Origin of the sequence: Enterococcus sp. 2G9_DIV0600 (assembly GCF_002140615.1) — a bacterium.
Taxonomy (GTDB): Bacteria; Bacillota; Bacilli; order Lactobacillales; family Enterococcaceae; genus Enterococcus_D; species Enterococcus_D innesii.
In genome coordinates this window covers 1750141-1807811 of sequence record NZ_NGLL01000001.1, presented here as the reverse complement: position 1 = coordinate 1807811, position 57671 = coordinate 1750141, and the positions used below count along the sequence as shown (strand labels likewise).

The 57671-nt window shown below is 43.0% G+C and carries 56 protein-coding genes and 1 other RNA gene (2 of these 57 only partly in view); 50 read left to right on the top strand and 7 right to left on the bottom strand.

Translation table 11 applies throughout. The features are described 5' to 3' along the window. The 7 genes from tkt to nth all read left to right on the top strand — a co-directional run. Positions 1-808 carry the 3' portion of a transketolase gene (gene tkt / locus A5870_RS08625; RefSeq protein ID WP_086292415.1) on the top strand. 1190 nt of this gene lie to the left of the window's left edge, so only the last 808 of its 1998 coding nucleotides appear in the window; its start codon lies beyond the left edge, outside the window; its stop codon occupies positions 806-808. A gap of 370 nt (positions 809-1178) precedes the next feature. Continuing rightward, positions 1179-2048, top strand: coding sequence for a glucosaminidase domain-containing protein (locus A5870_RS08620; protein WP_081118690.1), 870 nt, complete (start codon positions 1179-1181; stop codon positions 2046-2048). Between the two features lie 200 nt (positions 2049-2248). Next, entirely contained in the window at positions 2249-3178 is a 930-nt protein-coding gene (gene cysK, locus A5870_RS08615; RefSeq protein ID WP_081118689.1) for a cysteine synthase A, read from the top strand. A 166-nt stretch (positions 3179-3344) separates the two neighbouring features. Then, complete coding sequence (locus A5870_RS08610) at positions 3345-3785, top strand: Fur family transcriptional regulator (RefSeq protein ID WP_077453419.1); 441 nt, start codon at positions 3345-3347, stop codon at positions 3783-3785. After that, positions 3782-4168: a RidA family protein gene (locus tag A5870_RS08605; RefSeq protein ID WP_077453418.1), complete on the top strand. Its 387-nt coding sequence runs from the start codon at positions 3782-3784 to the stop codon at positions 4166-4168. Before A5870_RS08610 ends, A5870_RS08605 begins: the two co-directional genes overlap by 4 nt. A 111-nt stretch (positions 4169-4279) precedes the next feature. After that, positions 4280-4981, top strand: a complete 702-nt coding sequence (locus tag A5870_RS08600) for a DnaD domain protein (protein ID WP_077453417.1) — start codon at positions 4280-4282, stop codon at positions 4979-4981. 24 nt (positions 4982-5005) lie between these two features. Then, positions 5006-5662 (top strand): endonuclease III, encoded by a 657-nt coding sequence (nth, locus tag A5870_RS08595; protein WP_077453416.1) that lies wholly within the window; start codon positions 5006-5008, stop codon positions 5660-5662. A gap of 409 nt (positions 5663-6071) precedes the next feature. On the opposite strand, the gene A5870_RS08590 is transcribed toward nth, so the two are convergent. Beyond that, a complete protein-coding gene (locus tag A5870_RS08590) occupies positions 6072-8393 on the bottom strand; it encodes a PBP1A family penicillin-binding protein (protein WP_353615788.1) in 2322 nt (773 codons plus the stop codon). Beyond that, positions 8383-9021 carry a Holliday junction resolvase RecU gene (recU, locus tag A5870_RS08585; RefSeq protein ID WP_077453414.1) on the bottom strand — a complete coding sequence of 213 codons (639 nt, stop codon included), beginning with the start codon at positions 9019-9021 and terminating at the stop codon, positions 8383-8385. Before recU ends, A5870_RS08590 begins: the two co-directional genes overlap by 11 nt. 70 nt (positions 9022-9091) lie before the next feature. On the opposite strand from recU, the gene A5870_RS08580 reads away from it, so the two are divergent. The 8 genes from A5870_RS08580 to A5870_RS08545 all read left to right on the top strand — a co-directional run bounded on the left by A5870_RS08580 (position 9092) and on the right by A5870_RS08545 (position 14747). Continuing rightward, positions 9092-9637 carry a DUF1273 domain-containing protein gene (locus tag A5870_RS08580; RefSeq protein WP_077453483.1) on the top strand — a complete coding sequence of 182 codons (546 nt, stop codon included), beginning with the start codon at positions 9092-9094 and terminating at the stop codon, positions 9635-9637. 71 nt (positions 9638-9708) lie between these two features. Continuing rightward, positions 9709-10119: a cell division regulator GpsB gene (gene gpsB / locus A5870_RS08575; RefSeq protein ID WP_005226142.1), complete on the top strand. Its 411-nt coding sequence runs from the start codon at positions 9709-9711 to the stop codon at positions 10117-10119. Between the two features lie 19 nt (positions 10120-10138). Then, positions 10139-10504: RNase P RNA component class B (gene rnpB / locus A5870_RS08570), an RNA gene on the top strand. 66 nt (positions 10505-10570) lie between these two features. After that, positions 10571-11734 carry a THUMP domain-containing class I SAM-dependent RNA methyltransferase gene (locus tag A5870_RS08565; RefSeq protein ID WP_086292413.1) on the top strand — a complete coding sequence of 388 codons (1164 nt, stop codon included), beginning with the start codon at positions 10571-10573 and terminating at the stop codon, positions 11732-11734. Further along, positions 11731-13245 (top strand): carboxypeptidase M32, encoded by a 1515-nt coding sequence (locus A5870_RS08560; protein ID WP_081118686.1) that lies wholly within the window; start codon positions 11731-11733, stop codon positions 13243-13245. The genes A5870_RS08565 and A5870_RS08560 overlap by 4 nt, the downstream gene beginning before the upstream one ends. A gap of 148 nt (positions 13246-13393) precedes the next feature. Then, positions 13394-14053, top strand: a complete 660-nt coding sequence (locus A5870_RS08555) for an HD domain-containing protein (protein ID WP_086292412.1) — start codon at positions 13394-13396, stop codon at positions 14051-14053. Between the two features lie 83 nt (positions 14054-14136). Further along, positions 14137-14517 carry a hypothetical protein gene (locus tag A5870_RS08550; protein ID WP_086292411.1) on the top strand — a complete coding sequence of 127 codons (381 nt, stop codon included), beginning with the start codon at positions 14137-14139 and terminating at the stop codon, positions 14515-14517. Then, positions 14514-14747 carry a hypothetical protein gene (locus A5870_RS08545; protein ID WP_086292410.1) on the top strand — a complete coding sequence of 78 codons (234 nt, stop codon included), beginning with the start codon at positions 14514-14516 and terminating at the stop codon, positions 14745-14747. Before A5870_RS08550 ends, A5870_RS08545 begins: the two co-directional genes overlap by 4 nt. 157 nt (positions 14748-14904) lie before the next feature. Here A5870_RS08545 and A5870_RS08540 read toward each other — a convergent pair whose 3' ends face one another. Then, positions 14905-15231 (bottom strand): hypothetical protein, encoded by a 327-nt coding sequence (locus A5870_RS08540; RefSeq protein WP_077453408.1) that lies wholly within the window; start codon positions 15229-15231, stop codon positions 14905-14907. 93 nt (positions 15232-15324) lie between these two features. Here A5870_RS08540 and A5870_RS08535 point away from each other — a divergent pair, with 93 nt between their 5' ends. After that, a complete protein-coding gene (locus tag A5870_RS08535) occupies positions 15325-16488 on the top strand; it encodes a VanZ family protein (RefSeq protein ID WP_086292409.1) in 1164 nt (387 codons plus the stop codon). A 58-nt stretch (positions 16489-16546) separates the two neighbouring features. Continuing rightward, positions 16547-17893, top strand: coding sequence for a DEAD/DEAH box helicase (locus A5870_RS08530; RefSeq protein WP_005226134.1), 1347 nt, complete (start codon positions 16547-16549; stop codon positions 17891-17893). A gap of 37 nt (positions 17894-17930) precedes the next feature. Here A5870_RS08530 and A5870_RS08525 read toward each other — a convergent pair whose 3' ends face one another. Continuing rightward, complete coding sequence (locus A5870_RS08525) at positions 17931-18368, bottom strand: GNAT family N-acetyltransferase (RefSeq protein ID WP_086292408.1); 438 nt, start codon at positions 18366-18368, stop codon at positions 17931-17933. Between the two features lie 70 nt (positions 18369-18438). Between A5870_RS08525 and A5870_RS08520 the strand changes: the two genes are divergently transcribed. The 4 genes from A5870_RS08520 to cls all read left to right on the top strand — a co-directional run bounded on the left by A5870_RS08520 (position 18439) and on the right by cls (position 25395). Next, the gene (locus A5870_RS08520; RefSeq protein WP_081118679.1) at positions 18439-19491 is read left to right on the top strand and encodes a DUF7278 family profilin-like fold-containing protein; all 1053 of its coding nucleotides are present in this window, start codon (positions 18439-18441) and stop codon (positions 19489-19491) included. Positions 19492-19842: 351 nt separating this feature from the next. Beyond that, a complete protein-coding gene (gene alaS, locus A5870_RS08515; RefSeq protein WP_086292407.1) occupies positions 19843-22485 on the top strand; it encodes an alanine--tRNA ligase in 2643 nt (880 codons plus the stop codon). A 276-nt stretch (positions 22486-22761) separates the two neighbouring features. Further along, positions 22762-23904: a cation diffusion facilitator family transporter gene (locus tag A5870_RS08510; protein WP_086292406.1), complete on the top strand. Its 1143-nt coding sequence runs from the start codon at positions 22762-22764 to the stop codon at positions 23902-23904. 24 nt (positions 23905-23928) lie between these two features. Then, a complete protein-coding gene (gene cls, locus A5870_RS08505; RefSeq protein WP_081118676.1) occupies positions 23929-25395 on the top strand; it encodes a cardiolipin synthase in 1467 nt (488 codons plus the stop codon). On the opposite strand, the gene A5870_RS08500 is transcribed toward cls, so the two are convergent. Next, complete coding sequence (locus A5870_RS08500; RefSeq protein WP_086292405.1) at positions 25375-25791, bottom strand: ribonuclease HI family protein; 417 nt, start codon at positions 25789-25791, stop codon at positions 25375-25377. The genes cls and A5870_RS08500 overlap by 21 nt on opposite strands. Before the next feature lie 65 nt (positions 25792-25856). Here A5870_RS08500 and A5870_RS08495 point away from each other — a divergent pair, with 65 nt between their 5' ends. The 19 genes from A5870_RS08495 (at position 25857) to A5870_RS08405 (ending at position 45130) form a co-directional block, all read left to right on the top strand. Next, a complete protein-coding gene (locus A5870_RS08495) occupies positions 25857-26267 on the top strand; it encodes an EbsA family protein (RefSeq protein ID WP_077453400.1) in 411 nt (136 codons plus the stop codon). Positions 26268-26475: 208 nt separating this feature from the next. Next, positions 26476-28146 carry a formate--tetrahydrofolate ligase gene (locus A5870_RS08490; protein WP_086292404.1) on the top strand — a complete coding sequence of 557 codons (1671 nt, stop codon included), beginning with the start codon at positions 26476-26478 and terminating at the stop codon, positions 28144-28146. 228 nt (positions 28147-28374) lie between these two features. Continuing rightward, positions 28375-28782, top strand: coding sequence for a hypothetical protein (locus tag A5870_RS08485; protein WP_081118673.1), 408 nt, complete (start codon positions 28375-28377; stop codon positions 28780-28782). Then, a complete protein-coding gene (locus A5870_RS08480) occupies positions 28775-29482 on the top strand; it encodes a CBS domain-containing protein (protein WP_086292403.1) in 708 nt (235 codons plus the stop codon). Before A5870_RS08485 ends, A5870_RS08480 begins: the two co-directional genes overlap by 8 nt. Continuing rightward, positions 29479-29964, top strand: a complete 486-nt coding sequence (lspA, locus tag A5870_RS08475) for a signal peptidase II (RefSeq protein WP_077453396.1) — start codon at positions 29479-29481, stop codon at positions 29962-29964. Before A5870_RS08480 ends, lspA begins: the two co-directional genes overlap by 4 nt. Then, entirely contained in the window at positions 29948-30856 is a 909-nt protein-coding gene (locus A5870_RS08470; RefSeq protein ID WP_077453395.1) for an RluA family pseudouridine synthase, read from the top strand. The genes lspA and A5870_RS08470 overlap by 17 nt, the downstream gene beginning before the upstream one ends. Before the next feature lie 243 nt (positions 30857-31099). Continuing rightward, complete coding sequence (pyrR, locus tag A5870_RS08465; RefSeq protein WP_086292402.1) at positions 31100-31636, top strand: bifunctional pyr operon transcriptional regulator/uracil phosphoribosyltransferase PyrR; 537 nt, start codon at positions 31100-31102, stop codon at positions 31634-31636. 19 nt (positions 31637-31655) lie between these two features. After that, a complete protein-coding gene (locus tag A5870_RS08460) occupies positions 31656-32936 on the top strand; it encodes a solute carrier family 23 protein (RefSeq protein ID WP_081118672.1) in 1281 nt (426 codons plus the stop codon). Positions 32937-32983: 47 nt separating this feature from the next. Beyond that, the gene (locus A5870_RS08455) at positions 32984-33910 is read left to right on the top strand and encodes an aspartate carbamoyltransferase catalytic subunit (protein ID WP_081118671.1); all 927 of its coding nucleotides are present in this window, start codon (positions 32984-32986) and stop codon (positions 33908-33910) included. Between the two features lie 31 nt (positions 33911-33941). After that, the gene (locus A5870_RS08450) at positions 33942-35225 is read left to right on the top strand and encodes a dihydroorotase (RefSeq protein ID WP_086292401.1); all 1284 of its coding nucleotides are present in this window, start codon (positions 33942-33944) and stop codon (positions 35223-35225) included. A gap of 1 nt (position 35226) precedes the next feature. Further along, positions 35227-36306, top strand: coding sequence for a carbamoyl phosphate synthase small subunit (locus A5870_RS08445; protein ID WP_005235984.1), 1080 nt, complete (start codon positions 35227-35229; stop codon positions 36304-36306). 1 nt (position 36307) lies between these two features. Further along, a complete protein-coding gene (gene carB / locus A5870_RS08440) occupies positions 36308-39493 on the top strand; it encodes a carbamoyl-phosphate synthase large subunit (RefSeq protein ID WP_086292400.1) in 3186 nt (1061 codons plus the stop codon). A 21-nt stretch (positions 39494-39514) separates the two neighbouring features. Further along, positions 39515-40291 (top strand): dihydroorotate dehydrogenase electron transfer subunit, encoded by a 777-nt coding sequence (locus tag A5870_RS08435; protein WP_081118668.1) that lies wholly within the window; start codon positions 39515-39517, stop codon positions 40289-40291. Further along, the gene (locus tag A5870_RS08430; RefSeq protein ID WP_077453389.1) at positions 40291-41214 is read left to right on the top strand and encodes a dihydroorotate dehydrogenase; all 924 of its coding nucleotides are present in this window, start codon (positions 40291-40293) and stop codon (positions 41212-41214) included. The genes A5870_RS08435 and A5870_RS08430 overlap by 1 nt, the downstream gene beginning before the upstream one ends. Further along, entirely contained in the window at positions 41214-41933 is a 720-nt protein-coding gene (gene pyrF, locus A5870_RS08425) for an orotidine-5'-phosphate decarboxylase (protein WP_077453388.1), read from the top strand. Before A5870_RS08430 ends, pyrF begins: the two co-directional genes overlap by 1 nt. Continuing rightward, positions 41930-42565, top strand: coding sequence for an orotate phosphoribosyltransferase (gene pyrE, locus A5870_RS08420; protein WP_086292399.1), 636 nt, complete (start codon positions 41930-41932; stop codon positions 42563-42565). Before pyrF ends, pyrE begins: the two co-directional genes overlap by 4 nt. Positions 42566-42721: 156 nt before the next feature. Further along, positions 42722-43399 (top strand): carbonic anhydrase family protein, encoded by a 678-nt coding sequence (locus A5870_RS08415; RefSeq protein WP_074535795.1) that lies wholly within the window; start codon positions 42722-42724, stop codon positions 43397-43399. Positions 43400-43721: 322 nt separating this feature from the next. Beyond that, positions 43722-44639, top strand: coding sequence for a helix-turn-helix domain-containing protein (locus A5870_RS08410; RefSeq protein ID WP_086292398.1), 918 nt, complete (start codon positions 43722-43724; stop codon positions 44637-44639). Then, on the top strand, positions 44639-45130 hold the full coding sequence (locus tag A5870_RS08405) for a pyridoxamine 5'-phosphate oxidase family protein (RefSeq protein ID WP_081118664.1): 492 nt from the start codon (positions 44639-44641) through the stop codon (positions 45128-45130). The genes A5870_RS08410 and A5870_RS08405 overlap by 1 nt, the downstream gene beginning before the upstream one ends. A 313-nt stretch (positions 45131-45443) precedes the next feature. Here the strand turns inward: A5870_RS08405 and efbA are convergent, their stop codons facing one another. Continuing rightward, the gene (gene efbA / locus A5870_RS08400; RefSeq protein WP_086292397.1) at positions 45444-47144 is read right to left on the bottom strand and encodes a fibronectin-binding protein EfbA; all 1701 of its coding nucleotides are present in this window, start codon (positions 47142-47144) and stop codon (positions 45444-45446) included. Positions 47145-47252: 108 nt separating this feature from the next. Further along, entirely contained in the window at positions 47253-47651 is a 399-nt protein-coding gene (locus tag A5870_RS08395) for a DUF1622 domain-containing protein (protein WP_016609320.1), read from the bottom strand. A gap of 125 nt (positions 47652-47776) precedes the next feature. Here A5870_RS08395 and A5870_RS08390 point away from each other — a divergent pair, with 125 nt between their 5' ends. The 10 genes from A5870_RS08390 to aroA all read left to right on the top strand — a co-directional run. Beyond that, entirely contained in the window at positions 47777-48355 is a 579-nt protein-coding gene (locus A5870_RS08390; protein WP_086292396.1) for a hypothetical protein, read from the top strand. Positions 48356-48729: 374 nt separating this feature from the next. Beyond that, the gene (gene trpX, locus A5870_RS08380; RefSeq protein ID WP_086292395.1) at positions 48730-49782 is read left to right on the top strand and encodes a tryptophan ABC transporter substrate-binding protein; all 1053 of its coding nucleotides are present in this window, start codon (positions 48730-48732) and stop codon (positions 49780-49782) included. 76 nt (positions 49783-49858) lie between these two features. Then, a complete protein-coding gene (locus tag A5870_RS08375) occupies positions 49859-50743 on the top strand; it encodes an ABC transporter permease (protein WP_081118660.1) in 885 nt (294 codons plus the stop codon). Further along, complete coding sequence (locus A5870_RS08370) at positions 50743-51501, top strand: ABC transporter ATP-binding protein (protein WP_081118659.1); 759 nt, start codon at positions 50743-50745, stop codon at positions 51499-51501. Before A5870_RS08375 ends, A5870_RS08370 begins: the two co-directional genes overlap by 1 nt. Positions 51502-51916: 415 nt before the next feature. Next, positions 51917-52786, top strand: a complete 870-nt coding sequence (locus A5870_RS08365) for a shikimate dehydrogenase (protein WP_170924090.1) — start codon at positions 51917-51919, stop codon at positions 52784-52786. Between the two features lie 31 nt (positions 52787-52817). Then, the gene (gene aroF / locus A5870_RS08360; protein WP_077453378.1) at positions 52818-53843 is read left to right on the top strand and encodes a 3-deoxy-7-phosphoheptulonate synthase; all 1026 of its coding nucleotides are present in this window, start codon (positions 52818-52820) and stop codon (positions 53841-53843) included. A gap of 36 nt (positions 53844-53879) precedes the next feature. Then, the gene (aroB, locus tag A5870_RS08355) at positions 53880-54935 is read left to right on the top strand and encodes a 3-dehydroquinate synthase (protein ID WP_086292394.1); all 1056 of its coding nucleotides are present in this window, start codon (positions 53880-53882) and stop codon (positions 54933-54935) included. Between the two features lie 19 nt (positions 54936-54954). Further along, positions 54955-56121: a chorismate synthase gene (gene aroC / locus A5870_RS08350; protein ID WP_016620144.1), complete on the top strand. Its 1167-nt coding sequence runs from the start codon at positions 54955-54957 to the stop codon at positions 56119-56121. A 44-nt stretch (positions 56122-56165) separates the two neighbouring features. Next, on the top strand, positions 56166-57251 hold the full coding sequence (locus A5870_RS08345; protein WP_242595926.1) for a prephenate dehydrogenase: 1086 nt from the start codon (positions 56166-56168) through the stop codon (positions 57249-57251). A 9-nt stretch (positions 57252-57260) separates the two neighbouring features. Continuing rightward, positions 57261-57671, top strand: the beginning of a protein-coding gene (gene aroA, locus A5870_RS08340) for a 3-phosphoshikimate 1-carboxyvinyltransferase (RefSeq protein WP_086292392.1). It continues 879 nt past the right edge of the window; 411 of the gene's 1290 nt are visible here — the first part of the coding sequence; its start codon is at positions 57261-57263; the stop codon falls past the right edge of the window.

Sequence of the window (57671 nt, the reverse complement as noted above, 5' to 3'; positions counted from 1 at the left end):
TGGCCAATACGAAGGCCGCAACATTTGGTTTGGTGTCCGAGAATTTGCGATGGCGGCAGCGATGAACGGGATCCAATTGCATGGCGGTACGCGAATCTATGGTGGAACCTTCTTCGTCTTCGTTGATTACTTGCGTCCAGCGGTGCGCTTGTCTGCGATCCAGCATGCGCCTGTGATCTATGTCTTGACGCATGACTCCGTGGCGGTTGGAGAAGATGGACCGACCCACGAGCCGATCGAGCAATTAGCTAGCGTCCGTTGCATGCCAAATGTCCAAGTGATTCGTCCAGCAGACGGCAATGAAACCCGTGCTGCTTGGAAACTGGCCATGACGACAACCGATAAGCCAACGGTCTTAGTCTTAAGTCGACAAAACCTACCAGTGATCGAAGGCACGCAAACCGGTGCGGATGAAAATGTCGCAAAAGGTGGCTATGTGATTTCAAAACAAGCCGGTGAAACACCAGCGGGTATTTTGATCGCCACAGGTTCTGAATTGAATCTTGCGGTCCAAGCACAAGCTAAATTGGCAGAAGAAGGCATCGATGTATCGGTGGTCTCCTTACCAAGCTTTGATCTGTTTGAAGCCCAAAGCTCAGAATACAAAGAAAGTGTCTTGCCAAAAGCAGTGAAGAAACGGGTAGCGATCGAAGCGGCTTCCCCATTTGGTTGGGAACGTTACACTGGCTGCCATGGAAAAGTGATCGCGATCGATCATTTCGGTGCATCCGCACCTGGTGACAAGGTATTAGCAGAATTCGGCTTCAGTGTTGAAAATGTGGTGAATACCTTCAAATCAATCAACTAATTGGTCGATACAAAGAAAAAGCTGCACGTTCGAGAATCTTTTCGATTTTCGAACGTGTTTTTTTTCGAGTTATTATCACTCTGAAAGTGCCAGAGTGATGGATGTAGATTAGCAGTGGCTAAGATTTTGAAAAAAAGGTTTCATAGCAAGATACAAAGTTTTTGAATACGAAGAGGAAAGCAACAGGATGAAAGCAAATAGTTTTTTAAAAAACTCGGCGATGGATCGGAAAATGAGGAGGGGGACTGAAAAGTTTTTTTAAAGTTTTTTTAGCGATCGAAAAGGAGACATTGTTTGCATAGCTGAAAGTTTTTCCGTATAATAGTTTTATTGATTTATTTAAAAAAACGTACACTTAGTGGAGGGTAAAATGAAAAGCTATCAAACTAGAAGCGAAAGACATCATCAACCAAAGAAGTCGAGTAAAAAACCTAGCAAGAAGGCGGTCGTTTCACTAATGAGCGCCGGAATGATGTTAGCTCCAACGGCGATCTCTTTCGTTCCTCAACAAGTACAAGCTGCTGAGAACCAATATGCGACGCAAGACATCTCAGGTTTCATCGAGCAAATTGGCTGGTCAGCACAAGATGTTGCTGCCAACAATGATCTGTATGCTTCTGTGATGATCGCTCAAGCAATTTTAGAAAGCGGCTATGGTTCTTCCGCATTATCCAATGCACCTTATTACAATTTGTTTGGGGTCAAAGGCAGCTACAACGGTCAAAGTGTGTATATGCCTACCCAAGAGTATTTGAATGGTCAGTGGGTAGAAATGAATGAACCGTTTCGTCAATATAACTCTTATTGGGAATCGTTTCAGGATCATGCGAACGTCTTGCGAAGTACAAGTTTTGCGACAGGGACTGCCCATTACAGTGGTGTCTGGAAAAGCCAAACCACCTCATTTTATGATGCGACAAATTATTTGACGGGGCGCTATGCTACCGATCCAGGTTACGCACAAAAACTGAACTGGTTGATCGAAACCTATCAGCTTACACGGTTCGATACAGGAACGACACAAAGTACAGCATGGTCAAACACAACGAGCACAACGACCAGCGAAACAACGACGACCACGTATTCAGGTAGTACATCTTCAGCTCAGAGCTATCAAGTTGCTTCTGGGGATACGCTTTGGGATATCGCCAATCGATTTGGCACAACCGTTGATGCGTTGATGGCATCGAATGGATTATCCAGTGAGACAATCGTCATCGGACAAGAGTTGATCGTATAAGTATATTAAAAACCTTAGGATGGGTTGCTACAACTGCAGCTAATCTTAAGGTTTTTTTGTCGTGACAATCAAACTCTAGTCAGTGGAAAAAGACCAAAGTAGAAAACTATAAGAAAAAAAATTTGAAATTGCTTACTTTTTATTCGCAACTCCGAGGTATTTTAGGTAGAATGGAAGAATAAGAACGGGAGGGATTTTCAATGACAAAAATCTATCAATCGGTCAATGAATTAGTTGGTCATACGCCAATCGTCAAATTAAATCATATCGTAGAAGAAGGTTCTGCTGATGTGTATGTGAAATTAGAGTTTTTCAATCCTGGGGGTAGCGTAAAGGACAGAATTGCTTTAGCCATGATTGAAAAAGCTGAAAAAAGTGGCTTATTGAAAGCTGGCGATACGATTATCGAGCCAACCTCAGGAAATACAGGGATTGGTTTAGCCATGATCGGTACGGCAAAAGGCTATCGCGTTGTGTTGGTTATGCCAGAAACGATGAGTATCGAAAGACGCAAAATCGTACAAGCTTATGGCGCAGAGTTGATTTTGACCCCTGGATCTGAAGGGATCACAGGATCCATCAATAAAGCAAAAGAATTAGCAGAGCAAGACGGCTACTATATGCCATTACAATTTGAAAATCCGGCTAACCCAGAAATTCATGAAAAAACGACAGGTAAAGAAATTGAGGATGCGTTTGAATCAAAAGGTTTAGATGCTTTTGTCGCTGGGATCGGCACTGGTGGAACGATCACTGGAGCGGGTAAAGAACTGAAGCGCGTCTATCCCAATTTGAAAATAGTTGGTGTTGAGCCTGCCGAATCTGCGATTTTAGAAGGTGGCAAGCCAGGACCGCATAAGATTCAAGGGATCGGTACTGGATTTGTCCCTAAAGTATTAGACACCGAAATCTATGACCAAGTCATTGCAATTGCTAGTGAAGATGCGATGAAAACTGCACGCGAAGTTGGAATGAAAGAAGGAATCTTAGTAGGTATCTCTTCAGGAGCTGCGATCCAAGCTGCTTTACAAGTGGCAAAAGAACTAGGTTCCGGGAAAAAAGTCTTAGCAATCGTGCCCGACAATGGCGAACGCTATCTGTCCACAGCGCTCTATCAGTTTGAAGACTAACAAGAAGGAGAAAGCAGACATTGGATTGTCTGCTTTTCTTTCTCAAAAGGGGCATAAAGACGGGCTGAAAAAAGCGCTATACCTTAGAAAAAAACAAGGAAAGCTGTTTGAATTTTTGGGTTTTACATAGTATGATAGGAAAGATAAGAGAAATGGAGGAACTCCTGTGAGTACGATCTACGATGAAGCGATCAAACGATTGAAACATGAGAATATTCGTATTACACCGCAGCGAGTAGCGATATTAGAATTTTTGGCCAGTCACGATGCTCATCCAACTGCTGAAGAGATTTATCGGGCGATTGAAGTTCATTTTCCTGGTATTAGTGTCGCAACGGTCTACAATAATTTACGTTTATTCACAGAAATTGGCTTTGTAAAAGAAATGAATTATGGAGATGCCTCCAGTCGATTTGATTTTACAACTGAGCCTCATTATCATGCTATCTGCCAACAGTGTGGAAAGATCGCTGATTTTTACTATCCAGGGCTTGAAGATGTCGAAATGGCTGCTTCAAAACTAACTGGGTATCAAATAAATAACCATCGATTAGAAGTTTATGGTCTATGTCCAGAGTGCCAAGCGAAAGAGGAGGAAACAAAATGAAAATAATCGCTACTGATCAAGCGCCACAAGCAATCGGTCCTTACGTTCAAGCAAAAATCGCAAACGGCTTCTTGTTTGCTTCTGGTCAAGTGCCGTTAGATCCTGTTTCAGGGGAAGTTGTCGGCACGACGATTGAGGTTCAAACACAGCAAGTACTAAAAAATATTGAAGCGATTCTTGAAGCGGCAGAACTGACACCAAATGATATTGTAAAGACTACCTGTTTCTTAAAAAATATGAATGACTTCGTTCCTTTTAACAATACGTATAGTACGTTATTCAATGAAGAGTTACCGGCACGTTCTGCTGTAGAAGTTGCTCGCTTGCCAAAAGATGTTTTGGTTGAAGTTGAAATCATCGCGGCAGTGAAAGAAAAAGCGTAACCAACAAGGAATCGTGGGACGTCCGCATTTGCGTCGTCCCCTTTTTATTGGATCGATCCTGAACGAAAGGATCATAGGGTTTCAGGTGAATCAAGGAGAAGAGGATGCAGTATGGTTTCGTTAAAGGAATATTTAGCAAAAGGGCAAACAACAATTTCAAATTTGCTTTTAGAGAATTACCATCATCTGGGATTGACGAATGATGAATTTTTGTTATGGCTGCAGTTGTATCGGAGTCATGAGCAAGGAAATGATTTTCCCGATTTACGTGAGATTGCCTCTGTGATGGGCAGTGATCAAAAAGAAATTTATCATTGGTTAAATCAATTGCTAAAAAAAGATGTAGTGCGGATGGAGTCAAAAAAAGATACTGCTGGGAAAATGGTTGATTATTATGATTTTACAGGGATTTATGAGCGTCTAGAATTTCTCTTAAAACAGCAATCAAAAAATGAAAAAGCAGAATCAAATGAGGAAAAAATTCGTGGGTTATATCGTTTGTTTGAAGGAGAGTTCGGTCGGCCGTTGTCAGCGATCGAATACCAGCGGATCGGGCAGTGGTTGGATGAGGACCACTACGATCCGGAACTGATTCAGTTTGCTTTGCGAGAAGCGGTTTTGAATCAGGCTTATAGCTTGAATTACATCGATCGTATCTTACTTTCGTGGGAACGTAAGAATATTACGTCGAAAGCGCAAGTTGAGGAAGAACAAAAAAGAAGAAAAAAACAATTTCTTCAAAATGAGAATGCTTCACAGGAAGAAGGACCAATGCCCAAAATCCCTATGCATAATTGGTTAGAAGGAGAGTAACAGACAAGGAGTTCAAATAGTCCTATGATCAGTAAAGAAAAAACAATGTCCGCTATCGAAACAATGTATGAGATGTTTCCCGAAGCGCATGGCGAATTGGTATCTAAAAATGCGTTTGAATTATTGATAGCAGTCATCTTAAGTGCGCAAGCAACAGATGTCTCGGTAAATAAAGTCACCCCTGCGCTTTTTGAGGCCTATCCCACACCGCAAGCATTGAGCGAAGCACCTTTAGAAGACGTGATTGCAAAAATCAAGTCGATCGGTTTATATCGAAACAAGGCAAAAAATATCAAGGCTTGTGCTTCAGAATTGCTATTGCGTTTTGGTGGGGAAGTGCCAAAAACGAGAGAGGATTTGGTTTCGTTACCAGGTGTCGGTAGAAAAACTGCAAACGTGGTTTTAGGTGATGCTTATGGCATACCGGCAATTGCTGTTGATACTCACGTCGAACGGGTATCAAAAAGATTACGTATCTGTAAATTAGACGCCAATGTATTAGAAGTTGAACAAACGCTGATGAAAAAGATTCCCGAACCATTGTGGGTCAAAACCCACCATACAATGATTTTTTTCGGCCGCTATCATTGCACTGCAAGGGCACCAAAGTGTGAGATTTGCCCGTTGCTGGCGATGTGTCAAGAAGGGAAGCTCCGGATGAAGGGAAAAAAAACTATCTAAAAAGTACGCAAAATAAACTAGTTATGATTAAAAACGTTAGGCAATTTTGCTTAGCGTTTTTACTTGCTAAAAAAGAACAAATGAACAGAGTGCAGCGGAGTCTTAGTCTTTGCTAGAAGAAAAGCAAACCGAGTGATTCAAGAGGCAAAGATCAGACCAGAACAGATGATTCTTAAGACCAAAATGCGAATCGAGGGGATTCATGATCATTCCAAAGAGAGTTTATTAAGTCAACAAGGCGAAAGAAAATGTGATTGGTTTGTTTGATGAAATGCACAAGCAGGTCTATCAGTTATCTGATAAGAGATTATTTTTTAAGAGCTTGAAAAGTAAGCTTCTTTTTTCATGGTAGTGATTCAAAAAAAAACAGTAGATCAAACGTTGATCTACTGTTTTTCGCTATTCACAGTTATTCGGAATTGCCATCGTTTGGCTCTGGCGGATCCGGCGGTGAGGAAGGATTTTCTTCACTGCTGGAAGGTGTTGTTGAGCCAGGGTCCTGACTAGAAGCAGGAGGTGTAACGACCGATGATGAATCATCCTCATCCGGTGTCGATACTGGTGGTGTCACTTCACTTGAGGACTCGGTTGAACTAGATTCGGTTGACTCACTGCTTTCTGTAGAAGATGTCGAAGGTTCAACATAGGAACTACTGCTAGAAGAACTTGGTGCCGAATAGGTCGGCTGGGTATAAGTTCCTTCAAGATAAAGTTCATTTCCGATCCGTGTCAGACCATCTGGCATTGTCCAGTCTTTGTTTTCTACAGAAGCAGAAACATATTGCATCAATTCTCGATAAACATCAGAAGCCACATGGGTACTACTATCAGTGATAGGTGTCATTTTGTCGTTGTATCCGGTCCAAACCGCCAATGAGTAGGAGGGAGTATAGCCGGCAAAAGTAATATCAGGGTAGGCACCATTCGATGTATCAAGTTGTGCTAGCTGGTCATCGGTGTAATTGGAAGTTCCCGTTTTCCCTGCTTGGTACAAACCATCGATTTGCGCGTTGGTTCCAGTACCGACGGAGATAACATCTTTCAAGATATCTGTCACCATATAAGCAGTGGTATCATCCATTGCTTCTTGACCATCAACTTTAAAGGATTCTTCATCTTCTGTGCCATCTTGCATGACGATTTTATTGACATACTGAGGTTCATAATAGGTGCCGCCATTTGAAAACGCAGCATAAGCAGCGGCCATTTTCAGGCTGGAGATTCCATATTTTGTGCCATCTAATTTATCCGTATTGCTGGAAATCGCATTAGATTGAGTGATCGTGTGGTATTCGATACCTAGACCGCTAAGAAAGTCTGCGATATTATCCGCACCAACTTCATCAAACAATTTCACTGCTGGTACATTTCTAGATTCTGCTAAAGCAGTTCGCAGCGTGATGTTGCCCATATATTGGCGATCCCAGTTGTACACAGGGATATCGGTTCCTTTGTAAGTATAAGGTTCATCTAAAATCATTCTACCGGTAGAGTCTTGTAAAAATTGGAAGGCAGGGCCGTAGTCTGTGATCGGTTTAACGGTCGATCCAAAGTCCCGAGCGACGTTGACAGCCAGATTGTTTGCGAGAACATCATCAACGTTGCGGGCACCGATTTGAGCCGTGACTTTGCCCGTATTGACATCAACTAAGGTAGCGGCAACTTGCATCTTGTCGTCTGGATAATTAACATAGTCATCGCTGTTGACGATATCATATAACCGTTTTTGTGCATCGATATCGACATTGGTGTAAATATCTAAACCATCTGTATAAACATCTTTGCCGGTTTTTTCTTTAACTTCTGCGATCACTTCGTTGAAGTAATTATCAAAGTATTTCCACTCTTGATTTTCTCGTGGGTTTTTCTGCAAGCCTTCTTGAATATTCTCGGCAACGGCGGCATCATATTCTGCTTGCGTGATTTTCTCGTTTTCAAGCATTGCGCCCAAAACCACATCTCGACGACTTTTCGCATTATCAGGATGAGCGAAAGGGTCAAAAGCAGAAGGGGCATTTGGTAAACCAGCTATTAAGGCAGTTTGGGCAAGATCTAGTTCAGCCAAAGGTTTGCCGTAAAACTTCATGGCGGCTGTTTGCATTCCATAAACCCCGTTGGACATATACACCTTATTAATATAGTAAGTCAAAATTTCCTGCTTTGATTTGGTTTGTTCAAGCCGAACCGCCATCCAAGCTTCTTGTGCTTTCCTTCGTAATGTTTGATCTTCGGCGCTGGTAGAAAAGAAGGACAGCTTGATCAATTGCTGGGTCAAGGTACTTCCGCCTTGCATACCGCCGGTTGTGGCATTGGATAATGCAGAACCAACGATCCGGATCGGATCGACCCCGATATGCTGATAGAACCGACGATCTTCAACAGAGACGATCGCGTCTTCTAGCAGTTGGGGGATCTCACTTGCCGTGATTTTTTCTCTCGTTTCACTTCCGAATTCAGTGATCAATTCACCGTTGGAGGCATAAAAACGTGAAGAAACAGTCGAATCCAAACGTGTTTCATCAAGTGCTGGCGCATCTTTGGCATACCACCAAAACAGCCCCATTCCTGATAAAATCCCGATACAGCCTAAGAAAAATAGGCCCATAAACACTTTTAAAATAATACTCCCAATACTTCGTTTGCCTTTGGCTTTAGGGGGCTTTGATGCTTTTTTAGCAGTACCTTTCTTAGAATCATGCCGAGAGGTCCTCGATTGTGATTCATTTGCCATACTCATCATTCTCCTTCATCGTTAAAAATTGATCAACTGCTTTTAAATAAGGAATACGCGGCGCAATGGTGGGGATGATTTCGATCCCATTGGTTTCGATATAGGTCAACGTCATTGATTTTTTTCCGGTTTCCTTTTGCAGGTGCCACTGAGAAACTAAGCACTTGCTATCTAAGAAAAAGCAGCGTTGTAGACTAGAAAACCATAAAAGAACAAAACATAATCCTGCTTGTTCCAAACAGTCTTCCATATGCTTGATTTGGTGTGGATGAAAATTTTTAAAGGGAAATGACGTTTTGTTTTGAGTCTCTTTCGCTTCAAAGTCGATATATTGCCCTTGATAAACACCGTTGTAATCGGTGGTAGAGGCCTCTCGAAAGTAGGCTTCCTTAATTACTGCGGCGCTTCTTCTCGGATAATCTACCTTGACGATTTGAACTGGTGTCGGTTTCTTATGAATGACCGCAAGTTTACGATTTAAATAATAAAGGTTGCTTTCATTGATCGCTTCTTCAAAACGCATCCCACGATTGGCATACGTTTTTGGCTTTATTAGTTTTTCTTGCATTTTTTGTTTTTTGCCGTCATCATAGGTAGTAGATTGTCCATTCGGGTAACGAATAACCATGTTGTTCACACTCCTAGGCAACATTATACCAAAAAGTCGTTTGGAAAGAAAAGAGATGACCAGAGAAACAATGAAAACCTTATACTTTACTGGCTATCGTAATTATGAATTAGGTGTCTTTCAAGCAAAAGATCCCAAGATTGCAGTTATTAAGAAAGTAATAATGTCGGCCTTGACGAATTATTTGGAAGAAGGCTTGGAGTGGGTCTTGATCAGCGGAAATCTTGGGGCAGAGCTATGGTGCGCAGAAGTCACAGAACAATTGAAACAAACATACCCCGAACTGAAACTAGGAATCATTTTTCCCTTTGAAGGATTTGGTGAAAATTGGAACGAAACAAATCAGCAGGCACTGCAAACAGCGAAGTCATTTGCCGATTATGTCAATGCCACCAGCCATAAGCCTTACCAAGATCCTAGTCAATTAAGAAATCACACCGCGTTTTTGCTTGAACATACCGAAGGTGCGCTCGTGTTATATGATGATGAATTTCCAGGAAAACCTAATTATTTCTTAAGAGATGCCAAAGCCTATAGTGAGCAAAATCCCTACTTTATTCATCAAATAACAATGGATGATTTACAAAACGCAACATTTGATAGTAATTTACTTTGATTTTCGTGTATTTTTTGTTAGAATGGTCTAGAAAGTGAAAACCATTTGGAATAAACAATGAGGTGTAAATAATGGCAAATTTAATTTATAGTCCAAAAGATATTCTGCAACAAGAATTCAAAACAAAAATGCGTGGATACGATCCAGTGGAAGTGGACGAGTTTTTAGATAATATCATTAAAGACTACGAAAGCTACAATAAAGAGATCTTAGCCCTGCAAGAAGAAAATGATCGTCTGACAGCGAAAATCGATCAATTGTCGAAAAACCAAGCAATCGCTTCTCGTGTTCAACAAGAAGCACCGAAAAGCCAAACAGTCACAAACTTTGATATTTTAAAACGTTTGTCGAACCTTGAAAAAGAAGTTTTTGGCAAAAAGCTTGATCGTGAATCAGAACCTGTCACTCGTTCTTCTTCATACAACAGCAATTATACAAATGCTGATTTTGAAGATGATAACGAAAAAACCCGTCAATTCTAATTTAGCAAAGATAGTTGTGGTTTTCGGGTAATTGCGGCATAACTCGATTATGCTGAGGAAAGTCCATGCTCGCACAAGCTGAGACGCTTGTAGTGTTCGTGCCTAGCGAAACCATAAGCTAGGGTACTTGAGAAAGTAACGGCAGGAAAAATGGCTAAGGTGCAAGCTATGCCAAAGTATCCTTGAAAGTGCCACAGTGACGAAGCAAGCCGGGAAACCGTCTTGGTGGAACGCGGTAAACCCCTCGAGCGAGCAACCCAAACAATGGTAGGGGCACTTTTTGCACGGAAATGAACGGAGCAAGAAGGCAAGTAATTGCAGATAGATAATTACCCAGTGTTTTCTTCTCCCTGAGGAAAATACGGACAAAACATGGCTTATAGAAAATCACAACCTATCAGGGAATCCTTCCAGCAACGGAAGGTTTTTTTATATCAAGAAGGAGAGCGTTATGACTGAAAAAACATTTAATTGTATTGCCACCGCTGCGAGCGGTTTAGAAGCACTTGTGGGCAAAGAATTACGGGATTTAGGGATCGAGTGTGAGGTTGAAAACGGCCGAGCGCGCTTTAAAGGGACAATGGAGACCATTGCTACCGCGAATTTGTGGCTCCGTACAGCAGATCGGATCAAAATCGTCGTCGGAGAATTTGACGTATTGACTTTCGATCAGTTGTTTGAAGAAGTTAAAGCGTTACCGTGGGAAGACTTTTTACCTTTAGATGCTGAATTCCCAGTAGCCGGAAAGTCAATCAAATCAAAACTGTTTAGTGTGCCTGATTGTCAAGCGATTACCAAAAAAGCAATCGTCAATCGCTTAAGAGAAGTATACCATCGTCCGGCAAGTGTGCCTCTGACTGAAACGGGCGCTTTTTTCCAATTAGAAGTCGCTTTATTGAAAGACCATGCGATGATCACATTGGATACGACTGGCCCTAGTTTGTTTAAACGCGGCTATCGTTTAGAAAAAGGGGGCGCACCTCTGAAAGAAAACATGGCTGCGGCTTTAGTGATGCTGACAAATTGGTACAAAGACAAGCCTTTTGTCGATCCTATTTGCGGATCAGGGACCTTATGTATTGAAGCAGCTTTGATCGGCCATAATATCGCCCCTGGATTTAATCGGGAATTCGTATGTGAAACGTGGGATTGGTTCCCAGCAGAAGTCTTTGAAAAAGTACGAAAAGAAGCAGATGAAGCGGCAGACTATGATGTCGAATTGGATATTACTGGCTCAGATATCAATGGTCGAATGATTGAGATCGCCCGCCGAAATGCAGAAGAAATCGGTCTAGGAGACTCGATCACCTTCAAACAACAAGCCGTTAAGGACTTTAAAACAGAAAAAGAATATGGTGTCGTTGTGGCTAACCCTCCTTATGGTGAACGCTTAGGGGAAGAAGAATCTGTTCAACGATTGTATCAAGAAATGGGCCAAGTGTTTCGGCCCCTTAAAACATGGAGCAAGTACTTTTTAACTAGTGATTTGACCTTCGAGACGCATTATGGTGAGAAAGCAACAAAAAAACGCAAATTATACAACGGTGCGATTCGTACCGATCTCTTCCAATACTGGGGACAACGTCCGCCACGCAAAAAGGAGTCTGCTGAATGAAAGAACAAGAATTTCTGAAAGAATTAAAAGAAATCGATCTATTACAACAAGCAATGGGGATCCTAGGCTGGGATAACCAAACGGGGATGCCAGAAAAAGCCAGTGATTACCGGGCGGAAGTTGACAGCTATTTATATGGTCTCTATTTTGACAAAAAAGTTGGGGAACCAATCCAAGAAGCGATCAGCTATTTTGGAAAGCACCCAGAAGAATTATCTGAAGTAGGGAAAGCGGCGTATCAATTAGTCAAAGAAGAGTATGAATTGCAAAAAGATGTGCCCAATGAGTTAGCGATGGCCGCTTCAGCAGCTACGTCAAAAGCACATACTGCTTGGTTGAAAGCCCGCAAAGAAAAAGATTTTTCTTTATTTAAAGACGCACTTTCTGAAAACATTCGCTTGACGAAAGAATTGATTCCTTATTGGAAAAAAAATGAGCGAACGAATTACGATGTGCTGTTAAACCAATACGAGCCGAATATGACGGTTGAGATCTTGGATAATGTTTTCTCGCAAGTGAGAGACGGCATCATGGATATTCGTCGTCAATTGGCTGAAAAAGGAACAGCGCCAGATACTTCGATCCTCTCACGTAAGATGACCGAAGCGCAACAACGCAAATTTATCTCAAAAGTGATTGCCGACTTAGGCTATGACTTTTCTCGTGGTCGTTTGGATAATACGGTCCACCCATTTGCAACTGGGATCAACCACAACGATGTGCGCTTGACCACTCGTTGGAGTGAAAACGACTTTTCAATGGGACTGTTCGGTGTGATTCATGAAGCCGGTCATGGAATGTATGAGCAAAACATTGACGAAAAATACGAAGGAACACCGGTCCATGAAGGGGCGTCAATGGGGATCCACGAATCCCAATCGCTGTTTAATGAGATCATTATCGGCAGCAACCGCAATTTTTGGGCAAAGCAATACCCGTTTTTCCAAGAATGTGCGGAAGGCACGTTTGATGATGTGTCTTTTGACACTTTCTATGACTCTTTAAAACACTCAAAAGCTAGCTTGATCCGTATTGAAGCTGACAGTTTGACCTACGTGATCCATATCATTATTCGTTACGAGATCGAAAAAATGATCTTTAACGAAACCGTATCGATCGATGAACTACCGAAAATCTGGAATGACAAATACGAGGAATATTTAGGAATTCGTCCAGAAAATGACCTTGAAGGAATCCTACAAGATGTTCATTGGTCAGGTTCAAGCTTCGGGTATTTCCCATCCTATGCTCTAGGGTATATGTATGCAGCACAATTACTTCATGCGATGGAAAAAGAAATCAATGTCGATGAAGTCTTGGCTTCAGATGATTATTCACCGATTCGTAAATGGTTGACTGAAAATATTCATCAATATGGCGCATCAAAGAAACCAAATGAATTGATTTTAGATGCAACGGATGAATTATTGAATCCTCAATACCTATTAGACTATTTACGTAAGATCTATTTTAGTGTCTATAAAATCAGCGAGACGCAAGATTTCGCTTAAAAGTAACAAGTGGAAAGAAGCTTCGCAAGGCGTTGCCTCCTCAACTGTTTAGTGGGAGCTCGTTTTGTTGAACTTCTTTTCGTTTTCGCGCTATCATCAATTGAAAAAAAAGCAGGTTAGCTGCTTTCGTATCGAAAGAAGGAGAGAGATGAACAAGGAAAACAATGCGGCAGATCTTAGCAAAGTAATTGCTTATGCCAAGAGTATACTGGGGAACGATTACACAGGACATGGGTATGATCATGTCAAACGAGTGGCGGGATTAAGTCAAGCCATCATCGATGCCGACAAATTAACGGTTGATACCTTTGTCGTTCAGGCAGCAGCCTACTTACACGATACAGTGGATGATAAAGTTGTGGCGGATGTCACAGCGGCGTATACCGAGGTGCGAGCTTGTTTGACCGCAGCGAGAGCCAGTGAAGCACAAACGAAAGAAATTTTTTCTATTATTGAGAATCTATCTTTTTCAAAAGAACTTTTACAAGGGGCACAGGTAGCCTCAGTAGAAGGACGTGTGGTCCGTGATGCAGATCGTCTCGATGCTTTAGGTGCGATCGGTATTTTACGAACGAGCTATTTTGGTGGCAGTCATCAACATCCGATCCATGACAGTAACTTAGCACCAAAGACGTTTCAAGATCATCAGGATTACCGTAAAGGAACCACGGTGATCAATCATTTTTATGAAAAACTATTTTTGCTTCCCGAAAAGATGACCACGGCGTATGGCAAAAAAGAAGCCCGGCGACGTGTGGCTTTCATGAAAGATTTCTTGCAAGAATTTTATACAGAATGGGATGTATAGCTTTGTTTAGAGTTTTTTAAACGAAAATTCGATTATTTCCTTTTTCTTACGTTGTTCTTTATAATAGTAAGTACAAAGGAGGGATGGAAATGTACTACCAACAGGCATTACAACCGAATGAACTATTGCCAGCAATTTCCAATTCAGGGGAATGTTTTTTTGTCATTCAGGCTGAGCTACCCATCCGGCAATATCAAATCGCAGTCTATCTTTACGACGATCAATTCTTTTTGTTACAAGATGATCGCTTATTTGATCAAATCAACCAAATCTCTAGTGAAATGTTAGGGGACGAGGAAGAGATTTTACCATTTATCGAAGAAGCGTTGGAAGAAAACCATTATTTATTAGTGGAAAAAGCGTTTATTCGTTTAGATTTATCTACTTTGCAAAAGATGACCGATCTTACTAGTTTCGATATCTTGTTTTATGAATTTTTTGATTCATGGGGGGAAGAAGAATGAAACGGACTGAATACGTAACGCTACAAGACCAAACATTGATTGACCTATTCCAGCAGTTAGGAGAGAATGTTTCGAATCTCGAGCTGATCGATGAAGAAAAAAATATCGATGTGGTAGTTGTGTCGAATAGTGACTGGCAGTATTTGTTGGAACAAGTCGATGATGATGTGAAAGAAGCTTTTGCTGATACGTCAGAGACAGACCCGGATGAAGAACTAGCCGACGAATAAACGCTTTTTGTGGTTGATAAACTGTTTTACTACGGGAGTGGCGGTTGGATCTTTAGAAGGGGTTTAGCAATCTAGGCAGCTTACCAAAAAAATACGAAGCAATTTCATTCCTCAAGCAAGGGGAGCAGATTGCTTCGTATCACAAGGTAGGCTGCTTTTATTTTGACTGCAGGCGCACTTTTTTGACTTTTAGATAGCCGCGAACCAAGTTAACTATAAGTAAAAGAATCCCCACAATCAATGGAATCGCTAATAAGTAAGGTGAGTAAAGATGGGTATCTTGTACGTGCTGAAAAGATGTTTTAGCCACTTCATTGATGGCTTGTTGAATGACTTGTAAACTAAATCCAGTCAGAAAACCAGCAATGATGAATAGGACAAATCCTAAGTAGGGTATATCGGAAGACCGGCGAAAAAGAGCAAAAGCTGCATATAAAACCAAGAGGAAGGCCGGTACGCCAAAGGCAAAATAGGGATTTAACATGGTTTTTTAACCTCCTTTTCTTTTATGATACTCCAAAATTTACGTTTTGGGAAATAGCGTGTAAGATAAAAAGAAAACGTGAAGGAGTTCTTTATGTCCGCTTATATTACCCCAATAAAAGTTGCCTTGCTGGTTTTTCCTTTCCTAGCATTGGCGATATCAATGATTTTTTTTGTTATCCAATATCGAAAATACGGTCGTTTTATCTTGTCACGCGCACTGGTTCTGTATTCGTTTGTCTTCTATTTATTGTGTGCCTATTTCTTAGTTATCCTGCCATTGCCCTCGATCGAAGAGGTAGCGCAGATGACTGGCCCTAAGATGGAATTGCAGTTAGGGGCATCCTGGCAACATTTTGTCCAACAGACCGTCTTAAACATTCACGATCCGCAAACCTATCTTCCCGCTATGAAACAAGGGGTCTTTCTAGAACCTCTCTTTAATTTATTGTTGACCTTGCCATTCGGGGTTTACTTACGTTATTACTTCAAGTGTTCTTTTTTTAAAACACTGGCGATGACCTTTTGTCTGACGTTGTTTTTTGAAATAACGCAGTTGACGGGACTGTATTTTATTTATCCTCGTCCGTATCGTTTATTCGATGTCAATGATCTCTTTGTCAATACAGTTGGAGGGCTTGTGGGCTGGACGATCGCCCCGCTTTTTACGTTCTTATTGCCATCAAGAGAAGAAATGGATGCCGATTCTTACGCAAAAGGCACTCGGGTGACTGTGACACGAAGGGTGTTTGCTTGGTTGATCGACTGGGGAATACTGAATGTGATCAGTTTCCTTGTGGTGATCGCTGTTCGTTTGCTCACTCAACAGACGGTACGAGAGTTTAGTGGGGACTATTGGTACTTTGCTCTTGAAGTGTTGCTGTACTTTGTGTTGTTGGCTTATCTTGCCAAAGGACAAACGATTGGAAAAAAACTCGTACGGATCAAAATCATGCAAGAAGATCGTGAGCGTGTTAGCTTGGGGGCTTTATTGAAACGCTATGGCTTGTTTTATCTGATTTATGCCAGCATCAGTCGGGTCAATATCTTTTTCGCACCGTTTCTTGAGTCGGATAATATGCTGCTTTTAGTCGTTAGTTTGTTGATGGTAGTTATTTTTGGGTTGATCCAGTTTGGCTTTTACTTGAATCTCTTGTGGGCAGCAATAAAAAAAGAAAGCCGCTTTTTCTATGAACGCCGCAGTGCAACGTATACTATCAGTACGATCGATCCTCAATCGATTACAAAAGAAAGTTAGGAAAACAAGGCAACATATGCTATAATCCAAAGGATGCTAAAAGAAAGAAGGTGTTTGAATGTCTTTTGAGTCATTTAAATTTCAACCATTTATTTATGAAGCACTTGCTGATAAAAAGTTCTCTAAACCAACAGAAGTGCAAGAAAAACTGATACCTGTTATCCAAAAAGGCCGCAGTGTTGTAGGGCAATCACAGACCGGAAGTGGTAAGACCCATACATTTTTACTGCCGTTGATGGATAAAATCGATGCCGAAAAAGATGAAGTGCAAGTAGTGATCACTGCACCGAGTCGTGAATTAGCCACGCAAATCTATCACGCCGCAAAACAAATCGGCGGATTTCATGATCCTGAAATTCGAGTGTCAAATTTCGTCGGAGGAACGGATAAGCAACGTCAATTGAGCCGTCTGCAAAACCAACAGCCCCATGTCGTGATTGGGACACCTGGTCGTATCTTGGATATGATCAACGAACAAGCGTTAGGGGTTCACACTGCCAATGTATTTGTCGTGGATGAAGCAGACATGACCTTAGATATGGGCTTTTTAGAAGAAGTCGATCAAATTGCGGGGCGTTTGCCTGAGAAACTGCAAATGCTGGTTTTCTCCGCAACGATTCCAGAGAAATTGCGACCTTTCTTGAAAAAATACATGGCCAATCCATTGATCGAAGAAATCAAATCGAAAGCAGTCATCTCTGATACGATCGAGAATTGGTTGATTTCTACCAAAGGGAAAAATACCAATAAATTGATCTACCAATTATTGACTACAGGCCATCCCTATCTTGCCATCGTTTTTGCCAACACGAAGAGCCGTGTGGATGAAATTACGGATTACTTAAAGGAGCAAGGTTTAAAAGTGGCGAAGATCCACGGCGACATCAGCCCTCGTGAAAGAAAACGGATCATGCGCCAAGTGCAAAATTTGGACTACCAATATGTGGTCGCAACAGATTTAGCGGCGCGAGGGATTGATATTGAAGGGGTGTCTCATGTCATCAATGCTGAGATTCCAGCTGATTTGGATTTCTTTATCCATCGTGTTGGTCGGACAGGTCGAAACCAAATGGATGGGACCGCGATTACATTATATGATCCAAGTGATGAAGGGGCAATCCAAGCCATCGAAGATCTAGGGGTTGTTTTCCAACCGAAGGAAATCAAAAACGGCGAGATCGTTGCGACTTACGATCGGAATCGTCGACAAAAGCGGGAAAAATCTCGTGATGAATTAGACCCAACCTTGATTGGCTTAGTCAAGAAGAAGAAGAAAAAAATCAAGCCTGGCTACAAGAAAAAAATTCAATGGGCTGTTGATAAAAAGAACAAAGAAAAACGGAAGATCGAACGTCGTCAAACGACTCGAACTGCCCGCAAAAACAAGAAAAATTCGAATAGTTAATGGTTACCAAAACAGCAGTCATGTAAGGGGTGTTCTCTTACTTGACTGCTGTTTTTAATTGTTTGGTCATTTCTACACACAATACACCATCTTCAGTATAGGGATCGGACGTTTTTTGATACCCGCAGGCTTCATAAAACGCACAAGCATCGATCTCTGCTGATAAAACTGATTGGATGGCACCCTCTTGGACACCACGCATTTCGAGATAATGCAGTAGCTTCCTTCCATAACCTTGATGACGAAAAGCTTTAGCTACGCAAAAGCGGTCAGGTTGCAGGGTATTTGGCGTAGAGAATTGATATCTGATGGTAGCGATCGGTGTGTTTCCATCATGCCAAAGAAAGTATGGACAAGTTTGGTCTTTTTCATCAAATTCCCATTCTATAGGGATGTGCTGTTCTTCCACAAAAACAGCTTGCCGAAGGGCGAAAACCGCTTGTAGCATCCACGGACTGCGTCCAAAATAAAGCATCAGTCGTTTTCCTCCTTTTTCGTGGTATACTCGTCATATAGTAATTGTAGCAGATGAGAGGAGAAATGACGTGGATTTTTTTGAGGCGTTACAATGGTCAAATTGGAAGACACTGTCCTTTGAAATCAAAGAACAGCTGATCCAGCAAATTTTAATGTATTTTGTCAGTCCTTTAAAGGAGATCACCGATGTCCATTTTAGTCAATTGACGTATGCAGGGTTGAAATGTGCTACCTTTGAATTAACGATCGATGGCGAAGACTTTGTCTTTATACCAGGGAACTCTGAGGCGATCTTAGGTTGGGATCTCGGTGTGCAAGGGTTACCGGCTACTTGCTGGAGTAAAAATTGGCAGTCAGCACCCAACGAGATCATTCACCAGCTGGAAACCATCTATGAATTAGAAACCAGCCAAGATTGGGGGATTTTTGTCAATGAGTCTACGAGCCCTTTGCGCAAAGCTGTAATTGATCCCATGCTAGTCCAAAAAAGTGCGCTGCCTGCTGGCGCAAGGTATATCGGGCAGCTGAATACGATCACTGGGGAGTTTCACGGGTTAGTCGATCAATTCAGTGTTTTCGAAAAAGAGCTAAAGGCACAATTCACAGCACCAGCGTCCTTTGAGGAAAGCTTGCGTTGGGAATTACCCGCTTTTTATCACGAAGAGAATCGCTATTTTGCTGCACTCGAGCCGTTATCGGAAACCTATCAGTTATTTACCCACGAATCCGTCAGTCAAACAGAATTGAAACAGCAGTTAGATAAACAAGGCTTTCAGTTGCTATCAGAGGATCAATGGGAATACGTTTGCGGTGCTGCGACTCGGCGACTTTTTCGCTGGGGCAATGAAAAGCCCTGCGATGATGGCGTCTCTTTGTCAACCGCTGAATTGCTTGAACCGAATTTATTTGGCTGCACCTATGGGCTTGCGGATGCGTGGGAGCTGACAGATGGCTTGTCTTTAAAAATGGAGAATTGGCAAATTTGTGGTCATCCCTTATTCGATGCATTGCCGTATGCCAGTTATTACCGTTCACGGAAAATGTTGCAGCCCGATCAAAAGCTTTCTCCCCAGAACTATCGTTACCGCAAAGGGATCCTAATCAATAAAGACCGGATTTGAGGATTGACTTTTTCAAAACATTTCCTTATACTTTGAATGACGAAGGATATGGTCGGTTTGATGATTCATTACAGAAAGTTTTTCATTGCTGAGAGAAAAACATGAATTCGGACGGATTGCTCCCTTTGGTGCTCAACTGCAGCAGAAATGTTGCCGTCCACTCCGCGTTAACGAGTCTAAGAGGTAATGAGTCACATCATTGCAAGCAAGGTGGTACCGCGTATCGACGTCCTTGCTCTGCAATGGTGTTTTTTTATCGTCAAAATGTCTCGACAGGCATAAGAGCGCCTTACCAGCAATTTTGTCAGCCCCTGTATCTTAAGCGAACACAGAAGAAAGTAGGAGAATAACGTGAAACAATTATCCAGTGCAGAAGTACGCCAAATGTTTTTGGACTTCTTTCAATCAAAAGGTCATTCAATTGAACCAAGTGCGTCCCTTGTCCCAGTCAACGATCCAACCCTATTATGGATCAATTCAGGGGTGGCAACGCTAAAAAAATATTTTGATGGCAGTGTTGTTCCTGAAAACCCAAGAATTACCAATGCGCAAAAATCGATTCGGACCAACGACATCGAAAACGTTGGGAAAACAGCAAGACATCATACGATGTTTGAAATGTTAGGCAACTTTTCGATCGGCGATTACTTTAAGAATGAAGCGATTCATTGGGCCTGGGAGTTTTTGACCTCCCCAGAATGGATGGCTTTTGATCCAGGGAAATTATATGTCACGGTTTATCCAAAAGACACGGAAGCAAAACGGATCTGGGCAGAAGAAGTCGGCTTAACACCAGAGCATATCGTTGAGATTGAAGACAACTTTTGGGACATCGGTGCAGGCCCCTGTGGACCGGATTCAGAGATTTTCTATGACCGTGGTCCTGAGTTTAATGACGTAGCGGAAGATGATCCCGAAAACTATCCTGGTGGCGAAAATGAACGCTATTTGGAAATCTGGAATCTGGTCTTTTCAGAATTCAATCATCAACCAGATGGCTCCTATGAACCACTACCACATAAAAACATTGATACGGGGATGGGGCTGGAACGAATGGTTTCCATCGTTCAAAATGCACCAACCAATTTTGAAACAGACTTGTTTCTGCCGATCATCAATGCAGTGGCAGATTTAAGCGGTCGTGTGAACTACGGCGACAGCAAAACGACAGGTATCTCCTTTAAAGTGATTGCAGACCATATCCGCGCGCTTTCTTTTGCGATCGGCGATGGGGCACTGCCTTCAAATGAAGGCCGTGGCTATGTTTTACGTCGTTTATTACGTCGTGCAGTCATGCATGGGAAAAAATTAGGGATCGATGCCGCCTTCTTATACAAATTAGTACCGATCGTTGGCGAGATCATGGAAAGCTACTATCCTGAAGTATTAGAGCAGCAAGAATTTATTGAAAAAGTGATCCGCAACGAGGAAGAACGTTTCCATGAAACCATCAATGAAGGGTTAGATATTTTAAATCAAGTGATCGCCCAAGTAAAAGCAGACGGGCAAGATACGTTAGCTGGTCAAGATATTTTCAAATTGTATGATACTTACGGCTTCCCAGTTGAATTGACAGAAGAAGTGGCGGAAGACGAAGGGTTGAAAGTGGACCATCAAGGGTTTGAACAAGAAATGGATGCACAACGTGCCCGTGCTCGTGCGGCTCGGCAAACGGAGCTTTCAATGGGCGTACAATCCGCTTTATTGACGGATATCAAAGTGGACAGCCGTTTCGTTGGCTATGATTCACTTGAAGCAAACAGCGAATTATTAGTGATCATCCAAGACGAAGCGTTACATGATTCTGTTTCGACAGGTGAAGCAAAACTGATTTTTGCTGAAACACCATTTTATGCAGAGATGGGTGGACAAGTTGCAGATACAGGGACGATCGTAGCAGAGGATGGCACGATCGTAGCAGAGGTGACGGATGTCAAGAAAGCACCGAACGGTCAGTTCTTGCATACTGCTACAGTCAAAGCGCCACTACAAGAAGGCGTGAACTATTTCTTACAAGTGGATCAGCATCGTCGCAATAAGATCATCAAAAATCATACGGCGACTCACTTATTGCATAAAGCGTTAAAAGAAGTATTAGGTAGCCATGCGAACCAAGCAGGTTCATTAGTTGCTCCAGGACATTTGCGCTTTGACTTTAGTCATTTCGGGCAAGTGACCAGCGAAGAGCTGAGCCAAATGGAACAAATCGTCAACCAAAAAATTTGGGAAGCCCTCCCTGTTGTGACGATCGAAACGGATATCGATACCGCAAAAGGCATGGGAGCGATGGCACTCTTTGGTGAAAAATATGGGCATGACGTTCGCGTCGTCAATGTTGCCGATTGGTCGATCGAATTATGTGGGGGAACCCATGTAGCAAATACGGAAGATATCGGTATTTTCAAAATCGTTTCTGAATCAGGGATCGGTGCTGGTGTTCGTCGGATCGAAGCAGTGACTAGTCAAGAGGCCTATACGCTATTGCATGAAGAAGAGACGCAATTAAAAGCAATTGCAGGGATCGTTAAATCCGCTCAATTAAAAGAAGTCGTTGCCAAAACAGAACAACTGCAAGCGCAGCTGCGTGAACTGCAAAAAGAAAACGAAGCTCTTGCCAGCAAGTTAGCAAACCAGCAAGCAGGGGATGTTTTCAAAGATGTCAAAGAAGTAAATGGTCTGCGTCTGATCACAGCAAAAGTGACTGTAAAGGACATGAACCAATTACGTCAACTAGCTGACCAATGGAAACAAAAAGACCATTCTGATATTTTAGTGTTAGCTACCGCGAATGATGGCAAAGTGAATCTTTTAGCTGCCATGAACAAAGCAGCCAATGAAAAAGGATTGAAAGCGGGCGATTTGATCAAAGAGATCGCACCTAAAGTTGGTGGCGGCGGTGGCGGTCGTCCTGATATGGCGCAAGCCGGCGGGAAGAATCCTGAAGGAATCGCAGCAGCACTTGAGTCAGCAGCAACGTGGTTAGATGCCAAGTAATCACACTCACTGGTTGAATCTGTGCAGCAAGTTTCTTTCGTTTGAGAAGATAGATGAAAGAGGAGCGCAGGTCTTTAACACATTCCTTTTTTGAACGAAGATGACGGAGGGGGAGACCCTTCCGTTATCTTTTTCCTTTTTCCTAAATGTTATCTGAAAATGCGTTTGATAATTGAAGGGAATTCGCTTTTTTTTCGAAAAAACGATACGAATAGTTGTTTAATTGAATTCCTTCGGGGTAAAATAAGAAAGATGGTTTTTTGAGAGGGTGATGATTTGCTAAACTTTTTTTTAAAACGTAGCAAAAAAAATGGTGTCTACGAACGTACAGCCATCGGGAAGTTAGCAGGTAGTCTGGGGTTGCTTTCCAACCTCCTATTATTCGCAGGGAAATTTATCATTGGCTTATCTGCGCAGTCTGTTTCGATTATGGCCGATGCCATCAACAGTCTTTCAGATACCGCCTCGTCTATTTTAACATTGATCGGTTTTCGGATCTCTGCGAAACCAGCCGACAGTGAACATCCGTATGGACATGAGCGTTTTGAAGCCATCAGTGGGTTCGTGGTATCTTTGATCATCACATTTGTTGGTGGCCAATTTCTCATCAGTTCTGTGCAACGCGTCATGGAACCGACGAGTATCCGTCTTTCCCCACTATTGTTTATCGTTTTGGTTTTATCGATTTTGATCAAAGTCTGGCAGGGAGCAATGTACCGCAGATTGGCTAAGTTGATCGGCTCTCAAACACTAAGTGCCAGTGGTCAAGACAGTCTCAACGATGTGTATACAACAGGGGCGGTTTTGTTTTCAGCGACGATCGAGTGGTTGACCGGTTTACGAATCGATGGCTATGTTGGTTGTCTGATTGCGCTCTACATTTTGATCAGCGGCATTAAAATGATTCGATCTTTCATCAATGAATTGCTAGGGGCACGACCTACGCAAGAAGAAGTCTCCGCCATGGAGCAGCGCTTGGATCACTATCCGACGATTCTCGGTTACCATGATTTACTGGTTCACAATTATGGGCCGAAAAATCGTTTTGCCAGTGTGCATATCGAAGTGGATGAAACCTGGTCACTACGAGAAGCGCATGAGGTGATTGATGCGATTGAACAAGATTTTCGCCAATCCTTGAAAGTCGACCTGGTCTGTCATCTTGATCCAGTACCAATTCAAAATCAGCAGTATCGGCATCTAAAAAAAGAAGTGTCAAAGATCGTTCGCTTCGTTGACCCACAGTTACGGATGCATGATTTTCAGGTCAAAGGAGATCTGTTGGCTTTTGATTTAGTGATTCCTGCAAAATCTGCTTATAGCGATCGAGAAATCGAAGAAATGTTGAAACAAAAAATCAAAGAAACACTAGGGGACTATGATTTAAAGCTTGCTTTCGACCATAGTTACCTATTATAGGGTTACAGGATATAGGAGGAAACTATGATAAAAATGGATATGAGCATGATTTCCACGGTCTTATTGGCACTTTTGTTTATTAATACGATTGCTGCTTTTATTACTGTTTTTCGGAAACCACGCTCGATTGCAAGTGTCTTTGCTTGGATGATGACGTTGGTATTCATCCCCGGCATTGGGTTCTTGTTGTACTTGTTTTGCGGACGGGGAATCGATGGAGAAATTATTTATAAATTCAGTGAGCATCATCAGAGTAGGATCAATGAGTTGAATCGAATCATCAAAGTGCACAATTATTCTTTTCCAGAACATCCTTACTCAGATGATAATCATTTATTGGAGCGCTATTTTAAGAACCTAGATGAATCGCCCTTGACTAAAGGAAACAAGGTGAAATTTTACACAGATGGCAAAGAAAAGTTTGCAGCATTATTCGAAGATATGAAGCAAGCTGAAGACAACCTGCATGTGGAGTATTATTCATTTTTTAATGATGAGATCGGTGGCCAATTCTTGTCTATCTTGATCGATAAAGCCCGTGAAGGCGTGGAAGTCCGTTTGGTCTATGATCCATGGGGTTCACCGAAAGCCAATCGCAAGTTCTTCCAACCGCTGATCGATGCTGGAGGAAAAGTCGTGCCATTTATCACCTCGAAAAATCTGATTCGTAACACACGGCTAAATTACCACCTTCATCGGAAAATCGTTGTGATCGATGGACAAATTGGCTGGACTGGCGGGTTTAATGTTGGTGATCAATATCTTGGCAAAAAGGCCAAGTTCGGCTATTGGCGAGATACCCACGCAAGAATCGTCGGAACCGCTAGCTTTACGCTACAAGAGATTTTTATTCGTGATTGGAATGCATCGGTGCAAAAGGAAGAGGATCAGCTAGAATACGAAGATCGTTATTTTATTTTGCCACCGAAAGAGCTTGCTGGAAATGTTGATCTGCAAATTGTCGCCGACGGTCCAGAAACAGAGACCCAAATCCTTAAAGGCGGTTTTGTGAAAATGATTTTGGCTGCGAAAGAATCGATTTGGATCCAAACGCCTTATTTGATTCCTGATGACAGTATGATGAATGCATTGGAAATTGCCATCCACTCAGGTGTAGACGTCCGAATCATGATTCCATGTATGCCGGATCATCCATTCATTTATCGGGCAACACAGCATTATGCCAATTACTTGCATCGCCGTGGTGCAAAAATCTACATCTATAACAACGGTTTCCTCCATGCGAAGACGGTCATGATGGATGATACCATTAGTTCCTTTGGGACGACGAATCAAGACATTCGGAGTTATGCCTTGAATTTTGAAGTCAATGCCTTCGCCTACGATCACGATGTCACGCAAACGTTGAAAGGCTTCTTTGAAGAGGATATGGCACAATCAACATTACTGACGGATGAAATTTTGGCTAAGCAATCTTACTGGTTGCGCTTCAAACAAAACTTCTCTCGGTTATTGTCTCCGATCCTTTAATTTCATCGCTTTTGCTAATCCTTGGCGGGCCAAATGGTCGGCACCTTTGTTTTGACTCTCAGGGACCCATTGGATGATCGCTAAAGAGAACTGTTTCAACAAGTATTGAATTTCTGTTAAATAATCAGAAAAAGCAGGGTTTTTGGTATAATTCTTGTCGATGGTCTGCGCAACGACTTTGCTGTCGGTATAAAGCATAATTGTCTGTTCCTGTAACCCTTTGTTAATCAACAGCTGCAGCGCGTTGACCATCACAGCGAACTCTGCTTGGTGGTTGGTGGAATCAGGTAGCGGAAACGCAATTTGTTCATGCAGATCAGTACCGACAATGACGATTCCACCGCCACTAGGGCCGGGGTTGCCTTTCGTGGAAGCATCAAGATAAACTTTTAACATTGTCTCACCCTTTTTTGATATGATAAAGATAGTATACTAGAAATTTTATGTTGTGAGGAACTTTTATGAAGCGTAAATTGTATTGGCAACCGGAAGCTGCTACAGCGATCATTTATTGGTCGTTCACTATGATGATATTATTTATCAGTTTGATTCTTTCGTTAGAAAATACCAGACCTTATTGGAAAAGCAACCTCGTTTTAGCCGTCTTCTTCTTTTTTGTATGGCTGGGGCTCCACCGGAGTCTGCTCATTAGAAATGATGTGTTACTGATTCGCTACGCACGTATATGGAAGAAAAGGATCGTCTCTCTGTCTGAGATAGAAAAATGGCAAATTGAAAACCGTTTAATAAGCATTACCGATCATCAAAGAACGTATACCTTCACGTTACGTAAAAAAGATGTGGTATGGTTAGAAACTTTTTTTCAAGAAAAAATCCCTGAAAAAAGGGTGCAGGTCGAAACCCACGACTAATTCATAGGAATCTAGAAAACAGCGATCACTCCTTTTGGCGGTACAGCCTTAGGAGAGACGCTGTTTTTGTTTACATAAAGGATCCGTGAAACTTCTTGTAAAAGTGTGAAAAATCTCTCTTTCTTTCTGAATAAAATCAAGTATAATAAGACCATAGCAAACAAAACCTTTTTTAAAGTGCTAAATAGTTCGTGAATTGAGGGTAAAAATGAAATCAGATATCGAAATTGCACAAGAATCAAAGCCTAAACCGATTATTGAAATTGCTGAACCACTTGGTTTAACAGGGGATGACCTGGAACTTTATGGCAAATATAAAGCAAAAATCGAATGGTCGGCAATCAACGAAAAAGCAAACAATCCACTGGGTAAGCTGATTTTAGTCACAGCGATCAGTCCGACACCAGCAGGAGAAGGCAAGTCAACCGTGACCATTGGACTTGCAGATGCGTTAAATCAAATCGGCAAGCAAACCGTCATCGCCTTACGTGAGCCATCTTTAGGACCAGTAATGGGCATCAAAGGCGGCGCCACTGGCGGTGGCAAAGCACAAGTACTACCGATGGAAGACATCAACTTACATTTCACAGGTGATATGCATGCGATCACGGCTGCTAATAACGCCTTGTCTGCGTTGATCGACAATCATATCCAACAAGGCAACGAATTAGGGATCGACGGACGTCGGGTTACATGGAAACGCGTTGTCGATTTGAATGATCGTGCGTTACGCCAAGTGATCGTTGGCTTAGGCGGTCCATTACAAGGTGTTCCTCGTGAAGATGGTTTTGATATTACTGTCGCAAGTGAAATCATGGCGATTTTGTGTTTGGCAACGAGCATTGATAACTTAAAAGAACGATTAGGAAAGATCTTAATTGGCTATTCTTATGAAAAACAACCGATTTACGCAAAAGATTTGGCGGTTCAAGGAGCCTTAGCTTTACTACTGAAGGACGCTCTGAAACCGAATCTGGTCCAAACAATCGAAGGAACTCCTGCGCTGATCCATGGCGGGCCTTTTGCGAATATCGCCCATGGGTGTAATAGTGTGATCGCAACCGAGACAGCTTTGCACTTAGGCGAATACACGGTGACCGAAGCTGGTTTTGGTGCCGATTTAGGTGCAGAGAAATTTTTAGATATCAAAACACCAAATCTATCAAAAGCACCGGATGCGATCGTGGTTGTGGCAACGATCAGAGCATTGAAGATGCATGGCGGTGTCGCTGTCGCTGATCTAGGGACTGAGAATACAGAAGCATTAGAGCGGGGCTTCAGTAATTTAAAACGGCATGTTGAAAATATGCGCAAATATCAGATTCCAGTGGTAGTCGCCCTCAATGAATTTTCACAAGACACCGAAGCGGAGCGTGAATTAGTTGAAGCCTTGTGCCAGCGAATCGATGTCACCGTCGCTCGGACAGCTGTTTGGGCAGATGGTGGAGCGGGTGGAACGGATCTTGCAAAAGCGGTAGTCCAAGTGATCGAGGAAAAACCGGCTAACTACCAACGCTTGTATACGGACGATTTGCCTTTAGCGGATAAGGCTTCTTTGATCGTGCGGGAAATCTATGGCGGGGCTGAGGTTGAGTTTGCACCAAAAGCCAAGGCGCAGTTGCAAAGCTTTAAAGAGCAGGGCTGGGATCATTTGCCGATCTGTATGGCAAAAACCCAGTATTCCTTTAGTGATGATCCAAAGCAACTGGGTGCACCAGAAGGCTTTTCTGTGACCATTCGTGAGTTCGTACCCAAGCTAGGTGCTGGTTTTATCGTAGCCTTGACTGGTGCCGTGATGACGATGCCGGGATTACCGAAGAAACCTGCCGCCATCAATATGGACGTGACTTCTGATGGCCAAGCGATTGGTCTTTTCTAAAAGAGCGGTCACAAACAAAGAAGGCATTCGCGGCATTTGAAACGAAAGAACGTAAAGAGATGATTTGATAGGACGGATGCACGCTGCATTCGTCTTTTTCTTGTTCATTTGACGTGATGGAAGATAAAAGTAGGGATTCTTGTTATAATAATCAAGGAAGCAAGCAAAAGTCTATTTTCTTTCTTTTAATAATCAAGTATACTTAACCAATTGAGGTGATCTTTGTCAATGGAGCTACAACTAACTAGGAGGACTGGTTTTTATGGAATGGGCAGTCCCTTAGAGATCATGCAAGGGAAAAAAAGAATCGCTGCCATCAATCATCAGCAAACGATTTTTTTGGCGCTGGCTGAGCAGACGCCGATTCGTGTGCGCATGTTTTTTTTAGAAAGTCAGCCTTTTCAGCTACCACAAGGCCAATCAGCGCTCAAGCTGGAGGTCGTGATGAATCCTGCGCTTAAAAGAATATATATCGGCTTTTATTTAAGCCTTTTTCTCATGATAGGGGGTTTGGGCTTATTATCCATCTCCCTCTACTCGTTGCTTTTTGTTGGTGTGTATTTGGTGGCTTATTTTGTCTTTGTTTTGATTTATTTAAAAAAAGCATATCTTATCAAGGAGGTTCGCCATGGCTAGTGGGGCAGATCAATTTTTGAGCAGTTTTAATCGAATCGAAAAGCGTCTTCGTGACGAATTGGATAATCCGCGGAATATGGGGTTTTCTGAAATGGTTCGTCGCTTATCAAAAAGTAAAAATATCAATGTTAGAAGAGCAGAAGATGATCTATTACAGATGGCTCAGCTGCGCAATGCCATCGTTCATGAAAAAATTGGTGAGAACTTTGTCATTGCAGAGCCAAATGAATGGGTCGTCAATCGCATTCAAGAAATTGAACGCTCCTTACTGGCACCTGAAAAAGTCATGCCGCGTTTTGCGAAACGAGTGACTGGTTTTGAAAAGCACCTGCCATTACCAGAGTTATTGAAAATCGTTGCCCAAAAGCGCTACTCACAATTTCCAATCTATGATAATGGTCGATTTTTGGGCTTGATCACTTTGCGAATGCTGGGGTACTGGTTAGCGAAAGAAAGCCTCCATGGTGAAATCAAGTTAGCAGGCAGAACGGCCGATGAATTATTAGCAGGAGATGGGAAACGGTCGAATTTTTGTTTCGTGTCGGCTGAAATGACCATCGTAGAAGTGGAAGAATTGTTTCAAAAAAATGCCCTGCTTGAGGCGGTATTGATCACCAAAGATAAAAATCCGAATGGAAATCTCTTGGGCATCATCCGTCCACGAGATATTTTTAAAGAAGAAAGAGTGGAAAATTTATGATCGCGTTGTTTTTTTTGTTAAGTGCTGTTGTCATTGGCTTGGATCAATGGCTAAAAATTTGGATCGTTGCCAATTATCAACTAGGTGAAACACATTCTCTGATCGACAATGTGTTGTCACTGACCTATCTTCAGAATACGGGTGCAGCTTGGAGTATTCTTGAAGGAAAAATCACCTTTTTTGCGATCATCACCGTTATCGCGGTTGTCGTCGTTGTTTATCTATTGTTTCGCTACCAAAACAGCAGCCTATGGTTTCGTTTCGGATTGGCGTTTGTTCTAGGTGGCGCTATCGGGAACTTCATCGATCGCTTGCAGCATGGCTTTGTAGTGGACATGTTCCAGCTTGATTTTATCAATTTCCCAATTTTCAATATCGCTGATATGTCATTAGTGTTTGGGGTAATCTTGATTTTTATTTATGCACTAGTAGATGATGTAGCAAAAGGGAAACAAGGAGAATCAAATGGAAAAGCAAATTGAAGTAATCATTAAAGAAGAAAAAGGGCGGGTCGACAAAGTGTTGGCCGAACGCTTGCCTGACCATAGCCGTTCACAAGTCCAACAATGGCTGAAAGAAGATGCCGTTACTTTGGCAGGTGAGACGGTCCGGGCTAATTATAAAGTAAAAGCAGGCGATCACTTGGTCATCCAAGTGCCAGAGCCGGAAGTAGTAGATTTAGAGCCAGAAAATATTCCTTTAACGATCGTCTATCAAGATGCTGATGTGGCAGTCATCAACAAGCCGCAAGGGATGGTGGTTCATCCATCCGCTGGTCATCCGAGTGGCACCTTAGTCAACGCATTGTTGTACCATATGGAGGATCTATCGACGATCAACGATGTTGTTCGGCCGGGTATCGTTCATCGAATCGACAAAGATACGTCGGGTCTGTTAATGATTGCCAAAAATGATCAGGCGCATGAGTCGTTAGCGAAACAATTGAAAGACAAAACCTCGTTACGCAAGTATGTGGCTTTGGTCCATGGCAATATCAGCCACGAAAAAGGCACCATCAATGCACCGATCGGCCGCTCGAAAGTCAATCGTAAAATGCAGGCGGTGATTGAGAACGGCAAACCCGCAGTGACTCATTTCACCGTGTTGGAACGCTTTGATCAATTTACCTTGGTGGAATTGCAATTGGAAACTGGAAGAACCCACCAAATTAGAGTGCATATGCAATATATCGGGTTTCCGTTAGCCGGTGACCCAATCTACGGACCAAAGCGTACCTTAAAAGGCAACGGCCAGTTTTTACATGCCAAGCTTTTAGGCTTCACACATCCCACAACGGGTGAGTCAATGGTCTTTGAAGCCCCATTACCAGAACTATTTGAGGACACCCTAAAAAAATTACGAAAAAATGATTGATTTTTTTGTGGTGGAACTGTATAGTAAATGTAACAACTAAATAGCTCCTTTAAATGTAGTCCCGTGAGGCTAAGAAGGAATGAGTAAGCAGACGACTCCCGCGTTGGAGATTCGAACCCTTACTGGATGATAACGTGTACCCAAAATCCACAGAATGGGATTTTAGGCAACGATCGGAAAACATGACTCCTACCTCAAGCAGGTAGGAGTTTTTTTATGTTCAAAATTAGGAGGGAACAACATATGGCAGCGAAAGAAGTAGTAGATGCAGTAACAATGAAACGAGCGTTAACACGGATCACCTACGAAATTATTGAAAGAAATCGCGGCATTGATAATTTGGTGTTAGTAGGAATCAAGACAAGAGGCATCTATATCGCCCAACGGATTGCGGAACGTTTAAAACAATTGGAAGGCGTAGAAGTACCTGTTGGTGAATTGGACATCACCTTGTACCGAGATGATAAAAAGAGCGAAGATGATCCAGAGATCCATTCATCAGACATTCCGACGGCTATTGACGGCAAAGAAGTGATCTTGATCGATGATGTCTTGTTTACCGGACGGACGATTCGAGCAGCTTTGGATGCCATCATGGATATTGGTCGACCAAAGAGAATCTCACTAGCCGTTCTAGTTGATCGCGGCCATCGGGAACTGCCGATTCGGGCAGATTTTGTTGGGAAGAATATTCCAACTGCTTTAAGTGAAGAAATTATCGTTGAGATGGAAGAATCAGACGGTTCTGACCGGATCATGATCAAAAAAGAAAACGACTAGGAAGAAGAGTGACAGCAACATGCAGAAGCAAGAATTTCGTAATCCAGACGCAGTTTTAGACATCAAAGATCGGCCCAAAGCATTGCCTTGGTTAGGCCTTAGTTTACAACATCTTTTCACGATGTTCGGTGCGACAGTTTTAGTACCGATCTTGGTAGGGATCAACCCCAGTATCGCTTTGGTAAGTTCCGGTATTGGGACATTGGTTTACTTGGTCACAACGAAAGGGAAAATCCCAGCGTATCTAGGCAGCAGCTTTGCGTTTATCGCGGCGATGCAAATGCTGATGGAATCAGACGGCTACCCAGCCATCGCCCAAGGCGCCATCACGACTGGGTTGGTCTACGTGATCGTTTCGCTGATCATCAAACGTGCTGGCGCTGCTTGGTTGGATAAGATCTTACCACCGATCATTGTCGGTCCTGTGATTATGGTGATTGGTCTAGGATTAGCCGCCAACGCCGCCCAAAATGCGATGTACAATGACTCAGTTTACGATTTCAAGTACATTCTAGTAGCTTTGGCTACCTTGGGATTAACGATTTTCTTCAACATGTTTTTGCGAGGGTTCTTAGGGCTGATCCCGATCCTGCTAGGGATCGTTGGCGGATACTTGATCGCCTTAGCGGCAGGGATCGTCGACGTACAACCAATCATTGACGCCAACTGGTTTGGGCTGCCAAGTTTCGAAATTCCTTTCATTAATTATGAACCCAAACTGTATCTAAATGCGATCACTACGATGGCACCGATCGCTTTCGTCACCATGACAGAACATATCGGACATCTGATGGTCTTAAACAAACTAACGAAGCGGAACTTCTTTGAAGAGCCGGGCTTGAACCGAACACTCTTAGGCGACGGTTTTGCTCAAATCGCAGCCGGTCTCGTTGGGGGACCGCCAGTGACAAGTTACGGAGAAAACATCGGGGTTTTAGCAATTACACGGGTCCATAGCGTGTTCGTCATCGGTGGTGCGGCAGTTTTAGCCATCGTACTAGGCTTCGTTGGAAAACTAAGCGCATTGATCTTAAGTATTCCTGGCCCAGTCATCTCAGGGATCAGCTTCCTGCTCTTTGGCGTCATCGCTGCCAGCGGGTTGAAAATTTTGATCGACAACAAAATCGATTTTGATCGTAAGAAGAATTTGATCATTGCGTCAGTGATCCTTGTGGTAGGAATCGGCGGTCTTGTGTTCACGGTCGGTACCTTCACCTTATCCGCAATGGCGTTAGCAACTGTCCTAGGAATCTTCTTGAATCTTATTTTACCTGACAGCTCTCGCAGCGAAGAAAAATAACTTGTGCCAACTCATCGTTTAAACAGAAACAAAGGAGGAATTCATTCATGATTATTCAATCCGAAAGAATCAGCTTAAAGCATCTTTTGACGGTCGAAGCATTGACGGACCGTGAAGTGATGGGACTCATCCGCAGAGGACAAGAATTCAAAAGAGGGGCGAAATGGATGCCCCAAAAGGAACAGTATTTCGCAACAAATCTCTTTTTTGAAAACAGTACTAGAACCCACAAAAGCTTTGATGTTGCTGAGAAAAAACTAGGGATCGAAGTCATTGAATTTGAAGCCTCCACCAGTTCTGTTCAAAAAGGCGAGACCCTGTATGACACAGTCTTGACGATGTCAGCTCTGGGCGTAGATGTGGCAGTCATTCGCCACGGCGATGAAAACTACTACGACGATTTGATCCAAAGCAAAACGATCCAGTGCAGTATCATCAATGGCGGGGACGGCAGCGGCCAACACCCAACACAATGTTTGTTGGATCTAATGACGATCTATGAAGAGTTCGGGCACTTTGACGACTTGAAAGTCGCCATCGTAGGTGACATCACCCACTCACGGGTCGCAAAATCAAACATGCAAATGCTCAAGCGACTTGGCGCAAAAGTTTTCTTTTCAGGACCGAAAGAATGGTACGACGAAGAGTTTGAAGTGTACGGTCATTGGCTGCCATTAGATGAATTAGTGGAAGAAGTTGATGTCATGATGATGCTTCGTGTCCAGCACGAGCGCCATGATGGAACGGAAAGTTTCTCCAAAGAAGAATACTTAAAAAATCACGGGTTGACCGTCGAACGGGCAGCCAGAATGAAGGAACATGCGATCATAATGCACCCAGCGCCGGTCAATCGCGATGTGGAGTTGGCTGATGCCTTAGTTGAAAGCTTACGCTCGCGAATCATTACACAGATGTCGAATGGCGTCTACGTTCGAATGGCGATTCTTGAAGCAGTATTAAATGGTAAAGCCTAACAGTCAAAAGGAATAAGAGGAGGAAGTTTACATGAAAACACTCATTAAAAACGGTAAAATCATCAAAAAAGACAATCACTGTGTTCCTGCAGCAATTTGGATCGAAGACGGAATCATTCGCGGGATCGGTACAGCATTTCCCGAAACAGATTTTGACGAAGTCATCGACGCCAAAGAGCAATTGATCACACCAGGTTTAGTGGATGTTCATGTACACTTCAGAGAACCGGGCTTTGAATACAAAGAAACAATCGAAACGGGCAGCATGGCAGCAGCTCGTGGCGGGTTCACGACAGTTTGCGCAATGCCAAACCTTGACCCAGTTCCTGATACACCAGAAAAATTAGCAGCTGTTTACGAAAAAATCAACGCAGATGCGTCAATCAATGTCTTACAATACGCGCCGATTACAGAAAACTTGCGCAGTGAAACATTGACGGATGCAGCTGGAATGAAAGCTGCTGGTGCTTTCGCCTTGACGAACGATGGCGTGGGTGTTCAGACTGCTGGCACAATGTATTTGGCAATGAAGCAAGCAGCCGAAAATGACTTGGCTTTGGTTGCCCATACAGAAGATGATTCTTTACTCTTTGGCGGCGTGATGCATGCTGGTAAAAAAGCGGAAGAACTTGGATTGCCAGGGATCTTGAGTGTAACGGAAGCATCTCAAATCGCTCGGGATGTGCTTTTGGCGGAAGCAACAGGAGCCCATTACCATGTCTGCCATGTCTCTACGAAAGAAAGTGTTCGAGTGATCCGAGATGCCAAAAAAGCTGGCATTCATGTGACAGCCGAAGTTTCTCCCCACCATTTACTTCTGATCGATGAAGATATTCCTGCCGATGAAGGCTTTTGGAAAATGAACCCACCATTACGTGGGCAAGAAGACCGTGAAGCGTTGATCGAAGGTCTGCTGGATGGCACAATCGACTGTATCGCGACGGATCATGCACCGCATGGTTATGAAGAAAAAATGCAAAGCTTTTTAAAAGCTCCCTTTGGCATCGTCGGATCAGAATATGCCTTCCAATTGTTGTACACTCATTTTGTAAAAACAGGACGCTTTACCTTACAGCAATTAGTGGATTGGATGACCGTGAAACCAGCATCAATCTTTGGTCTAAGCACCGGAACGATGATGGTCGGAGACAAAGCCGATCTCGCAATTTTTGACTTAGAATCAGCTTATAACGTGGATCCTAAGCAATTCCTATCAAAAGGAGTCAATACGCCTTTCGGTGGATGGACGTTATATGGGGATACAAGTTATACATTTGTAAATGGAAAATTAGTATGGCAAAAAGGTGGGCAATAATATGAAACGTTGGCTTATTTTAGAAGATGGAACATACTTTGAAGGCGAAGGCTTTGGTGCCAGTATCAATGTTTTTGGTGAGATTGTTTTTACCACCAGCATGACGGGCTATCAAGAAGCCATTACGGATCAAAGCTTTAACGGACAAATCATTACGTTTACGTATCCGATGGTAGGAAATTACGGCGTCAACCGAGACGACTACGAATCAATTTCACCGACTTGTAAAGGGGTCGTTGTGAAAGAACACGCGCGTCTAGCGAGTAATTGGCGGAAGCAGCTGACGTTAGATGAATTTTTAAAACGCAAAAATATTCCAGGGATCGCAGGAATCGATACACGCGCGCTGACAAGAAAGATCCGTCAACACGGAACCATGAAAGCGAGCATCGTTGATGCGGGAGATGTCTTTGACCATGCCTTTGATCAATTAAAAGCAGCGGTTTTACCAACCAATCAAGTGGCACAAGTCTCCACCTCAAAACCTTATCCAAGCCCTGGAACGGGTCGCAATATCGTGGTCATCGACTTCGGCTTGAAGCATAGTATTTTACGAGAGCTGTCACGTCGCAACTGCAATCTAACGATTTTGCCATACAATACGACAGCGCAAGAAATTTTAGACCTCGCACCAGATGGCGTGATGCTGACGAATGGACCGGGCGATCCTAAAAGCTTGCCAGAAGCAATTAAAATGATACAAGGGATTCAAGGCAAGGTACCGATCTTCGGGATTTGTTTAGGCCATCAGCTCTTCTCATTAGCGAATGGGGCAGATACCTATAAAATGAAGTTCGGTCACCGCGGATTGAACCATCCAGTAAGAGAAATCGCCACTGGTCGGATCGATTTTACCTCACAAAACCATGGCTTTGCTGTGGATGAAGCATCCATCGATCCTGAAAAACTAATGGTGACCCACGTCGAAGTGAACGATGGCACGATCGAAGGGGTTCGTCATCGCCGCTACCCAGCATTCAGTGTCCAATACCACCCAGATGCGGCACCGGGCCCGCATGATGCAGTCCACTTATTTGACGAATTTTTAGAGATGATCGATGCATGGAAGGAGCAGAACTAATATGCCAAAACGTACAGATATCAAGAAAATCATGGTTATCGGTTCTGGACCGATTATTATAGGACAAGCGGCAGAGTTTGATTATGCCGGTACACAAGCTTGTTTAGCTTTACGAGAAGAAGGCTACGAAGTGGTGTTAGTCAATTCGAATCCCGCAACGATCATGACGGACAAAGAAATTGCTGACAAAGTCTACATTGAACCAATCACATTTGAATTTGTCTCACGGATTTTACGTAAAGAACAGCCTGATGCAATTTTACCGACATTAGGCGGACAAACGGGCTTGAATATGGCGATGGAATTAGCCAACTCAGGTATTTTGGATGAATTAGGAATTGAGTTGCTAGGAACCAAATTAGCAGCAATCGACCAAGCAGAAGACAGAGATCTATTCAAACAATTAATGGAAGAATTGGATCAACCGATCCCAGAATCCGAAATCGTGTCAACGGTGGATGCAGCAGTTGAATTTGCGAAAAAAATCGGCTTTCCAATCATTGTTCGTCCAGCATTTACGCTAGGGGGAACAGGCGGCGGCATGTGTAACAATGAAGAAGAGCTGCGCCAAATCGCTGAAAACGGCTTGAAGCTCTCGCCAGTGACCCAATGCTTGATTGAACGTAGTATTGCAGGGTTTAAAGAGATCGAATATGAAGTGATGCGAGATTCTGCTGATAATGCGATCGTCGTTTGTAATATGGAAAACTTCGATCCAGTCGGCATCCACACCGGCGATTCCATCGTCTTTGCGCCGAGCCAAACTTTGTCAGACCATGAATACCAAATGCTGCGAGATGCGTCATTAAAAATTATTCGCGCATTAAAAATCGAAGGTGGTTGTAACGTTCAATTGGCGCTTGATCCTCATAGCTTTAACTACTATGTGATTGAAGTAAACCCAAGGGTTTCTCGTTCGTCTGCACTAGCAAGTAAAGCAACAGGTTATCCAATTGCCAAATTGGCAGCAAAAATTGCCGTCGGTTTAACATTGGATGAAATGAAAAATCCAGTCACAGAAACCACCTATGCAGAATTTGAACCGGCACTAGACTATGTGGTCGCAAAAATTCCTCGCTGGCCGTTTGACAAGTTTGAAACGGGGGAACGACGTCTAGGAACACAAATGAAGGCGACCGGAGAAGTGATGGCGATTGGTCGTAATATTGAAGAGTCATTACTGAAAGCTGTTCGTTCATTGGAGATTGGCACACATCATATCGAAATGAAAGAACTAGAAGCTCTTTCTGACAATGATCTGATGGAAAAAGTCATCAAGGCACAAGATGATCGCCTATTCTACGTCATGGAAGCCATCCGAAGAGGGTATACCATCGAAGATCTGAATGAAATGACGAAAATCGATTTATTCTTCTTAGATAAAATGCTTCACATCTTTGAGATCGAACAAGCATTAGCAAACGAACCACAATCCCTTGATGTTTTGAAAAAAGCCAAGCAAAACGGCTTTACGGATAAAAAGATCGCTGAGCTGTGGGAAACCACAGAAGCTGAGATCCGCACGCTACGCCATGAACAAAAGATTTTGCCCGTCTACAAAATGGTGGATACATGTGCCGCAGAATTTGAATCAGCAACGCCTTATTTTTACAGCACCTATGAGTTTGAGAATGAAAGCAAACGTAGCGCAAAAGAATCTGTTCTTGTCTTAGGTTCTGGACCGATCCGAATTGGTCAAGGCGTGGAGTTCGATTATGCGACTGTACATTCGGTGAAAGCGATCCAAGCTGCTGGCTATGAAGCAATCATCATGAACAGCAATCCCGAAACGGTTTCGACTGACTTCTCTATTTCCGACAAGCTGTACTTTGAACCATTGACCTTAGAAGATGTCTTACACGTCATCGATTTGGAACAACCCATTGGGGTCATCGTCCAATTTGGCGGGCAAACGGCGATCAATTTAGCCGAACCTTTGGTGAAAGCCGGAGTCAAAATCCTAGGCACCAGCATTGAAGATCTTGATCGTGCCGAAAACCGTGATCTCTTTGAGCAAGCATTACAAACATTAGATATTCCACAACCACCAGGAGATACAGCGACAAACGAGCAAGAAGCGATCGCCATCGCTCAAAAAATCGGCTATCCTGTTTTAGTCCGCCCAAGTTATGTCTTAGGAGGGCGCGCGATGGAAATCGTGGAAAACCAAGCCGATTTAGAAGATTACATGCGTCATGCAGTGAAAGCATCACCAGAACATCCTGTCTTGGTCGATCGTTACTTGGTCGGTAAAGAATGTGAAGTCGATGCTATCTGTGACGGCAAAACTGTTTTGATTCCTGGAATCATGGAACATATCGAGCGTGCAGGGGTCCATTCAGGAGATTCAATGGCGGTCTATCCACCTCAAAATCTTTCGGATGAACTGATTGCTACGATCGAAGAATATACCAAACGCTTGGCATTAGGTTTAAATTGTATCGGTATGATGAATATCCAATTTGTCATCCATGAAAACAAAGTGTATGTCATTGAAGTAAATCCTCGTGCTAGCCGAACCGTACCATTTTTAAGCAAGGTAACAGAGATCCCAATGGCCCAAATTGCCACGAAGGCGATTCTCGGGGAAGAGATCACAGCGTTAGGTTATCAAGACGGACTTGCGCCAACACCAAATGAAGTACACATCAAAGCACCGGTCTTCTCCTTTACAAAACTTTTAAAAGTCGATACTTACTTAGGCCCTGAAATGAAATCAACAGGTGAAGTAATGGGATCAGACAAAGACTTGGCAAAAGCACTTTATAAAGCTTTTGAGGCATCAGGCCTGCATATTCCTGAATTTGGAAAAGCACTTTTCACCGTTGCAGACGAAAGCAAAGAAGAGGCAGCAGCGCTGGCGGCGCGTTTCGTAGAGGTCGGCTTCACCTTATTGGCTACCAATGGAACCGCTGATTACTTTGAAGAAAAAGGCCTGCAAGTGACACGAGTTGCTAAAATCTCTGATCAACAAGCAGAAGAAATGGTTGTTGATTTGATCCGTAAAGGAACGACCCAAGTAGTAGTCAATACCATGGATAAAGATCGCCAAAATGCAACGGAAGACGGATTTATCATTCGTCGAGAAGCAGTGGAACATGGTGTACCGACCTTTACTTCTCTTGATACAGCGGATGCAATTCTAAAAGTGATGGAATCCCGCAGTTTTTCAACAAAAGCAATTTAACGCAGATAAAGGAGTTTTTTGATGAAGCAAGAAATCATGACCATCAGCAAACAGCGTCAACTGGCACCGCGGATTTTTGAAATGACATTGACGGGTGAGTTAGTCAATGAGATGAGGACCCCTGGGCAGTTTCTGCACCTACGGGTTCCTCAAAATGCCTTTCTTCTTCGCCGACCGATCAGTATCAATCATATCGATACTGAGAAAAAAGAATGCCGTATCATTTATCGGGTCGAAGGAGAGGGGACACGAATTTTTTCAGAAATGACCGTTGGTGATCCAATCGATGTGATGGGGCCGTTAGGAAATGGGTTTCGCTATCATCATTTAAAACAAGGGGACACTGCATTTATCGTAGGTGGCGGTATCGGTGTACCGCCACTCTATGAATTATCGAAACGTCTGACTCAACAAGGCGTCCACGTCATTCACTTTTTGGGTTTTGCCAGCAAAGACGTCATGTATTATGAAGAGGAATTTCGCGCACTAGGAGACACGAGGATTGCTACCGATGATGGCAGCGCTGGTTTACAAGGTAATGTTGGCAACCTGTTATTAGCTGCAGAGCAAACACCTGCGGCGGTCTTTGCCTGCGGGAATAACGGTCTTTTAAAAACCACCGCCCAGCTTTTCGAAGACCTCCCAGATGTTCAATTATCCATGGAAGCACGAATGGCTTGTGGGATGGGTGCCTGTTATGCCTGTGTTTGCCATACGAAAGATGATGAAAAAGGCACAAAAAGTGTCAAAGTTTGTGACGAAGGGCCTGTATTTCAGGCGAGAAAGGTGGTCATTTAATGTCGATCAACGTCGAGCTACCCGGATTGAGTCTGAAAAATCCGATCATGCCTGCCAGCGGCTGTTTTGGGTTTGGTGCAGAATATGATAAATATTATGACATCAGTCAATTAGGTGCGGTGATGATCAAAGCGACCACACCTGAACCACGTTTCGGCAATCCAACCCCAAGGGTAGCAGAAACGCCTAGCGGTATGTTAAATGCCATCGGGTTGCAAAATCCTGGGTTAGAAACGGTCATGAATCAAATATTGCCGGACTTAGCTCAAAAACACCCCGATTTGCCAATCATCGCGAATGTTGCCGGTTCGACTGTCGAAGATTATGTTCTTGTGTGTCAGGAAATCAGTCGAGCAGAAAATGTCAAAGCGATCGAACTGAATATTTCTTGCCCTAATGTCAAGCATGGCGGTATCACGTTCGGCACCGATCCTGCGGTTGCTGGTGCATTGACTGAAGCGGTCAAAAAAGTCTCGCAAGTGCCGATTTATGTCAAACTATCGCCGAATGTGACGGATATCGTCCCAATTGCGCAAGCGATCGAAGCAGGCGGCGCCGACGGGTTTACGATGATCAATACACTTTTAGGCATGCGGATCGATCTAAAAACACGGAAACCAATTTTAGCCAACCAAACCGGAGGCTTATCTGGACCAGCTATCAAACCAGTGGCGATCCGTCTAATCAAACAAGTGGCGCAAGTTTCTCAATTACCAATTATTGGCATGGGGGGCGTGATGTCAGTGGATGATGTACTTGAAATGTATCTGGCAGGTGCTAGTGCTGTTGCAGTCGGAACCGCAAACTTTACCGATCCTTACATTTGCCCGAAATTGATTGAAGAATTGCCTATCCGAATGGCAGAATTAGGGATCCCTTCTTTGGAACAGCTGATAAAAGAAGTGAGAGAGGAGCATATGTGATGAGTGAACGGCCAATTATTGCCCTAGATTTCCCCAACAAACAGGCTATTGAAACATTTTTAGCGCAATTTCCTGCGGAAGAAAAATTATTTGTAAAAGTGGGAATGGAGATTTTCTACCAAGAAGGGCCAGCAATCGTTACTTGGTTAAAAAACAGTGGCCATGATATCTTTTTAGATTTAAAACTACATGATATTCCCAATACAGTAGGACGAGCAATGGAACGCTTAGCTTCGTTAGGAGTTGCTTTGACGAATGTTCATGCAGCCGGCGGGATCGAAATGATGACTGCTGCTAAAAACGGCCTACAAAAAGGAACCCCGACAGGACAAAAAGTCCCTGACTTGATTGCAGTCACCCAATTGACCTCCACTAGCGAGGCACAAATGCATCATGATCAGCAGATCATGACGTCACTGCAAGAAAGTGTCATCCATTACGCCACTTGTGCCCAAAAAGCTGGATTAGACGGTGTTGTTTGTTCCGCTCACGAGGCAAACCAGATCAAGCAAAGGACAACCGATGCCTTCATACGCTTGACGCCTGGTATCCGACCAGCTGGCAGTGAAGTTGGCGATCAAAAACGGATCATGACACCTGCACAAGCTCGTAAAGCAGGGGCTACCATGATCGTTGTAGGACGTCCGATCACCCAGTCTAAGACACCCTATGAAAGTTATTTGCAAATTAAACAAGAATGGAAGGAAGCTAGCCAATGAAGGAACAATCCAATCAAATCGCCAAAGATCTTTTAGACATCGAGGCGATTTTCTTACGACCCAATGAACCATTTACGTGGGCCAGCGGTATCAAAAGCCCTATTTATTGCGACAATCGAATCACCATGAGTTATCCAACTGTGCGTCGTGCCATTGCGAAAGGCTTAGCTGCAGTCATCAAAACCACTTATCCAGAAGTAGAAGTGATTGCAGGGACCGCAACAGCCGGGATTCCTCATGCTGCATGGGTCGCTGAATTGTTAGATTTACCAATGGTTTATATTCGCAGCAAAGCAAAGGAACACGGCAAAGGCAATCAAATTGAAGGACGTATTCAGCCAAATCAAAAAATGGTCGTCATTGAAGATTTATTGTCAACAGGTGGCAGTGTCTTAGAAGCTTGTGAAGCAGCCAAAAGAGAAGGAGCCGACGTATTAGGCGTTGCTGCGATCTTTACTTACGAACTGCCACAAGTTCAAGAGAATTTTGAGCAAGCAGATCTACCATACGTGACTTTGACAAACTATACGGCTCTGATCGAGTCGGCTTTAGAAACGGGTGCTATTCAAGAGTCTGATGTTGCCCTGTTACAAGAGTGGCGAAAAGATCCTGCTGCTTGGTTGAGTGAATAAGGAATTGAAAAAGAAACGGATATGTGAGGGAATGACCAAGCATATTCGTTTTATTTTTACCTATTTTCTGATAGCATTGGGAGAAAGTTTTTTGATAGGAAGGGCTGTTCCTTGCTGTCAACTTGAATTAGGAGGCTGTTTTTTTTGAAAAGAAATATGGACGTTCCCTGGAGTTATTCCGGAGACAATGGACCTGAACATTGGCACACTTTGTGCGACTGGTATGCACAAGGTGCCGAATTTCCGTACCAATCCCCAATCGCTTTAGTCCACGATGAGACCGAAGAACCCATCGATCAGGACTTGGCTTTTCACTATAAACGAGAGCGGTTCACGGAAAAAGAATTCAAAAATACGATTCACTTCGTTCCTTATAATAAAGAAAGCTATGTCACGTTTAAAGGGATCAACTACTATTTGACGGATATTCATTTTCACATGCCGTCTGAACACATTATCGATGACGAGCAGCAAGAATTAGAGTTTCATCTCGTTCATATGAATGAGGACGGAGAAAACTTGGTCGTGGGTATCTTATTCAAATTGACAGATAAACTCAACTGGATCTGCAATCAGCAAGACGACAGCATCTGGGATTTTGAGAACCATACCCAATGGTTTGATCCGAGCATGTTCTTGCCAGAGCGCACTCATCATTTTCATTATGTGGGTTCCCTGACGACCCCGCCAACGAAAGGTCCAATCAACTGGTTTGTCTTTGACTGGATTGGTGAGATGAGTCGTCGCTTCATTTTAGAATTCCGCGAAGAAGTATTAGAAAATAATAATCGTCCATTACAAGACCGCAAAGATCGGCCTATTTATTTCTATTGATTTATAAAAATAGTTCCTTTTACGTAGTTTTTCTCACTGACTGCATTTGATGGTCATTATAGAAACCACTTCGTAAAGATAATCCATAAAAAAGATGTTAAAATTTTAGAATGTCATTGACTGGAAAAAGACGAAAACTCTTCGTCTTTTTTTATTTTTATATCCTAGGACCATGAAGGCTATGCTAAAATATTAAATAAGCTGATTCGCGGCAGATAATCTATTGTGAAAATAAATACAAATATAGTTTTTTGCGGAAAAAGAGCAGACACGGTAAAGCTTTTTTGGCTGAATATTTTATAGTGAAAGAAAGGAAATCCATATGCATGCATGGGAAGCAATCCAAAAATCAATCGATTATATTGAAGACAATCTTGCCGAGCCATTAGAGATCGAAGCGTTAGCACAAGTCGCATCCCTTTCTGTATTTTATTATCAACGCTTATTCACCCGTTTAGTTAAAATTTCTGTTAGGGAATATATAAAACTACGTCGTCTGGCCAGAGCCGCTCATTTATTAAAAGACAGAAAAAGTCGAGTCATTGAGGTCGCTTTTGAGGTTGGTTTTAGCAGCCATGCAGTATTTTCAAGAACCTTTAAAACCGTTTATGGACTTTCGCCTTCTCTTTACCAAAAAGCGCCGATCGGCTTACAAAATTTTGATAAGCCGGATCTATCTTTAGGGTATATTGTCACAGAAGAAGGTCACCCATTGATCAGTGAAGGGGTCGTTTTGGAGATTCAGAAAAAAAGAAACAAGCAACCAATGGTTTTTTATGGCGTTATTGGTTATTATCCATTTAAATATGGAAAAATGCTGGGTCAACGAACAGGAATCGACCCTATTGATGAAATTTGGCATGATTTTTATCAAAAGATTGCAAATCAGCCTCGCACCGATCATTGCCTGATTGGTGTTTCATTTCCGGGAAATGCGCCAGAAGGCTACTCAAGTTACTTTGTTGGCCAATTAAGTGACGGTACGCAATTATCGACCCTCATTGAATGGACGCTACCAGCACGTGATTACATTGTTTGCAGCTTTGATACGATCTCAGAGCAACTGATCATCAATATGGGAAAGGCGATGCGTTATACCCGTTTTTGGCTCAAGAAAAATGGTTGGATTGCTGAGGATTTTTTTCCAGAGCTATATCGAAAAGGGGACAATCGTGTTACACATGTCGAATTATGGATTCCTTTTAAAAAAAGAAGAGAGATGCAAGGAGGAACAGAATAATGACTCACCAGTATGAAGAAGGAATAAAGCTGCTTGAAGAAAAATTTGGGCATTTCAAAGACAATGTGATTGCCCTTGCGACGACAGCTTGTGACAAAACTGCAGAGGGACACATACAACCAGTCGTTCGAGAAGTTGATGCTTTTTATGAAGAGGGCATTTTTTACGTGTCGACGCACGAACAATCCAATAAAATCAAGCAAATCAAAAAGAACCCAGCAGTTTCTATTGCTGTCAGTGGTGAATGGTTTACCGCGATCGGTCAAGGGGAGAATTTAGGTTGGGTGCTAGACCCTAAAAATGCAGAATTAAGAAGCAAAATTCGCAAAGCCTTTGTTTGGTACGACGAAGTCAACAACGAGAATGATAAGGGCTGTTGCTTTCTGGCGATCCGTTTGACTAAAGGAACCTTGAATATCAATCACTGGGAAAAGCTGTATCATTTTGATTTCGAGAAGAAAGTCACTATGGAGGATGGCGGGATTTATTAGCTAGCAGAAGCTATTTTCTGACGGTGATTTTCAATTGCCTTTCTAGCGAATCTCGAAGAGGAAGCAATGGTTAAATTCTGTGAAGGTTTGCCTTTGGTGTTTCAAGCTGAGTAAAATTACTGCTAAAAGAGTAGTAGATAGAATAAAAAACATAAAAACCGACCACAAGCGCGTGCAGTTTAGTGAAGCACCCCCAAAAAGTTAGACCAAAAAACTAACTTTTGGGGGCAATACACTTCTTAGCTGCACTTTTGTGGTCGGTTCTTGTATTGCTTACTCTAAGATTTTTTGATTCGAATAGACTTAGGAATAGCTAGGACTGCTTTAATCGCAAAATATCTTTGTCCGGTGTCACATATAAGGTTTTTTGATTCTCATAAATGACGAATCCAGGTTTGGCACCATTCGGTTTCCGAATATGTTTGACTTGCACATAGTCCACCGGTACTTGGGCAGATTGACGATATTTTGAGAAATATGCGGCAAGCTCTGCAGCTTCCATTAAGGTTGTCTCGCTAGGATCGTCCGAGCGAATGATGACATGCGAACCAGGAATGTTTTTAGTGTGTAGCCAGATATCACTCTTACGAGCTGTTTTTAAGGTCAGTTGGTCATTTTGTAAATTGTTTTTTCCGACGAGAATTTCTGTTCCGTCTGAAGAAACAAATCGTTCCGGTTGCGAAGGGGCGACTTTTTTACGCTGCTTCGTCCGATTTTTGACATAGCCTTGTGCGATCAGTTCTTCCCGGATAACCGCTAGATCCATTGGAGAGGCAATTTCTAATTGGGCTAACACGGATTCGAGGTACGCGATTTCTTCTTTCGTTTCGGCAATCTGCTGATGGATCAATTTAACTGCGTTTTTCAATTTCTGGTATCGCTGAAAATACTTCTGAGCATTTTGATTAGGAGAAAGAGCGGGATCTAATTTGATCGTCAAAAGCCGATTCTCCTCATAATAATTTTCCAAATCAACGGATGTAGCACCACGAGGCACTTGGCTCATAAAGGTCGTCAAGAGTTCACCCTTTTGGCGAAACTCCTCGGCGTTTTCTGAATCCCTCAAGGTTTGCTGGCGTTTCTTTAACTTCAGCTGGTTACGCTTCAGTTCATTTTCAACCTTTTTCAGTAGTTCGCCACCTTGTTGTTTGACCCGATCTCTTTCCGCCTTATCATGGTAAAATGCATCTAAAAGCTCGCTCAGAGTCTGATAATGGGTGACAGTGGTGGTCGCATCCATCAATGATGGATAGGGAATTGGTGTAAAATATTCCTTTTTCTCTGACTGGAGATAACTTGGTGTTAAATCTTCCGTAAGCTCTGAAAAGAAAGCTTCCCACTGACGCAGTTTTTCATTGGGATTGGCATTGATTCGAGCGATCAATTCTTCTGCTGTATCGCGGCCTAAGCCTTGGAATCGTTGTTGAAGTTCTTTTGCCGTCAATGGATCAAGAGTAGATAATTCTTCAAAAATCTTGGTGCGAGAGGCTGTGAAAGGATTAAGCGTTGATTGCTTTGGTGGTGCAACATAGACAGCACCTGGCAATAAGGTACGATACGTATTTTGGGAATGACCAATGTGTTTGATCGTATCGACGATTTTTCCACTCGTCTTATTCATTAATAAAATCGTACTGTGACGGCCCATTAGTTCGACGATCAAGACGAGGGCTTGCAAATCACCTAATTCATCTCGTCGCGTGAAATGAAAATGGATCACACGGTCATTGTCGATTTGTTCGATTGATTCTAAGATCGCCCCTTCTAAATATTTCCGTAGCATCATCAAGAAATTCGGTGGGGTTTCTGGATTGCTATAGGCGATCGTTGTGCATTGTACACGAGCATAGGTGGGGTGTGCGGATAGCAAAAGTTTGTGATTTTTCCCTTGGGAACGGATCACAAATACGACCTCATTTTCATAAGGTTGATGAATTTTGTTTACACGTCCACTGGTTAATTGATCTTGTAATTCTTTGACCATTAAATGGGTAAAGACACCATCAAAAGACATATTGTTTCCCTCTTTTCTTTTAAGGATAGTTTGACTGAGGGATTGATCCTTCTAATGTCAAATGTTCCTATCTATTATACCGAAGAATCCAAAGAAAAGCCATGGCAGCTAGCTTTCCTTTTTCTTGGTAGGTTGGTGATCGGTGGTTTGCAGTGCACGCTCGATTTCCTTATTCAAGAAATAAGAGATGACTGTCCGAATAATAACGACGGCAGCTAGACGTACGATGTCTTCGAAAGTAGGGTGGATGATCGTCTCAATAATATCTGCTGCAATCAAGATCTCCAGACCTAATAAGACATAGCTCCCTAAATAATTGCGGATAAAATTATTCTCTCTGGCTGCCACCAATCGATCCTTTTCTGTTAATTCGTAGCGCACAAAATCAATGCCTGCAATCAATACACCCCAAACGATGACAAAAATGGAGAGAAAGTTCAAACAGACAACGATGAAATCGAAGATTGGATTGGCTCCAGTCATCAATGAATCAGCTAGATTATGCATAATGACTCCTTTACCGTTTTCTTTTATCTTACCGAATTATCGAAGAAATGTGAAGTTTCTTGACGTTCTAGAAGGGAATTGATAGTATGAAATAATAGTAGTATTTTTAAAAAGGTGGGCAAATTATGGAACAAGTGAAAAGCTTTGTTCATTACACGAAAGAAAAAATAGTTGAAAGCTGGCAAGCTTTTTTAGATGATCTTTATCGAGATCAGAAAAAAACGATTTTCACGCTGATCGGGGGAATTCTTTTCGCACTGGTCTTCGCAGGTTTGATCGTCTTTTCTCAAAATCGTATCAATGCTTCTTTAGTGGATCGGATCGCTTTTGACAAGCTGCCGTCAGAAAAAGTACAGCCATTGCCTTATCTGACTGCAGACAAGACGATTCGTGAAACACGAGCGATCTCGGTGATGTATAGTAAACCGAGTGGTGCTCAGTTGGATCAAGTGTTTGATCTGATCCGAGCACAAGAAGATGAAATGAATCGGACATTTTTTTATTATCCAATCGTCTATGATGCGGCTTTTTTCTCCAATGAATATGATATTGATCCTGATAAAGTAACCTTTGTCTTTTATGAAGAAGGGGTTGAGAAAAATCGCTTTACCTTTGATTCATTTGAGCAGCCAACGACGGAATTCATCCCAGAATTGAATCGTTTACCAATGTGGACGATTCGTTCTTCTGCCAATGATCGATAAAAAAATCTGACAATTTGACAGAAAATTGTTGACGTTTTTTTATCAATAAGCTAAACTGAATTCAATCAAGAAAGAAAACAAGTTGAGAAGGAGGAACAATCATGAAACTATTTATTCCATTGCAAGTGAAATCATGGCAAAACTGGCGTAGATAGTTGTATTGATGGAACCTCATTCCATAGATACAACTTTTTAGAGAACCTTCTAAAGTGCTGTATCTATGCTGGTAGTTGAATTTATCGCCGCATAGGACAAGCTTCTATGCGGCTTTTGCTTACTTGCAATTGCCGTCACATAGGCAGTTGCTTTTTTTGTTCTCAAAAACCATAAAAAGAAAAACTCGAAAAATGTAAGCAAAAAAAGGAGAATAAAAAATGAAAAACAAGGGATTAATTGCATCAGTTGCCGTTATTTTATTATTTTTAGGAGCGACCTTCGTCTATCAGTTAGGAATGAGAAGTGGGACCAATCAAGCCAGTGAGGCTTCAGAACCAGTAGAGAAAGCTGAAAAAACAGTTGGGATCTTACAATTTGTCAGCCATGAAGCATTGGATGCGATCACCGAGGGGATCAAAGAAGGCCTTAAAGAATCAGGCTATACCGAAGGGGACAACTTGACAATCGAATTCCAAAACGGCCAAGCGGATCAAAGCAAATTGGCAACGATGAGCCAGCAGCTGCTAAATAAAGATGCCGACGTTTTGGTTGGGGTCGCAACACCCGCAGCACAAGCATTGGCGAATGTCACTCAGGATGTACCAATTGTTTTAGGGGCGGTCACTGATCCAGTTGGGGCCAATCTGGTGGCAGATATGGACCAACCCGGCGGCAATATCACTGGCGTTTCAGATAAAGCACCAGTAGCTGCGCAAATCAAACTAGCAAAAGATTTGTTGCCAGAGGCAAAAACAGTCGGTATTTTGTATTCTTCGACAGAAGACAATTCGAAATACCAAGTGGCAGAAGCAGAAGCTGCTGCTGAAGAGAATGGCTTGACCAGCAAATCCTATGCCGTTCCTTCGAGTAACGAAATTGCGCAAATGGTGCAAGTGATGGCACGAGAAGTCGACTTTATCTATATTCCCTTAGACAATACGATCGCAAATGCTATGCAGACGGTAGTACAAGAAGCCAATAAATCAAAAACGCCAATCATTACATCTGTTGATACGATGGTGGAACAAGGCGGCTTAGCGACGGTTGGGCAAGATCAATTTACGATTGGGGTCGAAACTGGGAAGATGGTGGCAGCAATTCTTGACGGGACAGCCGAGCCAGCGACAACGCCGATCTATACATTCAGCGATGGCGAGACGATCATTAATGAAACACAAGCGCAGTTATTGGGCATCACTATCCCAGAAAAACTCAAAGACGAGGCAAAATTGATTACAACGACACCAGAAACCGAAGCAAGTGATGAGTGATCAAGAATCTTAAGACCATCTAGGATCACGACGAGGGTTTGAAAGCGAAAACATGTAAGAAAATGGAGGAAAAATGATGATTGTTTCAGCAATTGGGCAAGGACTACTTTGGGGGATCCTTGGTTTAGGGATATTTATGACCTATCGAATTTTGAATTTCCCGGATATGACGACGGAAGGGTCCTTTCCACTAGGCGGTGCTGTCTGTGTGACAGCAATCACCCATGGGGTTTCCCCCGTCTTAGCGACTTGTTTAGGAGTATTGGCTGGGATGTGTGCCGGATGTGTGACCGGACTTCTTTATACAAAAGGCAAAATTCCCGTGATTTTAGCTGGTATCCTGGTGATGTCTTCATTGAACTCGGTGATGCTGTTTGTCATGCGGTCTCCTAATCTGTCGCTTTTAAACCAGCCCAAGATCCAGGATTTCTTTACTAAAATGAACTTACCGAATTATTATGATACCGTCATTATCGGGCTGATCATGGTCTTATTGATCGGTGGCGTACTGGTTTACTTTTTCCATACCAACTTGGGTCAAGCTTATATTGCTACAGGGGATAATGAACATATGGCGAAGTCGATGGGGATTAATACGGATCGAATGAAAATCATCGGTCTGATCGTCTCTAATGGCGTGATCGCACTTTCAGGCGCATTGATCGCTCAAAACGACGGCTATGCCGATATCAGTAAGGGAATCGGTGTGATCGTGATTGGATTGGCATCCATCATCATTGGAGAAGTGTTATATGGCGAATTGACCTTGCTAGAACGTTTGATCGCTATCGTGATCGGCAGCATCATCTATCAATTATTGATCCTATTTGTGATCAAAGCTGGTTTTGATACGACTTACTTGAAAATCTTCTCGGCCATCGTCTTGACGATCTGCTTGTTGATCCCTCAATTTAAACAAGCCCTGCATCTACGCACTGGTTTTGAAACGGAGGATGAATAATGTTAGCCTTAAAAAAAGCCTTTAAAGTTGTCGGCAACGGACCGAATGAGAAAAAAGTACTCTTGAACAAAATCGATCTTTCTTTAAAACCCGGTGAATTCGTTACGGTTGTGGGAGGAAATGGGGCCGGCAAAAGCACGTTATTCAACTGCATCTCTGGTACCATGCCTTTAACGAGTGGCCAAGTGACGATCGATGATCAAAATGTGACCACGCTTTCGGAAGAAAAACGCGCGCGCTTTTTGGCACGGGTTTTCCAAGATCCGAAAATGGGGACAGCTCCCCGTATGACAGTGGCAGAAAATCTGCTGTTAGCACAAAAAAGAGGGCAAAAACGGTCACTAGGTCTTCGTCAACTGCAAGGACAAAGAGAATCGTTCTATGCCCTTTGTAAAGAAATCGGCAATGGGTTGGAAAATCATTTAGATACGCCAACGGGTAGTTTATCCGGTGGTCAGCGACAAGCACTAAGCTTATTGATGGCAACGATCCAAACCCCTAAACTATTGTTGTTGGATGAACATACGGCTGCCTTAGATCCGAAAACTTCCAAGCAGCTGATGCAGATCACTGCAAAAAGGGTAGAAGAACAAAATCTAACTTGTCTCATGATCACCCATCGGATGGAAGATGCATTAAAATACGGAGATCGCCTGATCCTGCTTAGAAAAGGGGAAATCGTCAAGGATCTTTCAGCAGATGAAAAAGCACGCTTAAGTTTACCAGAACTATTACTGTTCTTTGAAGACGACTTATAAAACCCTTGATAGAACGGTGTTTTCAAAAAAAATAATCAAATAAATGAAAAAAATAAGAAAAAATCATTGACATCTTTCAAAGTTAAACCTATACTTAGGTCAATCTTACATCAGTTTGGAGCGAAGGACTATGCAAAAATTATTGCTAACGAACCCCACACAACTGAATAAATATTACTTTAGCTATTTTAGATAGGTTTGTATTCATGAAAGCATGGGTACAAACGCTAAGTTTGTATCTATGATGGCTAGAGCATTTCGTAATGAATTCGCAGCCACGTAGATCGTAAAATCTATAGTGGCTATTTTTTATATTCACATATCTGGCTTTGCCGATATGTAATGTTTGAAGGTGTTCACTGTAGATTCTTAAATTTACGGTGGACATCTTTTTTTGTTGAAAGGAATGAACCAGATGAAACAAATGATAACCGGTCACACACGGTTGGCGGCACTGTTTGCCAAACCAGCCAAACACAGCATCTCTCCAGCAATGCACAATCTTTCTTTTGAAGAACAAGGGATCGATGCCGTGTATCTGGCCTTTGATGTTGAGCCGGATGATTTGGCAGCCAGTATTCAAAGCATCCGTCAGCTGGATCTCTTAGGTGTCAATCTATCAATGCCCCATAAAATGGCGGCAGTACCGTTGATGGATGAATGCTCACCCGCAGCAGAGCTGATCGGCGCAATCAATACAATCGTCAATCAAGAGGGACGATTGATTGGGCACAATACAGATGGCATCGGCTTTATGCGCGCACTTGAAGACATTCAAGTGTCGATCATTGGCGACACCATGACTGTGATCGGTGCGGGTGGTGCAGCGACAGCGATCATTAGTCAAGCCGCACTAGACGGTGTCAAAACGATCCATGTCTTCAACCGCAAGGATGAGTTTTATCCAATCATCCAGGATAAATTGACACAGATCGCAGAAAAGACCGCCTGTGAAATCACATTAGCGGATTTAGAAGATCAGACGGCTTTAAAATCAGCCATCGATCAAAGCAGCCTTTTAGTTAATGCTACTGGCGTGGGGATGAAGCCGAATGATACGGTGAGTCCTCTGAAAAACAAAACCCTCTTGCGGGAATCATTAGCTGTCTATGATGTCATCTATAATCCAAGAGAAACGCAGCTTTTGAAAGATGCGAAAGCAGTCGGGGCCAAAACTGCAAACGGCTTAAGTATGTTGCTGTATCAAGGTGCAGCTGCATTTAAACTTTGGACCGGCCAAGAGATGCCCGTTGAAAAAGTAAAAGCACTCATTGAATCCATGTAAAAAAATAAAAAAACGAAAGTAGGAAGAAAAAATGATCGTAATTATGAAACCAGGTGCTACCCCAGAACAAGTTGAAGTCGTTGTAAAAAGAATCAAAAAAGAAGGGTTGGATGTTCAAGTCAACCAAGGAAAAGAACAGGTTGTTATCGGCTTAAAAGGAGATACACGCCGCATCCAAGATGTCGCTTTTCGCAGCTACGAAGGTGTCGAAGATGCCATTCGGATCTCAAATACCTACAAGTTGACCTCTCGTGAATTCCATCCACAAGATACGGTTGTTGATGTAGATGGCGTAAAAATCGGTGATGGCAACTTTGTCACAATGGCTGGTCCGTGTTCGATTGAAGGCTTAGACCAAATTCGTGAATGTGCCCGAATCGCCAAAGCTGGTGGTGCACAAATCTTACGTGGGGGTGCTTTCAAACCACGGACTTCACCATACGCCTTCCAAGGGCTTGAAGAAGAAGGGTTAAAATACATTCGTCAAGCAGCCGATGAAACAGGTATGAAAGTCATCACAGAAGTCATGGACGAAGGACATATCGATATGGTTGCGGAATACAGTGATATTTTGCAGATTGGTGCTCGGAACATGCAAAACTTCAAATTGCTAGCTGCAGTTGGAAAAACTGGTAAACCAATTGGCCTTAAACGAGGAATCTCTGGGACGATCGACGAATGGTTGAATGCAGCGGAATACATCGCCGTCCAAGATAAAAGTGAAGTGATTTTCATTGAGCGCGGAATCAGAACTTACGAAACAGCGACCCGTAATACTTTTGATCTAAGTGCGGTACCAATCATCAAAAAACTGAGCCACTTCCCGATCATCGTTGACCCTAGTCATGGAACAGGCATTTGGGATCTCGTACCACCAATGGCAAGAGCAGGCGTTGCTGCCGGCGCCGATGGCATGATCGTTGAGATCCACCCAGATCCAGCCAATGCATGGTCTGATGGTCCGCAATCGTTAAACGAAAAAACATACATGAATATGATGAAAGAAGTCCATATCATGGAAAAAGCGATGAAAGAAATCAAAGCGTTGCAAGACTAAGCGCTAAGACAACCAATAAAAGAGGTGCAAAAATCAATGCTACACATCCATTTAGAAGAACATTCCTATGACATACTCATCAAACGTGGGGCGTTTCAAGAAGTCGGAACCTGGGTGCAACAGTTGTGGGACAAACAGCGTATTGCCGTCATTACAGACAGCAACGTCGCACCCCTGTATGGCGGACAAATCGTCGATTCCTTAACCGCTGCAGGGTTTGAGGCAACACTGTTAGTCGTACCAGCTGGCGAAAAAAGCAAATCACTAGAGCAAGCAGCTAATTTATATGATGGTCTTGCCCAACTCGGAATGACCAGAAGCGATGGGATCATTGCCCTTGGTGGCGGTGTGATTGGTGATCTTGGAGGATTTGTTGCTTCTACGTATATGCGAGGCATTGATTTCTTGCAGATTCCAACGACGTTATTGGCACAGGTCGATTCAAGTATCGGCGGAAAAACAGCTGTAAATACTAGCAGTGCCAAGAATCTCGTTGGCACATTCGCCCAACCAGTCGGTGTGATGATCGATCCGGATTTGCTTAAAAGTTTGCCCCTTAAACGCGTGCAAGAAGGCATCGCCGAAATCATTAAGTCGGCCGCTATTGCGGACCCTGAACTTTGGCAAACGTTAGCAGGTTTGAAAGATGAAGTCGATCTTTTGGCCCATGCTGAAAAAGTGATCACAGCTTCTTTAAAAGTAAAGCAAAAAGTAGTGGAAGAAGATCCCTTTGATCATGGCAGTCGTCTGACACTGAACTTCGGTCATACGATCGGGCATGGCTTAGAAAGAACAGCTGCGTTTGACACCAGTCATGGCGAAGGGGTTGCAATGGGGATGATTATGATCACCCGTCATGCTGAAGCCATTGGACTAACACCAAAAGGGACCACCGCGCAGTTAACGAAAATGATTGAGAAATTTCATTTGCCGACCAAACCAAGAGAAATTGAGAAAGAGCAATTATACCAAGCAATCACTCATGATAAAAAAGCCCGTGGGCAACAATTAAAGATCATTCTTTTAGAAAGGATCGGTCAGGCAAAAATCGTGACGATTCCCACGGAAGAAATCAAAGACTACCTATTATAAGAAAGGAAGGTAACGGATCATGCGTTATATTACAGCAGGCGAATCACATGGACCAGAGTTGACCGCCATTATCGAAGGGTTACCGGCAGGATTGCCATTAACGGCAGAAGACATTAATTTTGAATTAGCGAGACGACAAACCGGCTATGGCCGTGGGGGACGGATGCTGATTGAAAAAGACCAAGTCCGTATCACTTCCGGTATCCGTCATGGAAAAACATTAGGCTCTCCTGTGACTTTAGTGGTCGAGAACAAAGATTGGAAAAATTGGACTAAGGTCATGGCGATTGAAGAAGTACCAGAAAAAGACCGCAAGTTACGACGAGTGGCACGACCAAGACCTGGTCATGCTGACTTAGTCGGCGGGATGAAATACCATCATCAAGATTTACGAAACGTCTTGGAACGTTCATCTGCCCGGGAAACGACCATGAGGGTAGCCATCGGCGCAATCGCGAAGAAAATTTTGAAGGAACTCGGCATCGATGTGGCAGGTCATGTAACTATGTTAGGCGGCATCAAAGCAGAAATTCCTGAAGGGTTGACCGTCAAAGAAATCGCACAACGCTCAGAAGCTTCGGAAGTAAGGGTCTTAGATCCATCTGTCGAGGAAGAAATCAAACAGTTGATCGATCAAACAAAGAAAAATGGTGATACGATCGGCGGCGTAGTGGAAGTGCTTGTTGGCGGGGTTCCTGCTGGTCTTGGTAGTTACGTGCAGTGGGACAAAAAACTTGATGCGAAGATCGCCCAAGCCGTGGTCAGTATCAATGCCTTTAAAGGGGCTGAGTTCGGTGTTGGTTTTGAGGCTGGTGTTTTACCAGGTTCAAAAGTCATGGATGAGATTTTATGGGACGAACAACGGGGCTACACCCGTCGCAGCAACAACCTAGGTGGGTTTGAAGGTGGCATGACGAACGGGGAACCAATTGTGGTTCGCGGGGTTATGAAGCCGATCCCGACCTTGTACAAGCCGTTGCAAAGTGTGGATATCGACAGCAAAGAACCGTATAAAGCTAGTGTGGAACGCTCGGATAGCACTGCCGTTCCGGCAGCCAGTGTTGTTTGTGAGAGTGTGGTGGCAACAGTGGTGGCCAATGAACTATTAGAAAAGTTTCCAAGTGATTCTTTCGAAGAATTGACTGCATCTGTTCAGGCGTATCGGGAATACTTGTTAACCTACTGATTAAAGAAACAGCAAAAATTCCAGTAGAAATGAGGATTCTTTTCATGAACCAAAATATCTTCGTCGCCGGTTTAGGATTGATCGGCGCTTCCTTAGCAAAATGTATTAAAAAGTCACATCCCCAAACCCATCTAATGGGGTGGGATCACTGTCGTAAAACCAATGAGATCGCATTAGCAACAAGTTTAGTAGACGAAATACCTCCTTCATTTTCTGAGGGTGCTGTTCGTGCCGACGTGATCTTGTTGGCATTGCCGGTAGAGATCACCAAAACGTATCTTGCTCAACTTGGGACCCTATCACTAAAGCCTTCAGTCCTGGTGACAGATACCGGCAGTACCAAAGCAGAAATTACGCAATTTGCCGAGTCCTTTTCCTTTGATTTTATTGGGGGCCATCCGATGGCTGGTTCTCATAAATCCGGGATCACAGCAGCCGATGAGAACCTCTTTGAGAATGCTTACTATATCTTTACGCCGACGAAAAGTCAGCGGGTGGAAGAATTACAGGTGCTTTTTCGAGGGACGAGGGCCAAGTATGTGGCACTTGCTCCGCAAGAACATGATCAAATCACGGGGATGTTGAGCCATTTGCCCCATATTATTGCTTCGGGATTAGTCAATCAGGCAGATGCCTTCAACCATGAACACCCTAGAGCACAGCAACTCGCAGCAGGCGGTTTTCGCGATATCACTCGCATTGCTTCTTCAGACCCTCGTATGTGGACCGATATCTTATTGAGTAATCGACAGGAACTGCTGCAGCTGATCGATGAGTGGCAAAAACAAATGATGACCATGGCTCACTGGTTGCAGGAAAAAGACGAAACGGCGATCTTTCGGTTCTTTGAATCCGCGAAGGAAACACGGGACCAATTGCCGGTTCATCAAAACGGAGCGATCCCGGCATTCTACGATCTATTCATCGATGTACCGGATCATCCCGGTGTTGTCGCTGAAGTGACGGGGCTATTGAGCGATCATCAGCTCTCTTTGATCAACTTAAAAATTCTTGAAACTCGAGAAGATATCATTGGTGTTTTACAGATTTCATTCAAAACGCAAAATGATTTGCTGCAAGCAGAGCAACTGATTCAAAAAAAGACGACCTATTCATGTCGAAAAAAATAGGAGGCCGCGATGAAACTAAAAAAAGCAACACATTTAAGAGGGACGATAGCTGTTCCCGCCGATAAATCGATCTCACATCGCAGTATCATGTTCGGGGCATTAGCCGAAGGAACAACGACTGTCCGTAATTTCTTGCGGGGAGAAGACTGCTATAGCACTCTTCATGCATTTCAATCATTAGGAGTTCCAATCCATGATGACGGTCAGACGATCACGATTGAAGGACAGGGCTTTAATGGCCTTAAGCCTGCCCAAGACCCAATTGATATCGGCAATTCTGGTACAACAATTCGCTTAATGATGGGAATTTTGGCTGGGCAGCCGTTCACAACCACCTTATTCGGCGATAACTCTTTGAATAAACGTCCGATGAACCGAGTGATGCTGCCATTAAGAGAAATGGGGGCAAATGTTACAGGG

Excerpts from the sequence above, each read along its gene's own strand:
- A5870_RS08620 (WP_081118690.1), top strand. The coding sequence starts at position 1,179 with ATGAAAAGCTATCAAACTAGAAGCGAAAGACATCATCAACCAAAGAAG.
- cysK (WP_081118689.1), top strand. The coding sequence starts at position 2,249 with ATGACAAAAATCTATCAATCGGTCAATGAATTAGTTGGTCATACGCCA.
- A5870_RS08605 (WP_077453418.1), top strand. The coding sequence starts at position 3,782 with ATGAAAATAATCGCTACTGATCAAGCGCCACAAGCAATCGGTCCTTAC.
- A5870_RS08600 (WP_077453417.1), top strand. The coding sequence starts at position 4,280 with ATGGTTTCGTTAAAGGAATATTTAGCAAAAGGGCAAACAACAATTTCA.
- nth (WP_077453416.1), top strand. The coding sequence starts at position 5,006 with ATGATCAGTAAAGAAAAAACAATGTCCGCTATCGAAACAATGTATGAG.
- A5870_RS08590 (WP_353615788.1), bottom strand. The coding sequence starts at position 8,393 with ATGGCAAATGAATCACAATCGAGGACCTCTCGGCATGATTCTAAGAAA.
- recU (WP_077453414.1), bottom strand. The coding sequence starts at position 9,021 with ATGGTTATTCGTTACCCGAATGGACAATCTACTACCTATGATGACGGC.
- A5870_RS08580 (WP_077453483.1), top strand. The coding sequence starts at position 9,092 with ATGAAAACCTTATACTTTACTGGCTATCGTAATTATGAATTAGGTGTC.
- gpsB (WP_005226142.1), top strand. The coding sequence starts at position 9,709 with ATGGCAAATTTAATTTATAGTCCAAAAGATATTCTGCAACAAGAATTC.
- A5870_RS08565 (WP_086292413.1), top strand. The coding sequence starts at position 10,571 with ATGACTGAAAAAACATTTAATTGTATTGCCACCGCTGCGAGCGGTTTA.
- A5870_RS08560 (WP_081118686.1), top strand. The coding sequence starts at position 11,731 with ATGAAAGAACAAGAATTTCTGAAAGAATTAAAAGAAATCGATCTATTA.
- A5870_RS08555 (WP_086292412.1), top strand. The coding sequence starts at position 13,394 with ATGAACAAGGAAAACAATGCGGCAGATCTTAGCAAAGTAATTGCTTAT.
- A5870_RS08550 (WP_086292411.1), top strand. The coding sequence starts at position 14,137 with ATGGAAATGTACTACCAACAGGCATTACAACCGAATGAACTATTGCCA.
- A5870_RS08545 (WP_086292410.1), top strand. The coding sequence starts at position 14,514 with ATGAAACGGACTGAATACGTAACGCTACAAGACCAAACATTGATTGAC.
- A5870_RS08540 (WP_077453408.1), bottom strand. The coding sequence starts at position 15,231 with ATGTTAAATCCCTATTTTGCCTTTGGCGTACCGGCCTTCCTCTTGGTT.
- A5870_RS08535 (WP_086292409.1), top strand. The coding sequence starts at position 15,325 with ATGTCCGCTTATATTACCCCAATAAAAGTTGCCTTGCTGGTTTTTCCT.
- A5870_RS08530 (WP_005226134.1), top strand. The coding sequence starts at position 16,547 with ATGTCTTTTGAGTCATTTAAATTTCAACCATTTATTTATGAAGCACTT.
- A5870_RS08525 (WP_086292408.1), bottom strand. The coding sequence starts at position 18,368 with ATGCTTTATTTTGGACGCAGTCCGTGGATGCTACAAGCGGTTTTCGCC.
- cls (WP_081118676.1), top strand. The coding sequence starts at position 23,929 with ATGATAAAAATGGATATGAGCATGATTTCCACGGTCTTATTGGCACTT.
- A5870_RS08500 (WP_086292405.1), bottom strand. The coding sequence starts at position 25,791 with ATGTTAAAAGTTTATCTTGATGCTTCCACGAAAGGCAACCCCGGCCCT.
- A5870_RS08495 (WP_077453400.1), top strand. The coding sequence starts at position 25,857 with ATGAAGCGTAAATTGTATTGGCAACCGGAAGCTGCTACAGCGATCATT.
- A5870_RS08490 (WP_086292404.1), top strand. The coding sequence starts at position 26,476 with ATGAAATCAGATATCGAAATTGCACAAGAATCAAAGCCTAAACCGATT.
- A5870_RS08485 (WP_081118673.1), top strand. The coding sequence starts at position 28,375 with ATGGAGCTACAACTAACTAGGAGGACTGGTTTTTATGGAATGGGCAGT.
- A5870_RS08480 (WP_086292403.1), top strand. The coding sequence starts at position 28,775 with ATGGCTAGTGGGGCAGATCAATTTTTGAGCAGTTTTAATCGAATCGAA.
- lspA (WP_077453396.1), top strand. The coding sequence starts at position 29,479 with ATGATCGCGTTGTTTTTTTTGTTAAGTGCTGTTGTCATTGGCTTGGAT.
- A5870_RS08470 (WP_077453395.1), top strand. The coding sequence starts at position 29,948 with ATGGAAAAGCAAATTGAAGTAATCATTAAAGAAGAAAAAGGGCGGGTC.
- pyrR (WP_086292402.1), top strand. The coding sequence starts at position 31,100 with ATGGCAGCGAAAGAAGTAGTAGATGCAGTAACAATGAAACGAGCGTTA.
- A5870_RS08460 (WP_081118672.1), top strand. The coding sequence starts at position 31,656 with ATGCAGAAGCAAGAATTTCGTAATCCAGACGCAGTTTTAGACATCAAA.
- A5870_RS08455 (WP_081118671.1), top strand. The coding sequence starts at position 32,984 with ATGATTATTCAATCCGAAAGAATCAGCTTAAAGCATCTTTTGACGGTC.
- A5870_RS08450 (WP_086292401.1), top strand. The coding sequence starts at position 33,942 with ATGAAAACACTCATTAAAAACGGTAAAATCATCAAAAAAGACAATCAC.
- A5870_RS08445 (WP_005235984.1), top strand. The coding sequence starts at position 35,227 with ATGAAACGTTGGCTTATTTTAGAAGATGGAACATACTTTGAAGGCGAA.
- carB (WP_086292400.1), top strand. The coding sequence starts at position 36,308 with ATGCCAAAACGTACAGATATCAAGAAAATCATGGTTATCGGTTCTGGA.
- A5870_RS08435 (WP_081118668.1), top strand. The coding sequence starts at position 39,515 with ATGAAGCAAGAAATCATGACCATCAGCAAACAGCGTCAACTGGCACCG.
- A5870_RS08430 (WP_077453389.1), top strand. The coding sequence starts at position 40,291 with ATGTCGATCAACGTCGAGCTACCCGGATTGAGTCTGAAAAATCCGATC.
- pyrF (WP_077453388.1), top strand. The coding sequence starts at position 41,214 with ATGAGTGAACGGCCAATTATTGCCCTAGATTTCCCCAACAAACAGGCT.
- pyrE (WP_086292399.1), top strand. The coding sequence starts at position 41,930 with ATGAAGGAACAATCCAATCAAATCGCCAAAGATCTTTTAGACATCGAG.
- A5870_RS08415 (WP_074535795.1), top strand. The coding sequence starts at position 42,722 with ATGGACGTTCCCTGGAGTTATTCCGGAGACAATGGACCTGAACATTGG.
- A5870_RS08410 (WP_086292398.1), top strand. The coding sequence starts at position 43,722 with ATGCATGCATGGGAAGCAATCCAAAAATCAATCGATTATATTGAAGAC.
- A5870_RS08405 (WP_081118664.1), top strand. The coding sequence starts at position 44,639 with ATGACTCACCAGTATGAAGAAGGAATAAAGCTGCTTGAAGAAAAATTT.
- efbA (WP_086292397.1), bottom strand. The coding sequence starts at position 47,144 with ATGTCTTTTGATGGTGTCTTTACCCATTTAATGGTCAAAGAATTACAA.
- A5870_RS08395 (WP_016609320.1), bottom strand. The coding sequence starts at position 47,651 with ATGCATAATCTAGCTGATTCATTGATGACTGGAGCCAATCCAATCTTC.
- A5870_RS08390 (WP_086292396.1), top strand. The coding sequence starts at position 47,777 with ATGGAACAAGTGAAAAGCTTTGTTCATTACACGAAAGAAAAAATAGTT.
- trpX (WP_086292395.1), top strand. The coding sequence starts at position 48,730 with ATGAAAAACAAGGGATTAATTGCATCAGTTGCCGTTATTTTATTATTT.
- A5870_RS08375 (WP_081118660.1), top strand. The coding sequence starts at position 49,859 with ATGATTGTTTCAGCAATTGGGCAAGGACTACTTTGGGGGATCCTTGGT.
- A5870_RS08370 (WP_081118659.1), top strand. The coding sequence starts at position 50,743 with ATGTTAGCCTTAAAAAAAGCCTTTAAAGTTGTCGGCAACGGACCGAAT.
- A5870_RS08365 (WP_170924090.1), top strand. The coding sequence starts at position 51,917 with ATGAAACAAATGATAACCGGTCACACACGGTTGGCGGCACTGTTTGCC.
- aroF (WP_077453378.1), top strand. The coding sequence starts at position 52,818 with ATGATCGTAATTATGAAACCAGGTGCTACCCCAGAACAAGTTGAAGTC.
- aroB (WP_086292394.1), top strand. The coding sequence starts at position 53,880 with ATGCTACACATCCATTTAGAAGAACATTCCTATGACATACTCATCAAA.
- aroC (WP_016620144.1), top strand. The coding sequence starts at position 54,955 with ATGCGTTATATTACAGCAGGCGAATCACATGGACCAGAGTTGACCGCC.
- A5870_RS08345 (WP_242595926.1), top strand. The coding sequence starts at position 56,166 with ATGAACCAAAATATCTTCGTCGCCGGTTTAGGATTGATCGGCGCTTCC.